The sequence below is a fragment of the Planococcus sp. A6 genome (assembly GCF_028823615.1).
Lineage (GTDB): Bacteria > Bacillota > Bacilli > Bacillales_A > Planococcaceae > Planococcus.
This window is the reverse complement of the sequence record NZ_JAPEHT010000012.1, coordinates 1-43,174: the sequence shown is the minus strand read 5'-3', so window position 1 is coordinate 43,174 and position 43,174 is coordinate 1. Positions and strand designations below refer to the sequence as shown.

The window sequence follows — 43,174 nt, the reverse complement described above, 5'->3', positions numbered from 1 at the left end:
GGCAACCGATAGCGGTTGCCAGTTTTTTTATTCTTCTTCCTGATCTGATCCGGTGGCTGGAAAAGCTTGATCGGTGAGGTCTTCTTCATTCAAGGAAAGATTGGAAGTGTCCGGTTTTAAACCGAGGTGGCTTTGGAGAATATCTTTCAATTCCTCAAGCGATTCTTCATCGGGCATGTAGTAGTAAATGCCTGTCGACATATCATCGTAACCTTGGACACTCATCGTCTCCACATCCGGTTTGCCATTTTTCGCATATTCGAAGAATGCCTGCATATCGCGGAAGCTCATATTGGTTTTCATATTGTCCCCGACTGCATCGATAACATTGCCGTATTTGGTAATGGATCCTGCTGACAAGGCTTTATCCATGATCGATTCAAGAATCATCTGCTGGCGCTTGCCTCGTTCAATATCATTGTCATAATAACGGGTTCTGGCCAAGGCCAGGGCTTCACTCCCGTTCAACTGCTGGATTCCCTCTTCCAATTCAATGGCGTTATGGGAATCCGTTTCGTCTTTTTCTTTTAAATCATAAGGAACATCGGCTGTAATCCCGCCAAGTGCATTGACCACATCGACGAAGGCATCGAAGTTCATCGTCATGTAATAATCAACCGGTACATCGAGCAGGCCTTCGACACTTTCGATTGTGGAGCGCGGTCCGTTCAGTGCATAGGCGTGCGTGATCTTGTCTTCATAACCAGAGTCAGGAATGAAGGTATACGTATCACGGGGGATGCTGACGAGTTTGACGGATTTATCCTCGTTATTCAATGTAGCTAAAACCAACGCGTCGGACCGGATGTTATCGCTGCTTTGGTCTCTTGCGGCACTATCATCGATGCCGATGAACAAAATCGAGATATTATCGTTTAACGGTTCGACTTGTTCGTCGCGGAGATCGGATTTGTCGCGTCCATCCGCTGATTCATACGCATTGTTCGCAGCAAACTCAGCTTTTTTCACGAGCCAAATTCCAAAGGCGGATAAACTAATCAACAAAGAGACAGCCAGGATGGCAGAGATTTTGATGATCTTCCGCTGCCGGCTGGACTTTGCCTCCCGTTTCATTTTTCTACTCATTATAGTTGCTCCTCTAAAGGGGGATTATGTGCGGCTTTGGTAGTAGCCAAGCACATGCAAGTGCCATTTCACTAATCTTAAGGGCATAGTGAATTTACGAATTTTCATTTTTTTGTGCTGTGGATATTATACAGTGATTTTTTCTGCACGTAAATGAAAAGAAATTATGGATGGGGAAATTCGAGGAATTCCGTGTGCGCTGACTCGATTTCAGCTTGCCCGTTCGTCAGTTCATTGACCCAGTCGATAAAAGCTTGTTCTTTTTCGATCGGCACATGGATGGATAGCACCACGGCATCAGAATAATCGATCCCTGCCAACGGATAATCCGACTGGCGAATTTCGTTTTCGATTTTGCCGAGCCAAGTATAATCGATAGACACTTTCATCAAATGGTGGAGACGCCGTTCCACCACACCGCTAGCGGCAATCGCTTCCGACGCGGATTTTCCGTACGCACGGATCAGGCCGCCGCCTCCGAGTTTGATGCCGCCATAATAGCGCGTCACCACCAGCACAGTATCCTTTAATCCTTGTTTTTTCAGCACTTCCAGCATAGGAACGCCCGCCGTTCCACTTGGTTCCCCGTCGTCATTCGCTTTTTGGATGGAATCGTGTTCACCGATGATGTAAGCTGAACAATTATGGGTAGCCTGGCGATGCTTGGATTTGATGGAATCGATGAAAGCAATCGCTTCCGCCTCCGTTTCTGCCCTTGCTGCATGGCCGATAAAGCGGGATTTGTTTATGAGTATTTCTGCATTGGCAGAAGAACCTACTGTTATGTAATTTTCTCGCATTTTTATTCCCCCTGTTGTAAAATGAAATCAGATAATTTGTAATGTATTCTTAATATGCTGTTGCGTATATAGTGATATACTTGTTAAAGCCCGTAAGGCGAAAGAAGCAAAGAGACGGATGGTTACAGTAAGTATAGCTAAGGCGGTTTTAGAATGGCAAAGAAAAACGATGGAACTTCATTAGATTCCATCTTTGACGAGCTGGTCGCAAAGATGGACCAGTCGAAACAGGATATTTTCGCCATTAGCGAAGAAAGTCGCCGCAGCTATGAAGAGATGAAGGACGAATTGGAGAATGTCAGGGCGAACATCAGCCGCATCATCGCGGAAGGTGACGCACTTGAAGAGCGGACTCGCTCGGCACGCCGGCGACTCGCAGAACTATCGGGTTCATTCGAATCTTTCACTGAAAGCCAGGTTCGCGAAGCTTTTGAGCTGGCCAACGAACTGCAAGTGCAATTATCCTTGAACCGCGCCGAGGAAAAAAAGTTTCGGCAAAAGCGGGACCGCCTGCAGCGCAAGCTCCAGAAGTTACTTCAGACGATCGAGCGTGCAGAGCGGCTAGTCAATCAAATCAATGTAGCCACCAATTATTTAGCGTCGGATCTGGAAGATTTCGGGGACGCGGTCGACAAGTCGAAGAGCAAGCAGGATTACAGCTTAAGGATTATCGAAGCGCAAGAAGAAGAGCGCAAGAGGCTATCGCGTGAAATCCACGACGGACCAGCCCAGATGATGGCGAATGTACTGCTGCGTTCGGATCTGATCGAAAAAACCTACCGCGAAAAAGGTGCAGATAAGGCCTTCAAAGAAATTTCTTCGTTAAAGGATATGGTAAGGCAAGCGCTTACGGAAGTCAGGCGCATCATCTATGACTTGCGTCCAATGGCGCTTGATGATCTCGGGCTGGTCCCGACATTGAAAAAATATCTGGAGACGATTGAGGAATACAATCGCGGCGTCCGGCTGTCTTTCCATTCCAATGGAAACGAGGTACGGCTCCCGAATAATTTTGAAACTTCCATTTTCCGGCTCGTGCAAGAATCGGTCTCGAATGCGATTCGCCACGGCAAATCGACAGATATCGAAGTCAAGATGGAATGGCTCACTGAACAGGTGTCCATCATCATCAAAGACAATGGTTCCGGCTTTGACCAGGAAATTGTCAAAGACCAGTCATTCGGCTTGACCGGCATGAGGGAGCGGATCGAATTAATCGGCGGGGAATTCTTCATCAACTCCACGCTTGGTGAAGGAACGGTGTTAATGTTTCATATCCCGCTGAAGGCGGGTATGTAAGATATGGTATTTTGAGGAGGACGACATAATGACAAAAATTATTATTATTGATGACCACCAATTGTTCCGGGAGGGCGTTAAGCGCATCCTGGACTTCGAAGAATCGTTTGAAGTGGTCGCAGAAGGCGGCGACGGCGAGGAAGTCATCAAGCTGTACGAAGAGCATCAGCCGGATGTTGTGTTGATGGATATCAACATGCCGCAAAAAAACGGCGTCGAAGCAACGGGAGAGCTAATCGAAAGATTCCCGGACGCTAAAGTCATTATGCTGTCCATTCACGATGATGAATCGTATGTGACGCATGCCCTTAAAACAGGCGCACTCGGCTATATGCTGAAAGAAATGGACGCGGACGCCATCATCCAGGCGATTAAAGTGGTCGCAAAAGGCGGCTCTTACCTGCATCCGAAAGTGACGCGTAATTTGGTGATGGAATTCCGCCGTTTGAGCGAACGCGAAAACAAAGGTTCTTTCCATCAAACAGAGATCCGTCGCCCTTACCATTTATTGACAAAGCGTGAAAGCGAAGTTTTACAGCTATTGACGGACGGACAGAGCAACCGCGTAATCGGTGAAACTTTGTTCATCTCTGAAAAAACGGTCAAAAACCACGTCTCGAGCATTCTGCAGAAAATGCAGGTCAATGACCGTACTCAGGCAGTCGTCACAGCCATTAAAAACGGTTGGGTAGAAGTACGTTAAAAAGCATTTGGCGGCAGCGGGTTCAACCGATGCCAAAAATTAAAAAAAGCGCCGGAAGCAAAAGCTTCCGGCGCTTTTTTACATGCGTCCGATACAGAATTGATAGATCGATGCAGTGACCAGGCAATCACCAAGCGCGTCGTGCGCATTGTGCTCGAGCTCGAGATAGGCGGATAATGTCGTCAATTTGTGGTTCGGTGTTTCCGTGATGAATTTACGTGCCAGCCTGACCGTATCGATGACTTGGTAAGGGGGCACCGGCGTAATGTGTTCAAGCGCATAAAGGAATCCCATATCAAATGGTGCATTATGGGCGACGATCGGCAAATCTCCGATAAAGTCAATCAGTTGTGGGGCGATTTCCTCGATGACCGGCGCATCCTGGACATCGCTGTTGCGGATTCCTGTAATGCGGGTGATCGTGCTGGAAATCGGCCGCTCCGGATTGATCAATAGATACATCGTGTCTTGCTGGTGGTGGCCGATAAATTTAACCGCACCGATTTGGATGATCTTATCATCGCCCGCACGCAAGCCGGTCGTTTCGAAATCCAGCACAATATAGTCATCTGCCGGTTCCATCGTCAAATTGTATTTTTTCGCTCGTGCAGCGGTTCTTCTTTTCGGGTAGGTGCGTGTGTCCTGTAGCTTTTGGTTGAGCAAGCGCTCTGCTTCCCGTTTTTCCAAATGATCGCCTCCTGTGAGTTTCCTTCCATTGTACATGACAGTGGAAGGAATTGTCCCGTCGCATATTGACACCGTTTCTTCATTGTATTCCGTGCGAGGCTATGGCAAAATGAGCGCAGGAGGAATGCATCATGAAAAAATGGATAATGGCAACTGGGCTCATGCTCGTACTCGCAGCTTGTTCAGGCGAAGACGATTCGCCGGTCAATGGCAATACTGCAGAAGACGGCAATGCCACCAATGAAAACAATGCGGTTGAACACGGCATCACAGACCAAGAAGTAGGGTTTACATTGGATGATGAGGGTGATGTCATCGCTGCGGATGTTCCAGAAGCTGAAAAGCAGGAACTCCTTGGCGCGTATGAGGAATACATCGCGGCTTTTAATGCGGAAGACATGGACCGCTATATGGCGACCATCGCGGAAAATCCCGATGGCTTTGATCGTGAAGAAGACCAGCAGGCATTGAGCGAAGCCTTCGAAAATTACGACACAACATATACGACGAGCAACGAAACAATCGTCAAATACGAAGAAGACCGGGCTGAAGTATTTGCCACGATCGATGTGGAGATGAATGAAGCCGGCACAGAACAAGGGATGCAGCAATCCGGGCGCCAAGTGGTCGTTTTTAAGAAAGAGCAGGATGACTGGAAAGTGACGAGCCTGCATTTCATCGGAAATCAATAATGAAAAACTAAACCAAGGGCTTTTCCTGGCAGGCAAATGGATGCTTGTAGCCGGAAAAGCTTTTTTGGATTCGCGCCAGTTTAAAAATAGTGAAAACAGACCGTCCAATGGATCGGATTTTTTGTCTATTGGCAGGCAAGTTTTGGTAAGATAGCAGTGGAGGCTGATTGAAAATGAAAACAGCAATTGTGACAGACAGCACAGCATATATTCCGCAGCAGCAAGCAAATGATAAAGGCATACATGTGGTGCCTTTGCAGATTACATTCGGCAATGAGTCCTATGCGGAAACCGAATTGGATACTGTGGAATTTTACGAAAAAGCACGTGAAGAGCTCCCGAAAACCTCTCAGCCGCCAATCGGGGAGTTCATTTCATTATACGAGCAGCTTTCAGGGCAACACGAGGAAGTGGTAGCCATTCACCTGTCTAGCGGCATCAGCGGAACGATGGCTGGGTCGAAGCAGGCGGGAGAGATGACCGAAGGCGTGGATGTCCACGTATTCGATTCGGAAATCGCGTGTGCAGTTCAAGGCTTTTATGCGCTAAAAGCAGCGGAACTGGCGGATCGAGGCATGAATGCTAAAGAGATTCTCGCAGAACTTGAGGAAATGAAAAAAACGCTGCGTGCTTATTTTATGGTGGAAGACCTTCGCCATTTGCAGCGTGGCGGGCGTTTGTCAGGAGCGCAAGCTTTGGTCGGCAGCATGCTCCAGATCAAACCGTTGCTGCATTTCCAGGACAAGCTGATCGTCCCGTATGAAAAGATCCGCACACGAAAAAAGGCGATGAACCGCATCGCGGAAGAATTGAAAAAAGACTGCGGCAAAGAACCGCTTCAAGCGACGGTCATCCACGCCAACCGGCTCGAAGAAGCGGAAAAATGGAAAGCGGAGCTTGAACTGGCCTGCCCGGATGTGGAATTCACGATTTCTCATTTCGGTCCGGTCATCGGCACGCATTTAGGAGAAGGCGCGATGGGCCTTGGCTGGGCAAAGAAATGACCGGCCAACACCCTTTCGGCTATAAAAAAAGGAGGAAATCCATGCAAGCAATCGAAGCATTTTTAACAGGGAGGATATGGATAAAGCAATTCATTCCGTTCCCGGAAGAAGTCATACAGGAAGCAACCGAGAAAGGCAGCGCACGCGTAGTTAGCGGTATATCGGCTGACGGCCAGTGTGCAAGATGCCTTGAGACGTCGCCCGATTATGTGATTCCATTCCAATGTGCAACGTGCGGCGAAGTTTGCCGCTATTGCCGGACATGCATCAAGATGGGGCGCATCAGCAGCTGCACAGAATTGGTTTTGTGGACATCTCCTGCACTTCCAAAATCAGCCCCACGTGCCTTCGGGTGGGTCGGCAGCCTAACGCCTCAGCAGGAAACCGCATCGAAAGCCATCTCCGAAAGCATCCGGAAACAGGAAGATCACCTCTTGTATGCGGTATGCGGTGCCGGCAAAACCGAAATTCTATTTTCCCCGATCCACGAAGCGCTACAAAAAGGATTACGCATTTGTGTAGCGGCGCCGCGCACAGATGTCATACTCGAATTGTCCCCTAGATTCAAACAGGCATTCCCCGATGCCGTTATCCATACACTCTACGGCGATAGCCCCGAACAAACCGGCTACGGAGAAATTATCCTGGCCACCACCCATCAATTGTATCGATTTCAGGAAGCCTTCGACTTACTATTCGTCGACGAAGCGGATGCTTTTCCATATTCGCTTGACCCATCGCTTGAACGGGCAGTGAAAAAAGCCGGCAAGCCGTCCGCTCCTGTCATCTACATTTCCGCCACTCCATCCAAAACACTCCGAAAACAAATTGCCGGACACTCCACCATATTCAGGCGCTATCATGGCGCGCCACTGCCAGTTCCTGTCTACCGGGCGATGTGGAATTATGAACACCATCTCCGAAAAGGCAAGCTTCCGTCTCCATTAAAAGATTGGATAGAAGACAAGCTGCAGAAAAAACAGCCGTTCCTCCTGTTCTTTCCATCTATCCAATTGATCGAGCTAGCAAGCCCGCTCCTGTACAAAATCGATTGCGCAATCGCTGCGGTCCATTCAAAAGATCCACAGCGCAAGGAAAAAGTGATGCAGTTGAGGGAAGGTGCTTTAGCAGGTCTTGCCACCTCCACTATATTAGAACGCGGCATCACCATCCCCCACTTGCAAGTCGCGGTTATCGGGGCGGATCACCGGGTATTCGACCGGGCAGCGCTCATTCAAATTGCCGGGCGGGTTGGGCGAAACGCAAAAGATCCTACTGGAGACGTCATCTTTTTCCACAATGGCATCACCAGGCAAATGGACGCGGCAAGACAAGAAATCCTCTTCTATAACAAGGAGGGGAAAGCATGAATTGCTGTTTATGCGACCAAGCATTGCGCTTTGCCCCTTCGTGGCGCGGCATTTTCCTCTATGAACCTCCAGAATTGCTCTGCCAACCGTGCCGAAATGAGTTTTTAAAAATTATCGGACAAGGCTGTAAATATTGCGGCAAAGAGGGCGAAGCGGTTTGCCGTGATTGCCATTACTGGGAAGAGCATGGCTACCGGGACCTTATCCATTCTGGAAAAAGCCTTTACCGCTACAACGGTGCCATGAAAGACTGGTTCCACCAATATAAGTTTTTAAAAGATGTCTTATTGGCACAAGTGTTTGCGAAGGATTTAAGGGAAGCCTTGGCGAACGAGCGAGCGCTAATCGTACCGATTCCGCTGAATGCCGAGAAGCTGAGCGAACGGAGCTTTTCGCAAGTGGACGAATTGCTATTGGCGGCGGGGATTCCATACAGTCATCTGCTGGAAAAATGCGGTGAAACTTTAGGGGAGAAAACCCGCGAGGAACGGATGGCGACAAAGCAATTGTTTCGATTGAACGGGGAAGCGGTTCCGAAACAACTGGTGCTGGTGGATGATCTCTATACGACAGGCACAACGATGCGGCAGGCAGCAAAAATTTTGCAGGAAGCAGGTGCAGAGTCAATCCGCATACTCACTTTGATTCGCGCGTAATTGAAAAGCCAATTAATTCTTAGGCAATAAAAAAACAGCTGCATAGCAGCCGTTTGTATTAATGTTCGTAAATCATTTTGCGTGTCATGCCGCCGTCAATCGTCAAACATTCCCCTGTGATGAAGGAATTATCCGGATTCGACAAGAATAAGCACGCTCTAGCGATATCGTCCGTTGTGCCGACACGCCCGCTCCAATGCTGCTCATGATCGACTTTACGGAGCTCGTCCCGGTCGCCGGTATGTATCCAGCCAGGGGCAATCGAGTTTACGCGGATGCCTTTTGTATGAAGGCTTGCTGCGAGCGAGTGGCTGAGCGCAAAAATCCCGCCTTTGGAAGCTGAGTAGCTTTCCGTCCCTTGTTCTGACATGAACGCTCTCGTCGATGACATATTGACGATTGATCGGATGTCCTCATCCATATAACGGGCAGCTTCTCGGCTGCAGATAAAGACGCTCTTCAAATTCGTATTGAGCACGCGGTCCCAATCTTCTTCCGTCAATTCCCAAAGTGGCGTAAATTCCGAAATTCCGGCGTTGTTGATCAGTACATGGATGCTGCCATGGGATTTGTGGATGTCAGAGAAGACGCGTTCGACTTCCGAAAAACTTCCTACATCACAGCGGCGGTATTCCACTCCGTCGATTTCGACTTTTTCAATATCCAGGCCGATGACGTTCGCGCCTTCTTTTTGGAAATAGTGTGCTACGGTTTTCCCGATGCCTTGTGCGGCACCTGTCACTACAATCGTTTTATTTGTAAACATGGGCTTCATCTCCTTGTCATATAGTTTACCTTTTTACTATAGTGCTGAAACTTTTTACGTTTCAAGAAGGATTCCGGAGGGAACAACTAGAAATAGATAGATAGCAAAACAGAAGGAGGAGTTCACATGCTGCAATTCAACATCAGAGGCGAGAATATTGAGGTAACTCCCGCAATACGCGAACACATCGAGAAGAAGGTAGAGAAAATCGAACGCTACTTCACCGATGGAGCGAATGCAACAGCGATGGTCAACTTGAAAACGTATAACCATAACCAAACAAAAGTGGAAGTTACAATTCCGATGAAAAACTTAACACTACGTGCAGAAGAACGGCACGATGACCTCTATGCAGCGATCGATTTGATCGTTTCAAAACTGGAACGTCAAATCCGCAAGTATAAAACGAAAGTCAACCGCAAATTCCGTGACCGCGAAGGCATGGGCCTTGCGTTTGCACAAGCCGAAAGCGAAGCACAAAACAACGGTGCTGCGGAATCGGATGATGAAGAAGACTTGAAAATCGTCCGTACAAAACAATTCGATTTGAAACCAATGGACGAGGAAGAAGCAGTTCTTCAGATGAATATGCTCGGGCATAGTTTCTTCGTCTTCACAGACGCGGAATCAAATGGCACGAACATCGTCTACAAACGTAAAGACGGTTCTTACGGATTAATCGAAACAACTTCATAATTGTGAAAGCCTCCTGTAACGGGAGGCTTTTGTTGTGCGGTTATTTACATAATAAGTGTCTTGTTTTTTCTTGATTGTAGATGTAACAGCAATCGGTTCTTTTTGATAGGATTTTGCGCATAGGTGAAAAATGCATTGTTTGCACGCTTTATAGTGCAGTGTTAAAATGAATGATGAGATTTTTTTTGAAAATGCTGCATATGATTAAGATAAACCCAAAGAATGAAAATATGAGCAATCGCGGTTTCTACGCTGTCTTCAGCCGGAATCGCCATGCAGGGAGCGGTTAAACATGCTTGGAGTATTGAATAAAGTATTTGACCCGAACAAACGGGATTTAAAACGATTGGAAAAAGTGTCAGACCAGGTGGAAGCACTGGCCGACGAGTATACGGCCAAGACAGACGAAGCCTTAAAAGCAAAAACAGCCGAATTCACAGCACGTTTCGAACAAGGCGAGTCACTCGACGACATGCTGCCTGAAGCATTTGCAACAGTGCGCGAGGCATCAAAGCGCGTACTGGGGATGTATCCATTCCGCGTCCAGATCATGGGGGCCGCATCGCTTCATCAAGGGAATATTTCCGAGATGAAGACTGGTGAAGGTAAAACTTTGACTTCGACGATGGCTGTCTATTTGAATGCCATCACGAAAAAAGGCGTCCATGTCGTGACCGTCAACGAATACTTGGCGAGCCGCGATGCGGAAGAAATGGGCCAACTCTACAATTGGCTTGGCCTGACGATTGGGCTCAACGTCAACAGCTTGACGAAAGAACAAAAACGCGAAGCTTACCAAGCAGATATCACATATAGCACGAATAATGAGCTTGGCTTTGATTATTTGCGCGACAATATGGTGCTTTATAAAGAAGACATGGTTCAGCGCCCGCTTCATTTTGCCGTCATCGATGAAGTCGATTCAATCCTGATCGATGAAGCGCGGACGCCATTGATCATTTCAGGGCAAGCGGCGAAGTCTGCACAGCTTTATATGCAGGCAAACGCGTTCGGCCGCCTGCTGCAGAAAGATACGGATTACGCTTATGATGAAACAACGAAAGGTGTCGTGTTGACGGAAGAAGGTATTGAAAAAGTCGAGAAAGCCTTCAGCATCGATAATTTATTCGATTTGACCCATGTGCGTCTGAATCACGCGATCAACCAATCGCTAAAAGCGCATGTGACAATGCAAAAAGACGTCGACTATGTCGTCCAGGACGGCGAAGTGGTCATTGTCGACCAATTCACTGGCCGCCTCATGAAAGGCCGCCGCTACTCGGACGGGCTACACCAGGCGATTGAAGCAAAAGAAGGCCTCGAAGTCCAGAACGAATCAATGACGATGGCGACGATCACGTTCCAGAACTACTTCCGCAAATACGAGAAATTGTCAGGTATGACCGGTACGGCAAAAACGGAAGAAGAAGAGTTCCGCAATATCTACAATATGAATGTCATCTCCATTCCGACGAACAAGCCGATCATCCGTGATGACCGTGTCGATTTGATTTATGCGACAACGGAAGGCAAGTACAAAGCGGTTTCCGAGGACATTATTGAGCGCCATAAAAAAGGGCAGCCGGTTCTTGTCGGTACCGTTGCGATTGAAACGTCCGAAATCATTTCCGCGTATTTGACCAAAAAAGGCATCAAGCATTCGGTCTTGAATGCGAAAAACCACGCACATGAAGCTGAAATCATCCTAGATGCCGGCCAAAAAGGCGCCGTCACGATTGCCACGAATATGGCAGGGCGCGGAACGGATATCAAATTGGGTGAAGGCGTCATCGAAGCGGGCGGCCTCGCGGTCATCGGTACGGAACGCCACGAATCCCGCCGCATCGATAACCAGCTGCGCGGCCGTTCCGGACGCCAGGGAGATCCCGGCGTGACGCAATTCTATCTATCGCTTGAAGATGATTTAATGCGCCGCTTCGGTTCGGACTCCATGCGCAATATGATGGGCAAACTGGGTATGGACGACTCCCAGCCGCTGCAATCACGCATGGTGACGCGCTCTGTCGAATCCGCACAAAAACGGGTGGAAGGCAATAACTTCGATGCACGGAAACGTCTTTTGCAGTACGATGATGTGTTGCGCGAGCAGCGTGAAATCATCTATAAAGAGCGGATGGAAGTGCTCGAGACGGACAATATGCGTGAACTTGTCGACAATATGATCGATAGTTCGATCGGCCGTATGGTTGCAAGCTATACAACAGCTGAAAAGCCTGAAGAATGGCACTTGAAGTCCTTAACGGAAGTGATTTCTGCCAATCTCTTGCCGGAAGATACCATCACCGAACAAGATCTAGAAGGCAAGACGCAAGAACAGATTATCGAATTTATCCGCGAGAAAGTAACAGCGCATTATGACGAAAAAGAAGTTGAAATGACGCCTACCCGCATGCGCGAATTCGAGAAAGTAGTTCTCCTGCGTTCGATCGATACGAAGTGGATCGACCATATCGATGCGATGGACCAGTTGAGACAAGGGATTCACTTGCGTGCATATGGCCAGAATGACCCGCTTCGTGAATACCAGAACGAAGGCTTTGCCATGTTCGAGGCGATGATCGAAGCGATTGAAGACGACGTGGCGAAATACGCCATGAAAGCGGAAATCAAGAACAATCTCGAGCGTGAAGAAGTGGCAAAAGGCCAAGCCGTCAACCCGAAAGAAGGCGGGGATGCACCACGCAAAAGAAAAGAGCCTGCCCGCCGCGAGATGGAAGTCGGGCGCAATGATTTGTGCCCATGCGGCAGCGGCAAGAAATTCAAGAACTGCCACGGGGCAGCTTCGTAAACGATTGTTTATGGCCGAAGAGCAAAAGCTCTTCGGCATTATTATGAGGAGGAACTTTATATGATGGAATTAGCGGATATTCGCAACGAGCTCGACAAAACAGCCGAAAAACTGGCGGACTTCAGGGGGTCTCTTTGACTTAGAAAACAAAGAGGCGCGTATACAGGAATTGGACGAGAGAATGATCGATCCGAATTTCTGGAATAACCAAGAAGAAGCGCAAGTGGTCATTTCCGAAGTGAATGCATTGAAAGATACAGTCAATCGCTACCGCAAGTTCGAGGAAGAGCAAGAGAATATGGAAATGACGCTCGAACTATTGCGCGAAGAACCGGACGTGGAGCTTCATGAAGAACTGAGTGGGGAACTGAAGCAATTTCTTAAAGACTTGAACGCTTTCGAATTGGAACTTCTGCTAAGTGAAGAATATGACAAAAACAATGCCATATTGGAATTGCATCCAGGCGCTGGCGGAACGGAATCTCAGGATTGGTGCTCGATGCTCTTGCGTATGTATACGCGCTGGGCTGAAAAACGCGGATTCAAAGTGGAAACCTTGGATTACCTGGCAGGAGACGAAGCCGGCGTCAAATCAGTGACGCTCGGCATCAAAGGGCATAATGCTTACGGCTATTTGAAAGCTGAAAAAGGCGTTCATCGCTTGGTCCGCATTTCGCCGTTCGATTCCTCAGGACGCCGCCACACGTCATTTGTATCGTGTGAAGTGATGCCGGAGTTCACGGGCGAAATCGAAATCGATATCCGTACTGAAGATTTGAAAGTCGATACCTATCGTGCAAGTGGTGCCGGTGGACAGCACATCAATACGACAGACTCCGCTGTCCGGATCACCCACTTGCCAACCGGCGCTGTAGTGACTTGCCAACAGGAACGTTCACAGATCAAAAACCGCGAAAAAGCGATGCAAATGCTAAAAGCGAAGCTCTACGCATTGAAAATCGAAGAGCAGGAGCAGGAATTGCTGGAAATCCGCGGCGAGCAGAAAGAAATCGGCTGGGGCAGCCAAATCCGCTCTTACGTTTTCCACCCGTATTCCATGGTTAAGGACCACCGGACGAACTACGAGACAGGGAATCTCCAGGCCGTCATGGATGGCGATCTGGATGGATTTATCCACGCCATGCTGCGTTCGAAAATGCAATAAGCTAAAAAACCCTATTAGTTTTCAAAAAACAAACACCCCCGATAGCAACTGCTCAAAAGAGTGGCAGCTTCGGGGGTTTTTTCGATTCCAAAAAGGCAATAGAAGAAGAGAGAGTTTAAATTGTCAAGGAGCTGTTGGATATGATGACGCATCAATTATTGGTCTTGCTGATCATTGGCTATATCGTCTATACAATCGATATTAAAAAGAACTTTTTCCCCGTTCCCGTCGTGTTGGTGGCGATCGGCTTAGGGCTTTCATTTATTCCATATTTTGATGGATTCAATATTTCGAAGGACATCATATTCAATGTCTTCTTGCCGGCAATGTTGTTTACCTCTGCTTATCAGTTTCCTTTGAAGCAGTTAAAACAAAACATCGGCATCATCGTCAGTTTGAGCACGATTGGGCTAATGCTCACAGTTGTTCTGCTCGGCTTGTCCATTTATTTCGCAGGCGGAGTATTTACTAGCTTGACCTTCACGGCGGCTTTCTTGTTAGCGGCGATCCTGACGCCGACCGATCCGGTATCGGTGACCGCTATTTTGAAAGAAAGCAGTGGTGCAGAACAGATTGCCGATGTGGTCGAAGGGGAGTCGATGATCAACGACGGGACAAGCATCGTCTTTTTCACGATTTTCCTGACGATGTATCAAACTGGAAACGGGTTTTCATTGGGCAAATTTGTCTCGGAGTTGCTGCTTGTCTCGATTGGCGGTGTCCTTCTAGGAATCGCGATCGGCTGGCTGATGAGCAAGACGATCCGCTTCACCCAGGATAAAAAATACCAAGTCATGTTAAGCGTCATCGGAGCTTACGGCGCTTTTTATATTGGCGAAGCCCTCGGGGTATCGGGTGTGCTCGCGACAGTGGCAGCCGGCATATTCGTCGCTTATGAAATGGGCAGGGACATTAAGGAAGATACGCTCCCTCAGTCATTGGACGGTTTCTGGGATATCGTCACCCCGATTCTATTGGCAGTATTATTTTTGCTGATCGGTATACGCGGTGCAGAGTATCTGGCTTTTTCAGGCTGGTGGTTCGCGATCGTCATTTTTCTATTGGCTATCGTGGTCCGCTTTATTGTTATCGCGCTGTTCATTTATGGTGTGCCCAAATGGCGGCATGAATTTAACAATGATTTTTCAACGATTACGCTAACTGCCTGGTCTGGAATTAAAGGCGCCATGTCTGTCGCCTTGTTGCTGTGGCTCGAAGAAACGGCTTCTGGGCAAGACCAAGTGCTGATTTCCTTGGCATTTGCGGTGATTTTGCTATCACTCGCCATCCAGAGCATTGGCATTTATCCATTATCGAAAGTATTAAAAAACCTACAATGAAATGACCATTGCAGCAAAACGTGAAATTTTGGCCGATCGAAGCAAAAGTTTGTGCCGTTGCGGAAGGGCCATTGCTTTATCCAGATGAAGTTCACAAAAAACGGGGGGTCTGCTATACTCTGACAGGGTTCAAGTGAATATAGAAAGAAGAGGAATAACAGCTTATGGGTAAACGAAATATACGAAAATCAAAAGATCCACATCCGGTTTTGACGAGCGTGATGGATTATATCTCAGTCCTCGCCGGAGCGGCGATTGTCGCCATTTCATTCAACGTCTTCCTATTGCCGAACGAAGTTGCATCGGGCGGGGTCAGCGGCATCAGTACGATTCTATTTGGCTTGTTCGAATGGAAACCGGCATTCGTCCAATGGGCATTCAATATTCCGCTGTTCATTTCGGGCGTTATTTTGCTCGGGAAAAATTTCGGCATCAAGACGGCAGTCGGCACGGTGTTTTTGCCGCTCGTTGTGTTCATGACTGAAGATTGGGAAGCTTGGACGAGAGATCCACTGCTAGGCTCTTTGTTTGGCGGCATCATGGTCGGTCTCGGGCTGGGAATCGTGTTCCGTGGGAAAGCATCGACTGGCGGAACCGATCTTGCCGCGCAGATCATCACCAAATACACCGGTCTGACTCTCGGCACCAGCGTCGCGATCATCGACGGTATGATCGTATTGGCTGCTGCCATCGTGTTTGACATCGAAAAGGGATTGTATGCATTGATCGGATTGTACCTGACAACCAAAACCATCGATTTGGTGCAGGTCGGTTTCAGCCGCTCGAAGATGGTATACATCATTACGAACAAGCAAGTGGAGATCCGGGATGCCATTTACGATGAAGTCGATAGAGGCGTAACGGAATTGACAGCGACTGGCGGCTATTCCGGGAATGAAAAGCCGATTTTGATGGTCGTGATACCGCAGACAGAATTTACAAGGTTGAAACAATTGGTTAAATTGATTGACCCGCAAGCTTTCGTAATTGTGTCCGACGCTTCCGAAGTGCTCGGGGAAGGTTTCAAACGTGCTTAAATTTGGTATACTCCTATAGAAGGTAAAAATAGCAAGACGAAGAGGAGGATTTCCATGAAAAAGCAATTAATGACCGTACTGTTTGGTTCAGTTCTTGTACTTGGCGCTTGCGGCGGCGGGGAAGAAACATCACCTGAAGAACCAGCTGATACAGGCGGCGATACAGAAACTGAAACAACGACAGTGGATGCAGAAGCAGTCATTCAGCAAAACTGTATTTCATGCCACGGTGAAAACTTAGAAGGCCAGGGCAACTTCCCGGCATTGAATGATGTAGGATCGCGCTTGTCACAAGAAGAAATCCTGTCAGTTATTCAAAATGGCCAAGGCGCTATGCCTCCGAACATCATCGAAGGCGAAGAAGCAGAAGCTGTAGCAGAATATCTTGCGAACCAACAATAAACCGGCATTTAGCCCGGTTTATTTTTTTTGCCATAAAACAAGGCATTACTATAGAAGCATGGTAAAAATAAGGAAAAAAATAGTGAGTTAATACCTTATATTATTAAAATTTCAGATAATTCTTTGTATCGAGACTGAGTCTGAATTGAAATGTAACTGTAACAAAAAAGGGGTTTAGGAGTGTTATAATAACCGTGCTGCAAAATTTGCTATGTACTTGGGAAATCAAATTCGGCAAAATGCCGGATAATTAATAGGTGGTTTATAAATGATACAAATGAAAAATGTCTACAAAAAATATCCGAACGGCATTGTGGCACTCAATGGTTTGAATGTTGAGATTGCCCAGGGCGAATTTGTATACATCGTCGGCCCGAGCGGAGCTGGTAAATCCACGTTCATCAAAATGATGTATCGTGAAGAACGCCCGTCTTCAGGTCAAATGCTTGTTGACGGAAAAGATATTGCGAAATTGAAGAACCGAAAAGTGCCATTTCTACGGCGTGACATCGGCGTCGTGTTCCAGGATTTCAAACTATTGCCTCGCCTGAACGTCTATGAAAATGTTGCGTTTGCACTCGAGGTCATCGAGGAGAAACCACAAATCATCAAAGAGCGTGTCATGGAAGTACTGGACATGGTCGGGCTAAAGCACAAAGCGAAGATGTTCCCGCGTGAATTGTCCGGAGGCGAACAGCAACGCGTTTCAATCGCCCGTTCTATTGTCAATACGCCGAAAATCATGATCGCTGATGAGCCTACGGGTAACCTTGACCCGGATACGTCTTGGGATATCATGAATCTTTTCGAACAGATCAACTCGACAGGGACTACCATCATCATGGCAACCCATAACCGGGAGATCGTCAACAAATTAAGACATCGCGTCATCGCTATTGAAGGCGGGCTGATTGTTCGAGATGCAGCCGGAGGTGATTACGGCTATGAAGATTAGAACATTTGGCCGACATATCAAAGAAAGCCTCAAGAGCCTTGGCAGAAATGGATGGATGACTTTTGCATCCGTCAGCGCTGTCACCGTAACTTTGCTGCTTGTTGGCGTGTTCGTCATGATCATGATGAACTTGAACAAAATCGCCGATGACTTAGAAAACGATGTCGAAATCAAAGTGTTCGTGTCACTTGATGCGGAAGAAGAGGAAATTGCAGAGCTTGAAGAAGAGATATCTGGGCTCGATGGCGTTGAATCAGCCGACTTTTCAACGAAAGAAGAAGAGTTGACAGATCTTGTGCTCGACTTTGGTGAAGAGCTTAGCCTATTCGAGCAAAGCAATCCATTGTTTGACGTTTTCTATGTAAAAGCGACAGAACCTCAGCAGACAGAAACAGTAGCAACAGAGATTGCTGCCCTTGAATATATCGAAGACGTGGAATATGGGGAAGGGAAAATTGAGAAGCTTTTCAATTTCCTTAACGCAGGGCGCAATGTTGGCCTGATCCTTATTCTTGCTTTATTGTTTACGGCGATGTTCTTGATTTCGAATACGATCCGCATCACAATCGTGGCGCGCCGCACCGAAATCGAGATCATGAAACTCGTCGGGGCGACCAATTGGTTTGTCCGTGTTCCGTTCATTTTGGAAGGCATGTGGCTCGGGATTCTCGGTTCCATTATACCGATCGGCCTCGTTGTACTTCTTTACCAGAAGATTACGGAATTTGCACAACCCCGGCTCAGCGGGGAACTCTTCCAACTACTTGAGTTTTCACCTTTTATCTACCAAGTGAGCGCGTTGATCTTGGCGATGGGTGTCTTTATCGGGATTTGGGGAAGTTTTATGTCCATTCGCAAGTTCTTACGTGTATAATCAATCAAAGGCCTATGGTCGCATCTTAACCATAGGCCTAAAGCTTACATAAATTAGGAAATAAAATACAGACATAGAAAAAGAACGTAAATCCAAAGGGGGAAAACGAACTTGAATTCGAAGTCTAAATGGATGTTGTCCGGCGTTTCATCAATTCTCGCATTGTCTTTGCTAATGCCTACTGCACACGCAAACACTAGCAAGCTCGATGAATTAGAGCAGGAGCAACAGCAAGTCCAAAAAGAACAGCAGAAATTGGAAAAAGAGCGTAAAGAGCTGGAAGATAAAGAAGAAGATTTAAGCTCGGGTATTGAAAAGAAAGAAGGCGAGATTAAGAAAACGTCTTCGAAACTTGACCGCATCGTTTCGGAAATCCAGCAATTGGATAAGAAAATGCAGGAAACACAGTCTAAAATTAATACTGTACAAGCCGAAATCGACCAAACCAAAGAAGAAATCGATGAATTAAAAGAAGCGATCAAAGAGCTTGAACGTAAAATCGACGAACGCACTGAACTATTGAAAGAACGTGCGCGCGCCATCCAATTGAGCGGTGGGTCTGTCGATTACATAGATGTTCTATTGGGCGCCAATAGCTTTATCGATTTTATCGACCGTTTTTCGGCAGTCAACACTTTGATCGAAGCTGACCGTGAAATCATGCGTGAACAAGCAGCCGACAAAAAAGAATTGGCTGCAAAAAAAGAAGCGGTTGAAACGATTCTTGCCAATCAAGAAGAGCGCCGCGCTGAACTGGTTTCATTGAAAGCATCATTGGATAGCCAGAAAAAAGAACAAGCTGGATTGAAAAAGCAAATGGAAGCAGAACAGAAACGTTTAGCTTGAAGTCAGCGCTGCAGTCGAGAAGCAGATCATGGGACAGCAAGCTCGCATGGCGAAACTGGCTCAGCAAGAAGAAGCTGAACGTACGCGTATTGCAGAAGCTGAACGGAAAGCGGCAGCTGAAAAAGCCGCTGCAGAAAAGGCCGCAGCTGAGCGTGCAGCAGCAGAGAAAGCAGCAGCTGAACGGGCAGCAGCCGAAAAAGCGGCAGCTGAAAAAGCAGCAGCCGAAAAAGCAGCAACTAAATCTTCATCAGCAAGTGCCAGCACCGCAAGCCCGGCACCAGCACCAGCACCAACGCCAGCACCGGCACCGGCTCCTGTTGTCAAGCCATCAGCAAACTTCGTGATGCCGGCATCAGGACGTCATACATCGGGATTCGGTGGACGTGATATCGGGGACGGCGCAGAAACGCATCTTGGCTACGATATCGCCAATAGCATAACAGGAACGCCTATCGTGGCTTCTGCCGCTGGATATGTATCCTACGCTGGATCAATGGGCGGTTACGGCAACGTCATCATCATCAACCACTCGATTAACGGGCAGCCGTATGCAACTGTTTACGCTCACTTAAGTTCAATCGGAGTATCGGTCGGGCAAAAAGTGGATCAGCGCCAGTATATCGGCGGCATGGGTAGTACAGGCCGTTCGACAGGAACGCATTTACATTTTGAAATTCACGTAGGATCTTGGAACGGAGCGCGCAGCAATGCTGTGAATCCAGCCAATTACCTTTCTTATTAATCCAAAAAGCCGCCAAGGCCATTCTTTCCGCTTCATGACTAGTGAAGTTTCGGAAAGTGGCTTGGCGGTTTTTTTATGGACACAATTTGTTGCGGAACAATTCCGGCGAATTTACTGGCTACGGACAGTTCGTTTGTCGTATGATGGTAACGGAATGGAGTGAAAAGAATGTCAAAAAAAGTGATCGGGCTTCTGATAGCAGCCATTTTGGTCATTATTCTAGCGGTATGGGCTGTCTTTGATAGCCAAAAAGAAGACCGCGCACTGAATAAAATGGCCCTTGGCAGCACGGTCGATTTTTTGCCGACCGACGAAGGGCTGGCAAAAGGCGAACTCGCTCCCGACTTCGAATTGACGACTTTGAAAGGCGAGGAAATGCGCTTGTCGGATTACCGGGGCAAAGCGGTCATCCTTAATTTTTGGGCGACATGGTGCCCGCCTTGCCGAGCAGAAATGCCGCATATGCAAACTTTCTATGAGAACCAACAGGATAAAGATGTCGAAGTGGTAGCTGTCAATTTGACGACAGAAGACCGCGGCATGACGGAAATCGAAAACTTTGTTGAAGAGTTCGGCTTGAGCTTTCCGATTCCGATGGATGTGGATGGAGATATTGGCGCGCTCTACCAAGCGTTTTCCATTCCGACTTCCTATATCATAGACAGAGAGGGCCGTGTCCTGCATAAAATTGTCGGCCCGATGGATGAAGAAATGATGAATGGATTTATCGAAGAAATCAATGAGGGGGAATCATAATGACATCAATCGATACAAAATCTGTACACACAGCAGGCATGGAAGAGCGGACGATCCGTCCGAAAGTCATGCCGATCTATCAAACATCCGCTTTTTCTTTCTCTTCTTTAGAAGAGTTAGAAGGCTATTACGAAGGAAACGGAACTTATCTCTACACGCGGACAGCTAACCCGAACACGGATGCACTCGGTCAGACAGTCGCACAGCTAGAAGGTGCCCCAAAAGGCGTTGCTGCCTCTTCCGGCATGTCAGCGATACTTGCGGGCATCCTGTCTGTTGCAGAAGCGGGAGACCACATTCTAGCTGCTGAGGATGTCTACGGAGGCACTTTCCACTTGTTGAAGGAAGAATTGAGAAGGCTTGGCATTACGGTCCATTTCGCGGATTTCTCAGAAACCGGCACGATTGAGCAGATTTTGGTTGATTTCCCGGAAGTGAAATTGATGCTGAGCGAATCGATCACCAATCCATTTTTGCGGATCGAAGACATCGAAGGGCTCGTCAAAATGAAAAATCAATACGGCGTTAAAGTAATGATCGATAATACATTCGCGACGCCGTATACGTTTACACCTTATGCACAAGGCGTGGATTTGGTCGTACATAGCGCAACCAAGTATCTTGGTGGGCATAGTGATGTTACCTCAGGCGTATTGGTAGGCGATCCGGCTTTAATCGAAGAAGCCACAAAACGTGTCGTGAATCTCGGCATGAACTTAAGTCCTTTTGAAGCATGGCTGACGATACGCGGCATCAAAACATTGGCGCTTCGGATGGAAAAGCAGACCGCCAACGCCCAAGCGATTGCCGATTTCCTGCAAGACAAGGCACGGGTGTGGTATCCGGGGAAAGGCGCGATCGTTTCGTTTGAACTTCCTGAAACTGCCGACGTCTCAGCCTTCTTTTCTTCACTCGGCTGGATCAAGATCGTTCCGACTTTGGCCGGTGTCGAAACGACTGTCTCTTATCCTTTCGGTACGTCTCACCGCGCATTATCCGCAGAAGAAAAAGCGCGAATCGGTGTGACTGAGCGTGTCGTCAGGCTTTCAGCCGGAATCGAAGGCACCGAAGATATCCTAGGGCAGCTGCAACTGGCATTTAACTGATTGAAAAAGATGTAGGGCTATCCTTGCATCTTTGGTACAATGAAAGATAAGTTCATTTAGCTTAAGGATGGTGTCAGTGGAGTGTTAACGGATTTTTTGATGGCAATCGCCATGTTTTTTCTTAACCCTGTTTTTTATGTCGCATTATTTGCTGCGACGATGCTTGGATATTTTCGCGTTAAAAAAGCACACGCTTGCTGAAAGATGGCTGGTTGTATGCGTTAATCTTATCGGTCATCGTGGCTGCTGCCGGTTTGGCAGTGCCGATGGAATGGTTGATTGCACTCAGCATCGTGAGCATTATCGTCATGCTGACAGGTTTTTACCACCTGGCTTCTTTCGTCTATTTGGCGGGAGCGGCTGCGCTGGTCGTCTGGTTGTTCGAAGCCAATGATTGGGTGATCAATCTAGGGTTCGCCGAAATGACGGGCAGAGGGCTTGCGGACGGCTGGCTCATTTCAGTCGCATTGATTGCAGGACTTTTACTGTTCATCGAAAGCCGCATGGTCGAAAAGTCAGCTGCTGCTGCCGCTTCGCCGCGTTTGCATAAATCAGCTCGCGGATTGCGTGCCGCTGCCTATATTTCCCGCCGGCTATGGCTGATACCGGCTATTCTGGTCGTCCCTGGAGAAATGATCTCCGAATACGCACCATACTGGCCGCAGCTTCCGATTGGTGAATCGGCCTTTTCATTCATTTTGTTCCCGCTGGTATTTGGGTTCCAAGGGCGCAGCAAACGCACGCTGCCTGTTTATTTGTATCCAAAAATCGCGAAATCGGTCGCTTGGTCAGCTGTGTTGACGATCGTCCTTGCCTTATTCGGTTTTCTTTGGCAGCCGATGGCGATTATCGCGCTGGCCGCCGGAGCATTGTTCCGTTTGGGAATTAGCTTGTATTATGCACAGAAAGAGCGCAGCGGGAATTACACCGTGACACCACAAGCGCAAGGCGTCATGATCATCGACGTGCTTCCGGGATCTCCGGCAGAGAAGATGGGGCTTGTGCGCGGGGAAATCATCCGCAAAGTAAACGGCACAACCGTAACAAATGAAACAGAACTATACGAAGCGATCCAGCTCAATGCAGCGCATTGCCGCCTGGAAGTAATCGATCATAACCTGGAAATGCGTTTACGGCAGCATGTCGTCTTCCGCCATGACCATCACCGCCTGGGTCTCTTGATTGTCGAGTAAGGAGAGAAGAATATGGAGTCAATGGTGACTAAGTTTTTCCTATCGCTGTTTGTGCCCGGGCTTCTTGTTATCCTGTTTACGCGCGTGACGTTCAACCATTATGTCGGCCTCATATTGACCGTGGCTTTGATCGCCGCGGCCGTTTATGCCGGCTTCACACATACGTGGCTATTGTTTGTCGTCAACGCCGCTTCGTTAACAGCTGGTTTCTGGTATGCGAGCAATATGTATCGTAAAAGAAAAAAAGCCGAAGCTCATGAAAATGAGTGACGGCTTTTTTTCTTATTATCCGAACCACAGTCCGTATACGGAGAGAATGGCAATGGTCCCGAGTACGACGAGGATAACGTTCGCACCGGTAAACGCGATGGCAAATGCGGATGCGGCCCCGATTACGCCGAACCAGACGTTTTCCTGTATAAAGAACACAGCCGGAAAAATCAATGCGCCGAGCACGGCATAAGGAATATTGCGCAAAACATTCTGCACGGCTTCCGGTAATTCCCGGCCTTCCAAAAAGGTTAACGGAATTGCGCGTGGAATATAAGTAACAACGGCCATTCCAAAAATCATCCACCAAAACCAGGCACCCATCAGGCAGCAACTCCTTTCCGTGAAATCAGTTCAATGATGATCGCTGAAGCAAGCGTCGACACCATGATTGCCCAGCCAGTGGACAGCCAGCCGGTGAAATAGAACATCGAGTTGAAGAGTGCGGCGATCAACGCCAGGCTGACGACTTTCCGGTTGCCTTTCATGGACGGCACTAGCAAGCCGACGAACATCGCATAAAGCGCGATCGACATGGAAGCCTGCAGGAAACCAGGGAGGCTGGCGCCAATTAAATGACCAAGTGAAGTGAATGCCACCCAGCTTCCGTAGGAAATAACGATGACACCAGCCGCAAATGAAGTACGGATCTTGTCGCCCGGCTGAGTGGCTAGCACCGTAAACGTTTCATCGGTTATGCCGAATGCGTACAGCGCTTTTTTCCAACGGGCATCCGGCTCCATCTTTTCATTCAATGCCGCTGTCATCAAAAAGTGGCGGATGTTGACGATGAACGTATTGACGACAATGAGCGCCGGGAGTACACCGGCTGTGATAAGGGAAAGTGATATGTACTGGGCAGCGCCGGCAAAGACGAAAATGCTCATGGCGGTCGCTTCGATGAGTGATAAACCTGTCGTTTTGGCCAGCAGCCCAAAAGTCAGCGCAACCGGGAAATAGCCGATGGCAATGCTGGCGCCGGCTTTCAGCCCCGAAGAGAATCTGTGTTCTTGCAATTTATTCCGCTCCTTTTGCCGCAAGTATTTCTCTTTTCCAAAACGGGAGAAAGAGTGTAAAGTAATTATAATAGCATAGCATATTTTCTCCTGTTTTTAGATTCATTATTGAAAAATCGCGCAATTTAAAAGGAATGAGCCTATGTCGGATTTTTTTACTATGGAAAACATTGTCGAGTTAACGCAATCTTACCGGGCATTCGGCCCACTCATCGGATTTTTGCTGCCGTTCCTTGAATCGTTTTTACCTTTTTTGCCGCTCTTTGTCTTCGTCTTCGCCAATGCGACTGCCTATGGCCTATGGCTTGGTTTCCTTCTGTCATGGGGCGGGGCAGTTGCCGGTTCGTATACCGTATTCCTGTTGATCCGCAAGTTCGGGCAAGCGCGATTCATGAATTTCATGACGCGTCATGAGAAAGTCGAAAGGCTCATCCATTGGGTGGAGCGGAACGGCTTCGGCCCCTTGTTCTTGCTCCTGTGTTTCCCGTTTACGCCATCGGCATTGGTCAACTTGGTGGCCGGGCTATCGAATATCAGCCGCCATTATTACTTATTGACCTTGATGGCGGGCAAATTCGTCATGGTCTTGACGATTTCCTACGTCGGCTATGATATCCGCGCTTTGTTCACACAGCCGATCCGGACAGGTATCGTCATTGCTGTTATCGTGCTACTTTATGTTATCGGGAAAATTTTGGAGAAGAGGCTCAATAAAAAAGTGGAAGCCGACTTCAAAAGGGCGAAAGAAGAACGCGAAAAAGAACGGCTATCTTAACAGGAAAGTCGTTCTTTTCGATTGTTTATTGTATAATAAGAACAAATGTTCTTATTGAAAAGGGGTGCATTACATGTCTTTACGAATTGTCTACGGGCGCGCCGGTACCGGAAAAACCCGTTTTGTCCAGAAAGAAATCGCCGATAGTTTGAAAGACCAAGCGGATGGGGATCCAATATTTCTTATCGTCCCGGACCAGATGTCTTTTTCTACGGAGTATCGTTTGTCCGCCGCATACGGCATGAACGGCATGATCCGTGCGCAGGCCGTGACTTTCAAGCGTCTTGCCTGGCGCGTGTTGCAAGAGGTCGGCGGGATCAGCCGCAAGGAAATCGACACATTCGGCTACCGCATGCTGATCCGCAGCCTGCTCGAAGAACATAAAGATGAGTTTCACTTATTCAGAAGAGCGGCAGGAAAACGGGGCTTCACCGACCAAATTGAGCAATTGATCAAAGAGTTTTCCCGGTATTGCATCGATTGCGATGAAATTGGAACGATACGGTCATCTCTTGAAACAGCCGGAGCCCCGAGGACGCTGCAGGACAAGGCAGCAGATCTCGAACTCATCTTGCTGGAAATCGACCGGAGGCTTGGCAAAGTGTTCGTGGATTCCGAAGGCCATCTCGGCTTATTGAGCGAAAAAATCCGCCATTCGGAAACGATCAAGCATTCGGCTATTTATATCGATGGGTTCGTTAGCTTTACAGCGCGCGAGTTCCAAATCATTGAAGAGTTGTTGAAGCATGCCAAATCGGTGACGATCGTCTTGCCGATGGATGACACAAGCAGTACGGAGGATGAACAGTCGTTATTCTACCAATCCGCCGTCACGGCAAGCCGTTTGACGGATCTTGCCGCATCGGAAGGAATCGGGCTGGAACCGGAAGTATACTTGCAAGAGCCAAAACGTTTCATGAACGAGGAACTTCTGCATATCGAACGCTTCATCGAAACCTTTCCTGCCCCGTCCATCGAAGGGCAAGGGGCTGTCGAATTGGTCGAAGCGTCCAACCGCCGCGCTGAAATCCATGAGCTTGCGCGGTCGATCCGGCAACAAGTGATGGATGGCTGCCGCTATAACGATATTGCGGTGCTTTACCGCCAGCCGGAAGTGTACGACGAATTGATCAACACTATTTTTCCTCAATACGAAATCCCTTATTTCATCAGCCAAAAAAAGTCAATGCTTCATCATCCATTAATCGAATTCAGCCGTTCCGCACTCGAAGCGGTCATCGGCAATTATGCGTATGAACCGGTTTTCCGGGCGTTGAAGACGGATTTGTTCTTTCCTGAAGGCAATGTCAGCAAATGGCGGGAGCGAGGGGACCAACTGGAGAATTTCGTTCTTGCCAATGGCATCTACGGAGACCGCTGGTTTGATGACAAGCGCTGGATCTATAAAAAATACCGCGGGCTCGAATTTCATTCCGGCATCCAGACAGACGAAGAATTGGCGCTCCAGATGGAATTGCAAACCGTCCGGGATGTGGTGCGCGACCCGCTTGAGCGTTTGAAAACACGCCTTGGCGATTGCGTAACCGGCCGCGACTTTGCTACAGCGCTGTTTCAGTTCATCGAAGAGCTCGATGTCTACTCGAAAATCCAGCTGCTGAAAGACCGCGAAGAAGCCGATCATCAATTGCTTGCTGCGACGGAACATGAGCAGGCTTGGAATCAATGGGTCGGTGTGCTCGACCAATTTGTCCTGATGTTCGGGGACAAAGAACTGGACCTTCAAAGCGCAGCACGGATTCTTGATGAAGGCTTCGAAACTTTGGAGTTTTCCCGCATACCGCCGTCGCTCGATCAAGTGACCATCGCCAAAATGGACCTGGCGCGCTTGATGGACATTCGGTCGGTCTTCATCATCGGCGCAAACGACGGCGTCTTGCCGCAGCGCATTGAACACGAAGGGCTCTTGACAGATGCAGAGCGCGAGTGGTTCCAAAAAATTGGCATCGAACTCGCACCAAGCTCCCGTATGCGTTTGATGGATGAAACTTATATGGCCTATCGCTCGTTCTCTTCCGCTTCCGATCGGCTGAGCGTCTCTTACCCGATTGCGGACGAAGAAGGAAAAGCCTTATTGCCTTCTTTATATATCAGGAAAATCGCCGATTTGCTTCAGGTGGAGCCTAAATTGGCAGCGATCGGCCCGGAAGAGCTGCATGAGCCGGATGCATTGGAATACATTAGCCATCCGCGTGCAACGCTTTCGCATCTTGCTGCCCAAATCAGGAGCGGTGAGCTCACGGGACAATGGCAGGCTGTGCTCGATTACTACCGGGAAGACCCGTTATGGTCGTCAATTATCAATCAAATCTTCAAGCCTTTGAGCCATGGGAAAGCTGAAAAGCTATCGGAAGAAATCGCTGAATCGCTTTACGGTGCACCGATCGCCTCGAGCGTATCCCGTATCGAGACGTATCATAGCTGCCAATTTGCCCATTATGCAGCTTATGGCTTGAAACTCGAAGAACGCAGCCAATACCGTTTGGCTGCACCGGCAATGGGAGATTTATTCCATGCCGCAATCAAATGGATTTCCGATGAAGTGATGCAACTCGGCGTTTCCTGGTCGTCGCTAAGCAAAGAACAATGCGCGGATCTCGCGAAGCGGGCGATCGAACAATTATCGCCTTATTTCGTCAACCAGATCCTGTTGAGTTCGCATCGCTATCGGTATATCCAATACAAGCTTGAAGGCATCATCCGCCAGACGGCTTTCATGCTGAGCAAACATGCGCAAGTTTCCGGCTTTGTGCCGGTTGCGCTTGAAGTAGGCTTCGGGACGAAAGAAGCGATTCCGCCGCTCGACATTGCGCTTGATCGCGGGCGCAAGATGAATGTCAGGGGCCGCATTGACCGCATCGATTCAACTGATATCGGCGGCAAGCCGTATTTGCGGGTCGTCGATTATAAATCATCCAAGCAAGGCCTGGATTTGGGCGAAGTTTACCACGGGTTGGCACTTCAAACTTTCACTTATTTGGATGTGGCGCTGACCCATTCGAAGCGCTGGCTTGGGGAGCAGGCGGAGCCGGCAGGGGTGCTGTATTTCCATATGCACAACCCGATGTTGAAAATGACGAAATTACTGACCGCTGAAGAACTGGAAGAAGAACTTGCGAAGTCATTTAAGATGAACGGTTTGGTTGTTGAAGATCCGGAAGTCATACAGGCGATGGACGCGCAGATTGACGGGTATTCAAATGTCATTCCAGTGCGGCTCAACAAAAACGGTTCGGTCTCGAAGGGCTCATCGAAAACAGTGGAAAAAGACGATATGGAAACGATCCGCAAATTTGTCCGGAAAAAACACCAAGGGGCAGGAAATGGCATTCTTGACGGCAATACAGCCGTTTCGCCATACCGCTTAAAAGACGACACGCCTTGCCAATTCTGTAATTTCCGCGCAGTGTGTCAATTCGACCCGAGTGACCCCGACCAGAGCTATCGCAAATTGCCGGTGTTGAGCCCCGACCAGGCAGTGGAGAAAATACGCAAGGAGTTGAGCGCTGATGATACCGGAAAAACCGAATGATGCTACATGGACCGATGAACAATGGCAGGCGATATGGGCAAAGGGAAAGGATATGCTCGTATCGGCTGCGGCAGGTTCCGGGAAAACGGCTGTCCTGATCAACCGGATGATCGAAAAAGTGCTCGATGAACAAGATCCGATATCCGTCGATGAGCTTTTGGTCGTCACCTTCACGAACGCATCGGCAGCGGAAATGCGCCACCGCATGTCAGCGGCGCTTGAGCAGGCGGTCACGGAACAGCCAGAATCCGTTCATTTAAAAAAGCAGCTGCGGCTGATCAATAAAGCACAGATTTCGACTTTGCATTCGTTCTGCCTGCAAGTCGTGAAGCAATACGCCTATCTGCTGGAAATTGACCCTGGCTTCCGCATTGCGGGAGATACGGAAGCGGCCTTGCTTCGTGATGATGTCATGGAAGCGGTGCTTGAATCCGCATACGAAGGCGAAGGGCGCGAGAAGGTTTACAGGCTCGCAGACAGTTTTACTTCTGACCGCAGCGACCAGGCAATGGAGATTCTGCTGGGCAAACTATACGATTATTCGCGTGTGCATCCTGAACCGGAAGCTTGGCTTGAACAATTGCCAACGTTATACGATGTACCGGAACACGCCACGATCGACGGCCTGCCGTTCATGGAAGACTTGAAAATGACGATACGTCATAGTTTCGAAGCAGCGCTTAATTTACTTGATGAAGGTTGGGAGATAGCTACCCGTCCGGACGGCCCTGCCGTATTGGAAGAGAATTTCCGGATGGATGCTACGCTGATCCGCGCCGCAATCGACGCACTGGATGAATCTTGGGCATCGCTTCATGCTTATGCCCGGAACATTAAATGGGAGCGCTTGGCGTCTGTGAAAAAGGATTCCTGCGACCCGCAGTTGGCGGAAGAAGCGAAAGCACGGAGAAATGAAGCGAAAAAACTGTTCAATGATGTAAAAGAGGGGTATTTCACCCGCGCCCCTGAGCGCCTGCTTGCGGAAATGCGCGAAATGGCACCGCTTATGCGGACATTGGTCGATTTGACGAAGCGTTTTGCGGAAGAATACAAGGCTCTTAAAATCGATCGCGGTTTGGTCGATTTCTCGGATTTGGAGCATTACGCGCTGGAAATCCTGAGCGATGGGGGAGAACCTTCTGCGATCGCTCAGGATTACCGCACACGCTTCAAAGAAGTTTTGGTTGATGAATACCAAGATACGAATATGCTGCAGGAAACGATACTCAGCCTTGTGAAGTCCGGATCGGAACAAGATGGCAATTTATTCATGGTAGGGGACGTTAAACAGTCCATCTACCGTTTCCGTTTGGCGGAGCCGATGTTGTTCTTGGGCAAGTATTCCCGCTTTAGCAGGGAAGCGGACGAGACGGGCCTGCGAATCGATTTGAACGCCAATTTCAGGAGCCGCAAAGAAGTGCTCGATGGCACCAATTACATCTTTTCGCAAATTATGGGCGAGCGCGTCGGTGAAATCAGTTACGATGAAGATGCGGCATTGAAGCCGAAAGCGCCCTATCCCGAAGAAGATGTGCCGATTCACTTGACGCTTATCCATGAACCGGAAACAGAAGAAGGGGAAGAAATAACTGTCGATATGGACAAGTCGCAATGGGAAGCACGCTGGATAGCGCAAAAGATCCGCCATATGATGGATGCGGGAACGCTCGTGCACGATCCATGGAGCGGGAAAGAGCGCCCGCTTGAATACCGCGATATTGTCGTATTGATGCGTTCGATGACTTGGTCGGGTGACTTTTCCGACGAATTCAAAATGGCTGGCGTCCCTCTTTACGCAGAGTTGAGCGGAGGGTATTTCGATGCTCTTGAAGTGATGATCATGCTTAATACATTGCGCGTCATCGATAACCCGTACCAGGATATTCCGCTTGCCGCCGTGTTGCGCGCGCCGTTTTTCGGCCTACAGGAAAATGAGTTGGCAGCGATCCGGCTTGCCGATGCAAAAGGAACTTTTTATGATGCATTGAAAGCGTTTATCCGCATCGGCACAATGGATGAAGCCACTCGGATTAAGCTGGCCCGTTTCACGAACAGCCTCCGTATTTGGCGGGATTTGGCGCGCAGGGGCTCGTTGTCGGAATTGATTTGGAAAGTGTACCTGGATACGAATTACTACGAAATGACGGGTGCTATGTCGAACGGCAAGCAGCGCCAAGCGAATCTGCGTGCCCTTCATGACCGAGCACTCGAATACGAGAAAACCGCTTTTCGCGGATTGTTCCGATTCCTGCGCTTCATCGACCGCATGCGGGAGCGGGGTGACGACCTTGGAACTGCAAAGTCGTTGAGCGAAAAGGAAAATGTCGTGCGGCTCATGACCGTCCATAAATCGAAAGGCCTTGAATTTCCGGTCGTCTTTTTTGCGGGAACCGGAAGGCCGTTCAATGAAATGGATTTCCACAAACCGTATTTATTCGACCAGCAATACGGACTTGCGGTCAAGGCCGTCAATCCCGATACACGCATCGAATACACTTCGCTGCCTTATCTTGCCGTTAAAGAAATGAAACAATTGCAGATGAAGGCTGAAGAGATGCGGGTGTTGTATGTGGCCATGACCCGTGCGAAAGAAAAGCTCTACTTGACCGCTTCGGTAAAAGACATTGACCGTTTACTCGAGAAGTGGAAAACTTCCTCGGGCGACGTGCTGTTGCCTGACTTTAAACGTTCGCGTGCAAAATCCTATTTGGATTGGATCGGCCCTGCCGTGTCCAGGCATCCCGATGCCGAAGAACTGCATGTAGGCAGTGAAGTGCTCGAGCATCATTCACGTTTCCAGATCGATATTGTCGAGACCGTTTCCTTAGAAGAGCCGCAGCCTTTGCTCGAAGCCCAACAAGACCGGCCGGAAGCTGAAGCGGACGCCGCATTGATCCACAGCCGATTCGACTTCGCTTATCCCCATCAGGCAGCTGTCGAAAAACGTTCCAAGCAATCGGTGACGGAAATGAAGAGGCTGCAGTTATTGCAGCGTTCGGATGAGCCGGAATCGTTCATCCAGAATTATCAGCCGAAAACTCAAAAGAGAGCGCCTCACCGCCCGGATTTCCTGATGGACCGCAAACTGTCAGCTGCAGATATCGGTACGGCAGTCCACACCGTCATGCAGCATTTGCCGCTTGAGCGGCAGATGGATGTGGAGGAGATCCGGCAATTTCTCGACGAGTTGACAGGACGTGAAATTCTTACGAAGGAAGAAGCGCAGGCTGTCAAAGCTGAGCAAGTTGAAGCGTTTTTCCATAGTAAGATCGCACAGCGCCTGATGAACGCCGAGGATGTCAGACGGGAAGTTCCTTTTACGTATGCACGCGCTGATGAAGATGGCGACCATCAAATCGTCCAAGGGATCGTCGATTGCCTGTTCAAGGAAGACGGGGAATGGATCTTGCTCGATTATAAAACCGACCAAACGCGCGGTATGGGCAATGTCCAATCGGCCATGAAAGAGCGCTACTCGATCCAATTATCAGTGTACCAAGAAGCGGTGGAAGCGATTTTGCGCATTGCGATCAAAGAGTGTATCTTGTATTTATTCTCGACAAATGAAGAAGTGGAAGTCTAGGAGGATTATTTTGAAATTACAGCCGATCTCTTTACGTGAACGGGTGGATGCCATCGATTTGATGAGGGGATTTTCGTTATTCGGAATCCTGCTCATCAACATGCTGGCCTTCCACACGCCTTTATCTTATATCGATCCGTATAAATGGTTCAGCAGCAATATGGACCAAACCATTTTCACCGGCTTGGACATTTTCGTTCAGGCCAGTTTTTATCCGTTATTCGCAATGTTGTTCGGATATGGCTTGATGATGCAATTCTTGCGGGCTCAAGGACAAGGGCAGCCATTTTTGCCGGTAGCCATCAAGCGGCTGGTGATCTTATTGGGATTTGGGATCATCCATGCATTCTTCATTTGGTATGGAGATATTTTAATTACCTATGCACTTATGGGCTTGTTGTTGATCGGTATGCTCAGTTTGCCGGCAAACTGGCTTCTTGGCCTTGGCATACTGATCTACACATTGCCTCATTTGATGTTCACCGCCATTATGTTTATTTCGGTCATGGCAGATCCGAATATTTATATTGGTTATCAGGAAGCCGAGCAGTCCATTGCAGCATATGGCTCAGGGAGTTTCGCTGAAATCTTCAGTAGACGGCTGACGGATTGGTATTATGGCAACAATCCATTCAGTTTTATCATTTATGTAGTCACCATCTTGCCATTGATGATGGTGGGCGCAGCAGCGGCTAAGTGGCAGATGATTGAACAAGTAGCCAATAAGAAAAAGACGTGGCTGATATTGACCTTTAGTTCGCTTGCTATCGGCTTATTGCTGAAATCAACTCCTTATCTATTCGACACCAATTATGCTTTCCAATATGTCCAGGAAATGTTTGGAGGCCCATTGGTGGCGGTAGGCTATGCGGGTATTATCGCGTTATTGTCGCTGAACCTGACGTTTATGAAGGTTTTGTCGCCACTGGTCAAAGCGGGCAGGATGTCGATGACCATCTATATCACGCAATCGATTATCGCGACAAGCATCTTTTATTCCTTCGGCCTGGGCTTATACGGCCAAGTGGATCTATTGACCGGGACCTTGATCGCCGTCGGTATATTCATTGTCCAATTAATCTTTGCGGAATTGTGGTTCAGTAAATTCAATCGGGGACCGATCGAAATGATCTGGCGCCGATGGACTTACGGAAATAATTTTGAAAAAAGCAACAATTCAAAACGCTGAATGTGTATAATGAATGCAATCACAGAAAAGGAGTGTTTGACGAATGAAACTTCTATCGTTTCGCTTTCAAGGAGAAGAACGTTTTGGACCAAAGGTAAAAAAAGAAGAAGCCGTGTGGGATGTCCTCGCCATCCAGGAGCAGCTGGAAGTACTGCCGGAATTTCCGGAAAAGCTGATTGATGGAGTGTCGCAAGGAATGGAGTTTGTGGAACAGATCCGCAAATTGACGGAGGCGGCTGTCCAATCGGAAACCCCTGAGCAATTCAAACACTCTTTTTCGGAAATCGAATGGCAGGCGCCTGTCCCGAGACCTCCGAAAAACTTTATCTGCATCGGGAAGAACTACGCTGATCATGCAGAAGAAATGGGCGGGCAGGCACCAACGGATATGGTCGTTTTCACGAAAGCGCCGAATACGGTCGCTGCTGATGAAGAAACAGTCCCTGTGCATGCAGATATCACCGATTCGTATGACTACGAAGGTGAACTAGCTGTCGTAATCGGCAAAGCAGGACATAAAATTCCGAAACAGCTGGCTTACGATCATGTATTCGGGTATACCATCGCGCTTGACTTGACAGCGCGCGATCTTCAGGAAAAACACCAGCAATATTTCCTTGGGAAAAGCTTGCCAGGCTCTTGCCCAATGGGACCATATTTGGTAACGAAGGATGAGATTCCGCAATCTCAGAACCTGTCCCTTGTGACGAAAGTGAACGACGAAGTACGCCAAAATGGCAATACGGAAAACATGATCCGCCGCGTGGATGAGTTGATCGCAGAGATTTCCAAATCGGTGGCACTTGAACCGGGCGATGTCATCTTGACCGGAACCCCGGCTGGCGTAGGCAAAGGATTCAATCCGCCGAAGTTCTTGAAAGCGGGCGATACGATCAAAGTATCCATCCAGTCAATCGGCACACTCGTCACACATTTGTCATAAGGAACAATCACTTCCAATTGTCCTGCATGTGGTAAACTTGAGGGGACTATATTAAATGAGGTGAGCTTTTGGGATTTTTAACTGATACAACACATCTACACATTACCATGTGGGTAGTAGGCATCGTGCTTTTCCTCGTGGCTGCATTTATGCACCGCGACAGCAAGGGGCGCAAAATCGTCCACATGATCACGAGACTGATCTACGTTTTGATCATCATTACCGGGCTGACATTGTTCATTGAGCATTCGTCATACGATGCCATGCTTTACGGCTTGAAATTCCTATTCGGGCTATTGACCATCGGCATGATGGAAATGGTGCTTGTGCGTGGCAAAAAACAAAAGCCTGTAACCTTGTTTTGGGCATTGTTTGCAGTATTCTTGCTCGTGACTTTGTTCCTCGGCTTCAAATTGCCGATCGGCTTTAACTTCTTAGCTTAAAACGGCCGTTCCATCAAATAGAAAGCTGCACGTTCCTTGTTGGTTTTTACTGACAAGATACGTGCAGTTTTTTTGTATTGTCATCGAAATAGGAAAAATCGGGCCATTCCTCATAGGGATTTCACAGTTTGGACGAAACTAGGCATAAACAGCCGCGCTTTCACCAAGATGACATGGCGGCAAACAAGCGAGTTTGATAAAATAGACCGGGTGAGCATCATCTTGGCCTCATTGAAGGAGGAGTACGGAATTGAAGAGAAAAACTATGATTTGGGCGTTGGCAGCAGCATTGCTATTGCCGTCAACAACTATGGTAGCAGCTGAAGAAACCCGCACAATCGAAGACGAAAGCATCTACGACGTGCTCGTAGACCGCTATTTCAATAAACAGATCCAGAACGATTATGAAGTGGATTCCACCGACCCGGCATCGTTCAGCGGCGGTGATTTCTCAGGGATGGAAAGCGAACTAGCGCACGTCCGGGATATGGGCTTTACGGTGCTGTCAGTTGGGCCAGTCTTCCAGACCGCAAGCTACGATGGGCGGCAAGTGCTGGACTACAGCCAGTTGGAACGCCATTTCGGAACGGCGGAAGAATTCCAGTCGCTCGTCGACGAAGTGCATGAAAGCGACATGAAAGTCATCGTCGATTTGCCGACGCAAGAAGTGAGCGTGGATCATATGTGGGCACAGGAAAATCCTGATTGGTTTACTGAGAACGGTGACCAGACGATCGCGCTCGATACAGGTAATGAAGAAGTCCAACAAGCCTTGATCGAAATGTTCAGCGATTTTCGTGATACATACGGGATAGACGGAGTCCGCCTGCAGGATTCAGAGGAACTGGACCCGGCATTCGTCGAAAACTTCTCCACAGCCATGAAGCAGCAAGAAGGGTTTTACGTACTGGCAGATGCAGAAATGGAGAACCAGGCTGGATTTGATGCGGTCGTGCAACAAGGCGTAGAACAGACACTCCGCGACAGCTACCGCAATTTTGACCAATCGTTGGCCGATATCCCTGAATTGATGCAGCAAGCAGAAGGCAAATTGATCCGTGTCGATTCACTCGACGGTTCACGCTTTACATCAGACATCGTCGAGTCAAGAGGCTATCCGCCGACACGCTGGCGCATGCTATTTGCGCAATTATTGACGATGCCGGGCATTCCGGTCGTCCAATATGGTTCTGAAACAGCGATGAACGGCGAAGCCTTGCCGGAGTCGCATCAGATTTTGGACATGGCGGTCGAAAAGGAATTGATCGACTACATCACCAATCTAAACTCATTGCGCAATTCATCTGAAGCATTGCGTACAGGTGAATTGGAACTGCTTCATGAAGAAGAGGGCTGGATGGTGTATAAGCGTTCAAATGAAGAAGAGTCGTGGGTCATTGCCATTAATAACTCCTCTGAAACGAAAAGTTTAAGTTTGGCGCCAGAGGTCGTTGGTGAAGGAATGGAAATGCGAGGGCTGTTCGAAAGCGATATCGTTCGTCCGGATGAAGACGGACAGTACCGCCTCACCTTGGACCGAGAATTGGTAGAAACCTACCATATTACTGAAAAACGAGGGCTGAATACGGCGTATATCGTCACGCTTGGGCTAATGTACTTGATTTTTATGGGCTTTTTATGGATTGTCTGGAAGAAGGGCAAGCAGCGGAAAGCCGATGAAGCAGCAAAACAAAATAAATAATCAAAAGGCTGTGGACAGGTAACTACCTGTTCCGCCCTTTTTTGTAAGAAAAAGCGCCCAATTCCAGGCACTTTCAATGAAAAGTCAGTCGAATGCTTTATAGCCAATCATGTTGACAGGGTCTTTCGGCGAAGAGAATGGGGGGGCGTAGCACAGTTCGAGCGCCTGCAAATCATCGACGGTTAATCCTCCATAAATCGCGGTCGCTATTACATCGATGCGCTTATCGACTCCTTTGCCTCCGACACATTGTGCACCCAAAATCTGTCTGGTTTCAGGGTTATAATGGACTTTTAAGGTCAATTTTTCGTGATCTGGGTAATAGCCCGCGTTCGAGTTTCCGGTATGGCTGACCGTTTTGGCGGTAAGCCCTTTTTCTTTGATTGCTGTTTCTGTCAGTCCAGTCATCGCCGCATCCAAGCCGAAAACTTTCAATGCGGAAGTGCCGAGCAGCCCCTTTTTTGGAATGGGATTTCCGGTAATATGCTGAGCCACAAGAAAAGCTTGGCGGTGCGCAGGTACAGCGAGCGGGACACGTTTCGGGTCTCCGGTGATAAAATCGAAATTCTCCGACGCATCCCCTATGGCGTAGATCGCTTCGTCGTCTGTCTGCATAAAGTCGTTGGTGCAAATGCCCCCGGTTTCACCGATGCTGAGCCCGGCAGTTTCAGCGAGTTCGATATTCGGTTTCAAGCCGATGCTCATGATGACAAAATCGGTTTCCAGACTCTTACCATCGGACAACAGAACGCTTCGATCATCGATTTTTTCGATGACGGTTTCGGTATGGACTTGGACGCCGTTCTTCTCCAGTTCCGCATGCAGGAGCTGCGACAGATCCTCGTCCAAAATCGATAGGATGGCTCTCGACTTATGTACGATATCGACTTCCAGGCCGAGATGCTTAAGGTTCTCCGCCATTTCAAGCCCGATGAACCCGGCCCCTGAAACGACGCAATGGGAAGGCTTTTCGCTTTGGATATAGGAATGGATGGCTTGCATATCGCCATAGCTGCGCAGCGTAAATACATGGCTCTTTTGTGAGCCTTCAATATCCGGCATGATGGCGCTGCCGCCCGGAGACAAAATCAACGCGTCATAGGAATCGTAGAATTCATCGCCAGTCTTTAAGTTGCGGACGTAAATTTTTTTCTCCGGCCGGAGAATTTCCAAGACTTCGTGTTCGAGCTTGACATCGATATTGCGTTTTTGCTGGAATTGTTCCGGGTCGGCCATCAGGATCGAAGTCTCATCTTCTATGACCTCGCCAATGACATACGGCGTTCCACAAGCAGCATAGGACATTGTCGAATCCCGGTCGTATACCGTGATGCTCATCTCCTTGTCATAGAAACGGAGTTGGCCCGCTGCAGTTGCACCGCCGGCTACCGCGCCGACTATAATCACTTTTTTCATCAATAGTCCACTCCTCAATCGGTTTTATTAAAGAAGAACAAGGCGAGCGTGCCAGGTCCTGTGTGGGCGCCGATCACGGAACCGACCATGTGGATTTCGATTTCTTTCGGGTTGTAGGCAGCTTCGATTTCATCTTTCAGTGCGTTGGCAAACTCCAGGTCATCGGCATGGCTGATGGCCATCACTTGCTGGTCCAAATTGCTGCCGCGTTCTTTCATCAGTTCGATCATCCGCTTGATGACTTTTTTGCGCCCACGCAATTTTTCAATCGGAACGAGCTTGCCGTCTTCGACATGAAGCAAAGGCTTAATATTCAATAAGCCGCCGACGAATGCACTGCCTTTAGAAATACGGCCGCCTTTCGCCATGTAATCCAGATCTTCAACCGTGAACAAGCTTTCGAGATGATCGGCCTTGAAACGCACTTTTTGGATGATCGCATCGTGGTTTTCATCGGCATTGCGCAATTTTACGGCTTCTTTGACGAGCAGCCCGTAGCCGAGTGAAGCCGCTTTGGAATCGACGATCGTTAAGTCCAAATCCGGGTATTCTTCGCGCACTTGATCTGCCACCATGACGGCTGTGGCATAGGTACCGGACAATTCCGAGGAAAAGGCGATGTAGAATCCAGCTTCTTTGTCTTTTGCCAATTGTTCGAATGCCTTGAGCATTTCTTCCGGAGACGCTTGAGACGTTTTCGGATGGACGCCGGAACGGATGGCATCATAGACTTTCATGGAATCGATTGTCCGGATGTCTTCGTACTCAGCGTCTCCGATATGGACGCGCAAAGGGAACAGGACGACCTGTTCCTGCTCAAAAAAAGCTTTCGGTAAATCAGATGCGCTATCTGCAAATAATCTCATGGATCTTCCTCCTTTAGATTTTCAGTTTCAAACGGTCCATCAGTAATTCAGCTATGCCGTCTTCGTTATTGGTCAAGGTGATTTCGTTGGCGATGTTTTTCAACGGTGCAATGGCATTGCCCATCGCAACCCCAACTCCTGCAAAGTCCAGCATTTCCAGATCGTTGTCTTCATCACCGAATGCGATGATATGCTCTTTCGCGATGCCCAGTGATTTTGAAACGCGGTCGATACCGACAGCTTTGTTCATGCCCGAGCGGACAATTTCAATGACGTGCCAAGGTGCGCCCCAGCGGCGATGGTCAATGACTTCCGCATGCACTTCCGATAGGTGGTCGTGAATGGCATGGACTTTTTCGTATGGTGCATGGATGAGCATCGACGTCGGATCGGTTTTTAAATAATTGCGCAAATCCCCCGTGGTGATGCTTGGGTCACCAAAACTGAAGATATCCATCAGTTTCTCATCGTGGTGGTGGACATACACATCATCCAATACTTCCGCGACGATGTTGTGGAAATCGAAATCGTGCATCGATTCGACGACTTCGTGTACGACATCCAAGCCGATCGGTGTATGGTGCAGCCCCCAGCGTTCGTCGTTCGGGTGATGAACAAAAGCTCCATTGAAATTGACAATCGGCGTGTTGAGGCCGAGTTCGCGGTAATAGATTTCACTTGCGCGGTATGGACGCCCCGTAGCGATCATGACCTGGTGGCCTGCTTGCTGGGCTTGATTCAAAATGGACTTGGTTTTAGGTGAAATGACTTTTTGGTCGGTCAATAATGTTCCGTCCAAGTCGAGTACGATTAAATGTTGTTTCATATGAAAATCCGGCTCCCTTCTATCTACCTTCAGTTTAGCGATAATAGAGGCTATCCGTCAAAAAAACCTGACGGCAATGCCGGAATTTGCGGGAACAAAGAAAAATTGGTAGGATTTAGGGTGAGGAGTGAAGCGCATGAAAGTAGCAAATGAATTATGGGGAAATATCCCGATCTTACATATAACACCTGAAGGCCACGCGGGCGGTCCATTGCCGACGGTCATTTTCTTGCACGGGCATACGAGTGCCAAAGAACATAATTTGCATTATGCCTGGCAATGGGCCAAAAAAGGAGTCCGTGTCATCTTGCCGGATGCGCTGCTTCACGGAGAGCGGGATCAATCGCTTGATGAGGTACAGATCAGCCTGCGCTTTTGGGAAATCGTTTTGACGTCTATCGAAGAACTCGGATTTTTGCACAAAGAATTGCACAAGCGCCAACTGATTAGCGGAGAACCGGCTGTCGGAGGCACATCGATGGGAGGCATCACGACGCTCGGTGCTTTGACGGCATATCCGTGGATCAAAGCGGCAGCCGTCATGATGGGATCCGGAAATTACGTGGAGCTGGCGAAAGCCCAAATGCGCCAATACGAGTCGCGCGGTTTTGACTTGCCGCTCACCGATGAGGAACGAGAAGGCATGCTCCAGGCCCTGTCACGTTTCGATATCAGTTTGAACCGCCAATCCTTTGGCGGGCGCCCGGTCTTTTTCTGGCATGGCGTAAAAGACCCGACCGTTCCGTTTGAACCGACCAACCGGCTTTTCCATGCATTGCAGCAGGATTATGCCGCCTATCCTGAACGACTGGCATTCATGAAAGAAACCGAAGCTGCGCACGCGGTCAGCCGCAAAGGGATGCTGGCTGCAACGGCTTGGATTGCCGACCGATTAAAGGAATAAGCAAGTCGATTTCATTTCACTGTGATGTTTGGTAAGATAAGCAGTAACAGGAAAAGGAGGGATTCCGAATGGATCAAGAAACAAAAGATTATCTATTAGGTGCACTCGAAAATGTCATCGACCCTGAACTGGGTGTTGATATCGTCAATTTGGGCCTTGTATATGATGTAGAATTATCCGAAGATGGTTTCTGCGTGGTCACGATGACACTCACTTCTATGGGATGCCCAATGGGGCCGCAAATCGTCCAGATGGTTAAAACATCTTTGTATGAATTGCCGGAAGTGGAAGAAGTCGATGTAAAAATCGTCTGGCAGCCTGTCTGGAGCAAAGACCATATGTCGCGCTACGCAAAAATGGCGCTCGGCGTTCGATAAAGGAAATAGCAGGAAGCCGCAGGGAAGAAATTCCTTGCGGCTTTTTTTGATGAGCATTTCCGTTGCAAAAGGGGCTCGGCAATCATATAATCTAATTAGTCAAAGATGGTCAAATTAATCAGAGGAGCGTGATTTGATTGGTTCAATTCCAAAATACAAACGAAGAGCAAAAGTCGCCATTGGAACAATTCGGCCGCAATTTGGTTGAACAAGCACAGTCCGGCAAGATGGATCCAGTCATCGGACGCGATCAGGAAATCCGCAATGTCATCCGGATTCTTTCCAGAAAGACAAAGAATAATCCGGTATTGATCGGTGAACCGGGCGTCGGGAAAACCGCAATCGTCGAAGGACTGGCACAGCGCATCGTCCGCAACGATGTGCCGGAAGGCTTGAAGGACCGTGTCATTTATGAACTCGATATGAGTGCACTGATTGCAGGCGCAAAATACCGGGGGGAATTCGAGGAACGGCTGAAAAGCGTATTGAAGCAAGTGAAAGACAGTGAAGGGCAGATCATCCTGTTTATCGACGAGATTCATACGATTGTCGGCGCCGGTAAAACAGAAGGCGCGATGGACGCCGGAAATATGCTCAAACCGATGCTTGCGCGTGGAGAGCTGTATTGCATCGGGGCAACCACTCTGGATGAATACCGCATGCATATCGAAAAAGATGCGGCACTTGAGCGCCGCTTCCAGCAAGTGACGGTGCGCGAGCCTTCTGTTGAAGATGCAGTATCGATTCTCCGCGGATTGAAAGAGCGTTTCGAACTCCACCACGGAGTGCGCATCCATGACCGGGCAATCGTTGCAGCCGCTACAATGTCGGACCGGTACATCACGGAGCGTTTCCTTCCGGACAAAGCAATCGATTTGATCGACGAAGCGTGTGCGATGATCCGGACGGAGATCGATTCCATGCCGCAAGAGCTCGATGAAGTGACGCGGCGCCTCATGCAATTAGAGATTGAAGAGCAGGCGCTTCGAAAAGAAAAAGACGAAGCGAGCAAAACACGCCTCGCTGCGCTGCGCGAAGAGATTGAAGAGCTGAAGTCTTCTTCTGAAGGCATGCAGCAGCAATGGAACGAAGAAAAACAATCGCTTCAGAAAATCCAGGCCAAGCGCGAACAATTGGATCAATACCGCCGCCAATTGGAAGATGCGGAAAACAAATATGATTTAAATACAGCGGCGATGTTGCAACACGGCAAAATTCCAGAGCTTGAAAAAGAGCTGAGCGCCATGGAAGTCGAACTTGCCGGAGACGGCGGGGAACGTTTGCTTCGCGAAGAAGTGACAGAAGAGGAAATCGCGGGCATTGTCGCTCGCTGGACAGGTATTCCGGTAACGAAATTGGTCGAAGGTGAGCGCGAAAAGCTATTGCGCCTCGGGGATACCCTAAAAGAGCGCGTCATCGGGCAAGACAGAGCTGTCGAACTGGTGACAGAAGCGGTATGGCGAGCACGTGCCGGCATTAAGGATGAACAAAAGCCGATCGGCTCGTTCATTTTCCTTGGGCCAACCGGTGTCGGGAAAACGGAGCTTGCGAAATCGCTGGCAGCGAACTTGTTCGACTCAGAAGACCATTTCATCCGCATCGACATGTCCGAGTACATGGAAAAGCACAGCGTATCACGTCTTGTCGGGGCACCTCCTGGATATATCGGCTATGAAGAAGGCGGCCAGTTGACAGAAGCGGTCCGCCGCAATCCGTATTCCGTGGTGCTGCTCGATGAAATCGAGAAAGCCCATCCGGATGTCGCGAACATCCTTTTGCAAATCCTAGACGACGGGCGTATCACCGACAGCCAAGGGCGGCTTGTGAACTTCTCCAATACCGTCGTCATCATGACATCGAATATCGGTTCCCAACATATCAGCGCAAGCAGTGACGAACACGATACAGAAGACATCGTCATGATGGAACTGCGCAAGCATTTCCGGCCGGAGCTGTTGAACCGCATTGACGATATCGTCATTTTTCATTCCTTGTCGAATGAGCATTTCTATGGCATCGCCAAGAAAATGATCGGCGAATTGGCCGCTCGGATGAAACAACAGCAAATTTCCTTGGAAGTCGAGGATTCGGTCATCGATTACATCATTGAAGCAGGAACGGACCCGGTCTTTGGGGCGCGCCCGCTGAAACGCTTTATCCAGCGTGAAATCGAGACTCGAATTGCTAAGGAATTGATTAAAGGAGAGATCACTCCAGGTTCAACATTGAAGGTATCGATGGATCCCAATAAACAATTGCTTATCACTGTATAAGGAGAGCCGCATTTTCCGAAGCTTATCGCTCGCTTTCCGTGGGGCGGGAATCGAGCC

Annotated in this window: 39 protein-coding genes; 30 read left to right on the top strand and 9 right to left on the bottom strand. The window is 48.6% G+C overall.

The annotated features are described in order from the left end of the window. Positions 1-27: 27 nt before the first annotated feature. Positions 28-1,086, bottom strand: a complete 1,059-nt coding sequence (locus ON064_RS03325) for an LCP family protein (RefSeq protein ID WP_274623607.1) — start codon at positions 1,084-1,086, stop codon at positions 28-30. A gap of 164 nt (positions 1,087-1,250) precedes the next feature. Then, positions 1,251-1,886 carry a YigZ family protein gene (locus tag ON064_RS03320; RefSeq protein ID WP_274623606.1) on the bottom strand — a complete coding sequence of 212 codons (636 nt, stop codon included), beginning with the start codon at positions 1,884-1,886 and terminating at the stop codon, positions 1,251-1,253. A 153-nt stretch (positions 1,887-2,039) separates the two neighbouring features. Here ON064_RS03320 and ON064_RS03315 point away from each other — a divergent pair, with 153 nt between their 5' ends. Beyond that, a complete protein-coding gene (locus tag ON064_RS03315; protein WP_274623605.1) occupies positions 2,040-3,185 on the top strand; it encodes a sensor histidine kinase in 1,146 nt (381 codons plus the stop codon). A 28-nt stretch (positions 3,186-3,213) separates the two neighbouring features. Beyond that, on the top strand, positions 3,214-3,888 hold the full coding sequence (locus ON064_RS03310) for a response regulator transcription factor (protein WP_058383351.1): 675 nt from the start codon (positions 3,214-3,216) through the stop codon (positions 3,886-3,888). Positions 3,889-3,966: 78 nt separating this feature from the next. On the opposite strand, the gene ON064_RS03305 is transcribed toward ON064_RS03310, so the two are convergent. Then, complete coding sequence (locus ON064_RS03305; protein WP_274623604.1) at positions 3,967-4,575, bottom strand: 3'-5' exonuclease; 609 nt, start codon at positions 4,573-4,575, stop codon at positions 3,967-3,969. Positions 4,576-4,706: 131 nt separating this feature from the next. Between ON064_RS03305 and ON064_RS03300 the strand changes: the two genes are divergently transcribed. The 4 genes from ON064_RS03300 to ON064_RS03285 all read left to right on the top strand — a co-directional run bounded on the left by ON064_RS03300 (position 4,707) and on the right by ON064_RS03285 (position 8,297). Beyond that, positions 4,707-5,267 carry a DUF4440 domain-containing protein gene (locus tag ON064_RS03300; protein WP_274623603.1) on the top strand — a complete coding sequence of 187 codons (561 nt, stop codon included), beginning with the start codon at positions 4,707-4,709 and terminating at the stop codon, positions 5,265-5,267. Positions 5,268-5,440: 173 nt separating this feature from the next. After that, complete coding sequence (locus ON064_RS03295) at positions 5,441-6,271, top strand: DegV family protein (RefSeq protein ID WP_274623602.1); 831 nt, start codon at positions 5,441-5,443, stop codon at positions 6,269-6,271. A gap of 41 nt (positions 6,272-6,312) precedes the next feature. Next, positions 6,313-7,641, top strand: coding sequence for an ATP-dependent helicase ComFA (locus ON064_RS03290; protein WP_274623601.1), 1,329 nt, complete (start codon positions 6,313-6,315; stop codon positions 7,639-7,641). Then, positions 7,638-8,297 (top strand): ComF family protein, encoded by a 660-nt coding sequence (locus ON064_RS03285; protein ID WP_274623600.1) that lies wholly within the window; start codon positions 7,638-7,640, stop codon positions 8,295-8,297. Before ON064_RS03290 ends, ON064_RS03285 begins: the two co-directional genes overlap by 4 nt. Positions 8,298-8,355: 58 nt before the next feature. Here the strand turns inward: ON064_RS03285 and ON064_RS03280 are convergent, their stop codons facing one another. Beyond that, on the bottom strand, positions 8,356-9,063 hold the full coding sequence (locus ON064_RS03280; RefSeq protein WP_274623599.1) for an SDR family NAD(P)-dependent oxidoreductase: 708 nt from the start codon (positions 9,061-9,063) through the stop codon (positions 8,356-8,358). Positions 9,064-9,189: 126 nt separating this feature from the next. Between ON064_RS03280 and hpf the strand changes: the two genes are divergently transcribed. From hpf to ON064_RS03215, 14 genes are all read left to right on the top strand, one after another. Then, positions 9,190-9,759 (top strand): ribosome hibernation-promoting factor, HPF/YfiA family, encoded by a 570-nt coding sequence (gene hpf / locus ON064_RS03275; protein ID WP_101805149.1) that lies wholly within the window; start codon positions 9,190-9,192, stop codon positions 9,757-9,759. Positions 9,760-10,051: 292 nt separating this feature from the next. Beyond that, complete coding sequence (secA, locus tag ON064_RS03270; protein WP_274623598.1) at positions 10,052-12,568, top strand: preprotein translocase subunit SecA; 2,517 nt, start codon at positions 10,052-10,054, stop codon at positions 12,566-12,568. 63 nt (positions 12,569-12,631) lie between these two features. Beyond that, positions 12,632-13,733, top strand: a protein-coding gene (prfB, locus tag ON064_RS03265) for a peptide chain release factor 2 (protein ID WP_274623608.1) whose coding sequence is annotated in 2 segments (ribosomal slippage) — positions 12,632-12,703 and positions 12,705-13,733 — 1,101 coding nt in all. Because the reading frame shifts where the segments join, the coding sequence is not laid out codon by codon here. 140 nt (positions 13,734-13,873) lie between these two features. Next, complete coding sequence (locus ON064_RS03260) at positions 13,874-15,073, top strand: cation:proton antiporter (RefSeq protein WP_274623597.1); 1,200 nt, start codon at positions 13,874-13,876, stop codon at positions 15,071-15,073. Positions 15,074-15,294: 221 nt separating this feature from the next. After that, positions 15,295-16,110: a YitT family protein gene (locus tag ON064_RS03255; protein ID WP_407951589.1), complete on the top strand. Its 816-nt coding sequence runs from the start codon at positions 15,295-15,297 to the stop codon at positions 16,108-16,110. 54 nt (positions 16,111-16,164) lie between these two features. Beyond that, the gene (cccB, locus tag ON064_RS03250; protein ID WP_274623596.1) at positions 16,165-16,512 is read left to right on the top strand and encodes a cytochrome c551; all 348 of its coding nucleotides are present in this window, start codon (positions 16,165-16,167) and stop codon (positions 16,510-16,512) included. Between the two features lie 268 nt (positions 16,513-16,780). After that, a complete protein-coding gene (gene ftsE, locus ON064_RS03245; protein WP_121297895.1) occupies positions 16,781-17,467 on the top strand; it encodes a cell division ATP-binding protein FtsE in 687 nt (228 codons plus the stop codon). After that, positions 17,457-18,341 (top strand): permease-like cell division protein FtsX, encoded by an 885-nt coding sequence (gene ftsX / locus ON064_RS03240; protein WP_274623595.1) that lies wholly within the window; start codon positions 17,457-17,459, stop codon positions 18,339-18,341. The genes ftsE and ftsX overlap by 11 nt, the downstream gene beginning before the upstream one ends. 111 nt (positions 18,342-18,452) lie before the next feature. Next, positions 18,453-19,187: a coiled-coil domain-containing protein gene (locus ON064_RS18385; protein ID WP_342455310.1), complete on the top strand. Its 735-nt coding sequence runs from the start codon at positions 18,453-18,455 to the stop codon at positions 19,185-19,187. 28 nt (positions 19,188-19,215) lie between these two features. Further along, entirely contained in the window at positions 19,216-19,929 is a 714-nt protein-coding gene (locus ON064_RS18380) for a M23 family metallopeptidase (RefSeq protein WP_342455309.1), read from the top strand. Between the two features lie 168 nt (positions 19,930-20,097). Then, a complete protein-coding gene (locus ON064_RS03230; RefSeq protein WP_274623594.1) occupies positions 20,098-20,685 on the top strand; it encodes a redoxin domain-containing protein in 588 nt (195 codons plus the stop codon). Further along, positions 20,685-21,791, top strand: coding sequence for a trans-sulfuration enzyme family protein (locus ON064_RS03225; RefSeq protein WP_274623593.1), 1,107 nt, complete (start codon positions 20,685-20,687; stop codon positions 21,789-21,791). Before ON064_RS03230 ends, ON064_RS03225 begins: the two co-directional genes overlap by 1 nt. A gap of 212 nt (positions 21,792-22,003) precedes the next feature. Beyond that, positions 22,004-22,984: a PDZ domain-containing protein gene (locus ON064_RS03220; protein ID WP_274623592.1), complete on the top strand. Its 981-nt coding sequence runs from the start codon at positions 22,004-22,006 to the stop codon at positions 22,982-22,984. A 12-nt stretch (positions 22,985-22,996) separates the two neighbouring features. Then, complete coding sequence (locus tag ON064_RS03215; RefSeq protein WP_274623591.1) at positions 22,997-23,254, top strand: CsbA family protein; 258 nt, start codon at positions 22,997-22,999, stop codon at positions 23,252-23,254. 15 nt (positions 23,255-23,269) lie between these two features. On the opposite strand, the gene ON064_RS03210 is transcribed toward ON064_RS03215, so the two are convergent. After that, positions 23,270-23,578, bottom strand: coding sequence for an AzlD domain-containing protein (locus ON064_RS03210; protein ID WP_121297889.1), 309 nt, complete (start codon positions 23,576-23,578; stop codon positions 23,270-23,272). Further along, positions 23,578-24,270 carry an AzlC family ABC transporter permease gene (locus tag ON064_RS03205; RefSeq protein WP_274623590.1) on the bottom strand — a complete coding sequence of 231 codons (693 nt, stop codon included), beginning with the start codon at positions 24,268-24,270 and terminating at the stop codon, positions 23,578-23,580. The genes ON064_RS03210 and ON064_RS03205 overlap by 1 nt, the downstream gene beginning before the upstream one ends. A gap of 160 nt (positions 24,271-24,430) precedes the next feature. Here ON064_RS03205 and ON064_RS03200 point away from each other — a divergent pair, with 160 nt between their 5' ends. From ON064_RS03200 to ON064_RS03170, 7 genes are all read left to right on the top strand, one after another. Next, positions 24,431-25,045, top strand: coding sequence for a TVP38/TMEM64 family protein (locus tag ON064_RS03200; RefSeq protein ID WP_121299454.1), 615 nt, complete (start codon positions 24,431-24,433; stop codon positions 25,043-25,045). A gap of 73 nt (positions 25,046-25,118) precedes the next feature. Further along, positions 25,119-28,595 carry a helicase-exonuclease AddAB subunit AddB gene (gene addB / locus ON064_RS03195; RefSeq protein WP_274623589.1) on the top strand — a complete coding sequence of 1,159 codons (3,477 nt, stop codon included), beginning with the start codon at positions 25,119-25,121 and terminating at the stop codon, positions 28,593-28,595. After that, on the top strand, positions 28,573-32,178 hold the full coding sequence (addA, locus tag ON064_RS03190; RefSeq protein ID WP_274623588.1) for a helicase-exonuclease AddAB subunit AddA: 3,606 nt from the start codon (positions 28,573-28,575) through the stop codon (positions 32,176-32,178). Before addB ends, addA begins: the two co-directional genes overlap by 23 nt. A gap of 10 nt (positions 32,179-32,188) precedes the next feature. Continuing rightward, complete coding sequence (locus ON064_RS03185; protein WP_274623587.1) at positions 32,189-33,367, top strand: DUF418 domain-containing protein; 1,179 nt, start codon at positions 32,189-32,191, stop codon at positions 33,365-33,367. Positions 33,368-33,410: 43 nt separating this feature from the next. Then, entirely contained in the window at positions 33,411-34,310 is a 900-nt protein-coding gene (locus tag ON064_RS03180; RefSeq protein ID WP_121297885.1) for a fumarylacetoacetate hydrolase family protein, read from the top strand. Between the two features lie 68 nt (positions 34,311-34,378). Beyond that, positions 34,379-34,753 carry a YisL family protein gene (locus ON064_RS03175; RefSeq protein WP_274623586.1) on the top strand — a complete coding sequence of 125 codons (375 nt, stop codon included), beginning with the start codon at positions 34,379-34,381 and terminating at the stop codon, positions 34,751-34,753. A 250-nt stretch (positions 34,754-35,003) separates the two neighbouring features. Further along, positions 35,004-36,455, top strand: a complete 1,452-nt coding sequence (locus ON064_RS03170; RefSeq protein WP_274623585.1) for an alpha-amylase family glycosyl hydrolase — start codon at positions 35,004-35,006, stop codon at positions 36,453-36,455. 84 nt (positions 36,456-36,539) lie between these two features. Here the strand turns inward: ON064_RS03170 and ON064_RS03165 are convergent, their stop codons facing one another. From ON064_RS03165 to ON064_RS03155, 3 genes are read right to left on the bottom strand one after another with little or no spacing between them, the layout of a single operon-like run. Next, a complete protein-coding gene (locus ON064_RS03165) occupies positions 36,540-37,871 on the bottom strand; it encodes a CoA-disulfide reductase (protein WP_274623584.1) in 1,332 nt (443 codons plus the stop codon). A 14-nt stretch (positions 37,872-37,885) separates the two neighbouring features. Then, positions 37,886-38,737 (bottom strand): DegV family protein, encoded by an 852-nt coding sequence (locus tag ON064_RS03160; RefSeq protein WP_274623583.1) that lies wholly within the window; start codon positions 38,735-38,737, stop codon positions 37,886-37,888. A gap of 13 nt (positions 38,738-38,750) precedes the next feature. Next, a complete protein-coding gene (locus tag ON064_RS03155) occupies positions 38,751-39,563 on the bottom strand; it encodes a Cof-type HAD-IIB family hydrolase (RefSeq protein ID WP_274623582.1) in 813 nt (270 codons plus the stop codon). A 136-nt stretch (positions 39,564-39,699) separates the two neighbouring features. Between ON064_RS03155 and ON064_RS03150 the strand changes: the two genes are divergently transcribed. The 3 genes from ON064_RS03150 to ON064_RS03140 all read left to right on the top strand — a co-directional run bounded on the left by ON064_RS03150 (position 39,700) and on the right by ON064_RS03140 (position 43,117). Continuing rightward, positions 39,700-40,467, top strand: coding sequence for an alpha/beta fold hydrolase (locus tag ON064_RS03150; protein ID WP_274623581.1), 768 nt, complete (start codon positions 39,700-39,702; stop codon positions 40,465-40,467). A gap of 68 nt (positions 40,468-40,535) precedes the next feature. Next, positions 40,536-40,844 carry a metal-sulfur cluster assembly factor gene (locus tag ON064_RS03145; protein ID WP_058383381.1) on the top strand — a complete coding sequence of 103 codons (309 nt, stop codon included), beginning with the start codon at positions 40,536-40,538 and terminating at the stop codon, positions 40,842-40,844. Between the two features lie 137 nt (positions 40,845-40,981). After that, positions 40,982-43,117 (top strand): ATP-dependent Clp protease ATP-binding subunit, encoded by a 2,136-nt coding sequence (locus ON064_RS03140; protein WP_274623580.1) that lies wholly within the window; start codon positions 40,982-40,984, stop codon positions 43,115-43,117. Positions 43,118-43,174 lie beyond the last annotated feature (57 nt).

What these genes read in the sequence shown, in the direction of transcription:
- ON064_RS03230 (WP_274623594.1), top strand. Translation starts at nt 20,098, where the DNA reads ATGTCAAAAAAAGTGATCGGGCTTCTGATAGCAGCCATTTTGGTCATT.
- ON064_RS03145 (WP_058383381.1), top strand. Translation starts at nt 40,536, where the DNA reads ATGGATCAAGAAACAAAAGATTATCTATTAGGTGCACTCGAAAATGTC.
- ON064_RS03150 (WP_274623581.1), top strand. Translation starts at nt 39,700, where the DNA reads ATGAAAGTAGCAAATGAATTATGGGGAAATATCCCGATCTTACATATA.
- ON064_RS03295 (WP_274623602.1), top strand. Translation starts at nt 5,441, where the DNA reads ATGAAAACAGCAATTGTGACAGACAGCACAGCATATATTCCGCAGCAG.
- ON064_RS03290 (WP_274623601.1), top strand. Translation starts at nt 6,313, where the DNA reads ATGCAAGCAATCGAAGCATTTTTAACAGGGAGGATATGGATAAAGCAA.
- ON064_RS03210 (WP_121297889.1), bottom strand. Translation starts at nt 23,578, where the DNA reads ATGGGTGCCTGGTTTTGGTGGATGATTTTTGGAATGGCCGTTGTTACT.
- ON064_RS03165 (WP_274623584.1), bottom strand. Translation starts at nt 37,871, where the DNA reads ATGAAAAAAGTGATTATAGTCGGCGCGGTAGCCGGCGGTGCAACTGCA.
- ON064_RS03200 (WP_121299454.1), top strand. Translation starts at nt 24,431, where the DNA reads ATGGAAAACATTGTCGAGTTAACGCAATCTTACCGGGCATTCGGCCCA.
- ON064_RS03310 (WP_058383351.1), top strand. Translation starts at nt 3,214, where the DNA reads ATGACAAAAATTATTATTATTGATGACCACCAATTGTTCCGGGAGGGC.
- secA (WP_274623598.1), top strand. Translation starts at nt 10,052, where the DNA reads ATGCTTGGAGTATTGAATAAAGTATTTGACCCGAACAAACGGGATTTA.
- ON064_RS03320 (WP_274623606.1), bottom strand. Translation starts at nt 1,886, where the DNA reads ATGCGAGAAAATTACATAACAGTAGGTTCTTCTGCCAATGCAGAAATA.
- hpf (WP_101805149.1), top strand. Translation starts at nt 9,190, where the DNA reads ATGCTGCAATTCAACATCAGAGGCGAGAATATTGAGGTAACTCCCGCA.
- ON064_RS03260 (WP_274623597.1), top strand. Translation starts at nt 13,874, where the DNA reads ATGATGACGCATCAATTATTGGTCTTGCTGATCATTGGCTATATCGTC.
- ftsE (WP_121297895.1), top strand. Translation starts at nt 16,781, where the DNA reads ATGATACAAATGAAAAATGTCTACAAAAAATATCCGAACGGCATTGTG.
- ON064_RS03215 (WP_274623591.1), top strand. Translation starts at nt 22,997, where the DNA reads ATGGAGTCAATGGTGACTAAGTTTTTCCTATCGCTGTTTGTGCCCGGG.
- ON064_RS03285 (WP_274623600.1), top strand. Translation starts at nt 7,638, where the DNA reads ATGAATTGCTGTTTATGCGACCAAGCATTGCGCTTTGCCCCTTCGTGG.
- ON064_RS03280 (WP_274623599.1), bottom strand. Translation starts at nt 9,063, where the DNA reads ATGTTTACAAATAAAACGATTGTAGTGACAGGTGCCGCACAAGGCATC.
- ON064_RS18380 (WP_342455309.1), top strand. Translation starts at nt 19,216, where the DNA reads ATGGGACAGCAAGCTCGCATGGCGAAACTGGCTCAGCAAGAAGAAGCT.
- ON064_RS03225 (WP_274623593.1), top strand. Translation starts at nt 20,685, where the DNA reads ATGACATCAATCGATACAAAATCTGTACACACAGCAGGCATGGAAGAG.
- ON064_RS03180 (WP_121297885.1), top strand. Translation starts at nt 33,411, where the DNA reads ATGAAACTTCTATCGTTTCGCTTTCAAGGAGAAGAACGTTTTGGACCA.
- ON064_RS03315 (WP_274623605.1), top strand. Translation starts at nt 2,040, where the DNA reads ATGGCAAAGAAAAACGATGGAACTTCATTAGATTCCATCTTTGACGAG.
- ftsX (WP_274623595.1), top strand. Translation starts at nt 17,457, where the DNA reads ATGAAGATTAGAACATTTGGCCGACATATCAAAGAAAGCCTCAAGAGC.
- ON064_RS03160 (WP_274623583.1), bottom strand. Translation starts at nt 38,737, where the DNA reads ATGAGATTATTTGCAGATAGCGCATCTGATTTACCGAAAGCTTTTTTT.
- ON064_RS03155 (WP_274623582.1), bottom strand. Translation starts at nt 39,563, where the DNA reads ATGAAACAACATTTAATCGTACTCGACTTGGACGGAACATTATTGACC.
- ON064_RS03300 (WP_274623603.1), top strand. Translation starts at nt 4,707, where the DNA reads ATGAAAAAATGGATAATGGCAACTGGGCTCATGCTCGTACTCGCAGCT.
- ON064_RS03325 (WP_274623607.1), bottom strand. Translation starts at nt 1,086, where the DNA reads ATGAGTAGAAAAATGAAACGGGAGGCAAAGTCCAGCCGGCAGCGGAAG.
- cccB (WP_274623596.1), top strand. Translation starts at nt 16,165, where the DNA reads ATGAAAAAGCAATTAATGACCGTACTGTTTGGTTCAGTTCTTGTACTT.
- addA (WP_274623588.1), top strand. Translation starts at nt 28,573, where the DNA reads ATGATACCGGAAAAACCGAATGATGCTACATGGACCGATGAACAATGG.
- ON064_RS03255 (WP_407951589.1), top strand. Translation starts at nt 15,295, where the DNA reads ATGGATTATATCTCAGTCCTCGCCGGAGCGGCGATTGTCGCCATTTCA.
- addB (WP_274623589.1), top strand. Translation starts at nt 25,119, where the DNA reads ATGTCTTTACGAATTGTCTACGGGCGCGCCGGTACCGGAAAAACCCGT.